At 64.5% G+C, this 56,131-nt stretch carries 55 protein-coding genes, 1 pseudogene and 1 riboswitch (1 of these 57 cut by a window edge); of the genes and pseudogenes, 27 read left to right on the top strand and 29 right to left on the bottom strand.

Features of this window, described 5'->3' with window-relative positions; genetic code table 11:
* Together XI09_RS32500 and XI09_RS32495 are read right to left on the bottom strand one after the other, a co-directional pair.
* On the bottom strand, positions 1–50 hold the 5' end (the start) of the coding sequence (locus XI09_RS32500; RefSeq protein ID WP_271570498.1) for a glutathione S-transferase family protein. It extends 592 nt beyond the left edge of the window; 50 of the gene's 642 nt are visible here — the first part of the coding sequence; its start codon is at positions 48–50; the stop codon falls past the left edge of the window.
* 311 nt (positions 51–361) lie between these two features.
* Positions 362–913, bottom strand: coding sequence for a cytochrome b (locus XI09_RS32495; protein ID WP_271570497.1), 552 nt, complete (start codon positions 911–913; stop codon positions 362–364).
* Positions 914–1,086: 173 nt separating this feature from the next.
* Between XI09_RS32495 and murI the strand changes: the two genes are divergently transcribed.
* The 6 genes from murI to XI09_RS32465 all read left to right on the top strand — a co-directional run bounded on the left by murI (position 1,087) and on the right by XI09_RS32465 (position 6,040).
* Positions 1,087–1,884, top strand: coding sequence for a glutamate racemase (murI, locus tag XI09_RS32490; RefSeq protein WP_271570496.1), 798 nt, complete (start codon positions 1,087–1,089; stop codon positions 1,882–1,884).
* Between the two features lie 82 nt (positions 1,885–1,966).
* Positions 1,967–2,740, top strand: a complete 774-nt coding sequence (locus XI09_RS32485; RefSeq protein ID WP_271570495.1) for an HpcH/HpaI aldolase family protein — start codon at positions 1,967–1,969, stop codon at positions 2,738–2,740.
* Positions 2,741–2,809: 69 nt separating this feature from the next.
* Positions 2,810–3,193, top strand: a complete 384-nt coding sequence (locus XI09_RS32480; RefSeq protein WP_135174169.1) for a cupin domain-containing protein — start codon at positions 2,810–2,812, stop codon at positions 3,191–3,193.
* A gap of 106 nt (positions 3,194–3,299) precedes the next feature.
* Positions 3,300–4,067, top strand: a complete 768-nt coding sequence (locus XI09_RS32475; RefSeq protein ID WP_271570494.1) for an acyltransferase — start codon at positions 3,300–3,302, stop codon at positions 4,065–4,067.
* 199 nt (positions 4,068–4,266) lie between these two features.
* A complete protein-coding gene (gene rpsD, locus XI09_RS32470) occupies positions 4,267–4,884 on the top strand; it encodes a 30S ribosomal protein S4 (RefSeq protein WP_027548656.1) in 618 nt (205 codons plus the stop codon).
* A gap of 88 nt (positions 4,885–4,972) precedes the next feature.
* The gene (locus tag XI09_RS32465; protein WP_271570493.1) at positions 4,973–6,040 is read left to right on the top strand and encodes a threonine aldolase family protein; all 1,068 of its coding nucleotides are present in this window, start codon (positions 4,973–4,975) and stop codon (positions 6,038–6,040) included.
* Here the strand turns inward: XI09_RS32465 and XI09_RS32460 are convergent, their stop codons facing one another.
* The 4 genes from XI09_RS32460 to grxD are packed head-to-tail and all read right to left on the bottom strand — an operon-like array spanning position 6,041 to position 9,501.
* Positions 6,041–7,306 (bottom strand): serine hydrolase domain-containing protein, encoded by a 1,266-nt coding sequence (locus tag XI09_RS32460; RefSeq protein ID WP_271570492.1) that lies wholly within the window; start codon positions 7,304–7,306, stop codon positions 6,041–6,043.
* On the bottom strand, positions 7,287–8,573 hold the full coding sequence (locus XI09_RS32455; protein ID WP_271570491.1) for a serine hydrolase domain-containing protein: 1,287 nt from the start codon (positions 8,571–8,573) through the stop codon (positions 7,287–7,289). The genes XI09_RS32460 and XI09_RS32455 overlap by 20 nt, the downstream gene beginning before the upstream one ends.
* A gap of 46 nt (positions 8,574–8,619) precedes the next feature.
* Positions 8,620–9,171, bottom strand: coding sequence for an O-acetyl-ADP-ribose deacetylase (locus XI09_RS32450; protein WP_271570490.1), 552 nt, complete (start codon positions 9,169–9,171; stop codon positions 8,620–8,622).
* Positions 9,172–9,174: 3 nt separating this feature from the next.
* On the bottom strand, positions 9,175–9,501 hold the full coding sequence (gene grxD / locus XI09_RS32445; protein WP_027548651.1) for a Grx4 family monothiol glutaredoxin: 327 nt from the start codon (positions 9,499–9,501) through the stop codon (positions 9,175–9,177).
* A 240-nt stretch (positions 9,502–9,741) separates the two neighbouring features.
* Here grxD and egtB point away from each other — a divergent pair, with 240 nt between their 5' ends.
* Together egtB and egtD are read left to right on the top strand one after the other, a co-directional pair.
* A complete protein-coding gene (gene egtB / locus XI09_RS32440) occupies positions 9,742–11,040 on the top strand; it encodes an ergothioneine biosynthesis protein EgtB (RefSeq protein WP_271570583.1) in 1,299 nt (432 codons plus the stop codon).
* A 50-nt stretch (positions 11,041–11,090) separates the two neighbouring features.
* Positions 11,091–12,062 carry an L-histidine N(alpha)-methyltransferase gene (gene egtD, locus XI09_RS32435; protein ID WP_271570489.1) on the top strand — a complete coding sequence of 324 codons (972 nt, stop codon included), beginning with the start codon at positions 11,091–11,093 and terminating at the stop codon, positions 12,060–12,062.
* Between the two features lie 429 nt (positions 12,063–12,491).
* Here egtD and XI09_RS32430 read toward each other — a convergent pair whose 3' ends face one another.
* Positions 12,492–13,676: a low temperature requirement protein A gene (locus XI09_RS32430; RefSeq protein ID WP_271570582.1), complete on the bottom strand. Its 1,185-nt coding sequence runs from the start codon at positions 13,674–13,676 to the stop codon at positions 12,492–12,494.
* Between the two features lie 23 nt (positions 13,677–13,699).
* Positions 13,700–13,936: a BolA family protein gene (locus XI09_RS32425; protein ID WP_011088461.1), complete on the bottom strand. Its 237-nt coding sequence runs from the start codon at positions 13,934–13,936 to the stop codon at positions 13,700–13,702.
* 184 nt (positions 13,937–14,120) lie between these two features.
* Here XI09_RS32425 and XI09_RS32420 point away from each other — a divergent pair, with 184 nt between their 5' ends.
* The gene (locus tag XI09_RS32420) at positions 14,121–14,480 is read left to right on the top strand and encodes a DUF427 domain-containing protein (protein WP_271570488.1); all 360 of its coding nucleotides are present in this window, start codon (positions 14,121–14,123) and stop codon (positions 14,478–14,480) included.
* A gap of 122 nt (positions 14,481–14,602) precedes the next feature.
* Here the strand turns inward: XI09_RS32420 and XI09_RS32415 are convergent, their stop codons facing one another.
* Positions 14,603–14,776 (bottom strand): DUF1328 domain-containing protein, encoded by a 174-nt coding sequence (locus tag XI09_RS32415; protein ID WP_027548646.1) that lies wholly within the window; start codon positions 14,774–14,776, stop codon positions 14,603–14,605.
* 230 nt (positions 14,777–15,006) lie between these two features.
* On the opposite strand from XI09_RS32415, the gene XI09_RS32410 reads away from it, so the two are divergent.
* Positions 15,007–16,197 (top strand): acyltransferase family protein, encoded by a 1,191-nt coding sequence (locus XI09_RS32410; protein ID WP_271570487.1) that lies wholly within the window; start codon positions 15,007–15,009, stop codon positions 16,195–16,197.
* A gap of 153 nt (positions 16,198–16,350) precedes the next feature.
* Here the strand turns inward: XI09_RS32410 and purL are convergent, their stop codons facing one another.
* Positions 16,351–18,561: a phosphoribosylformylglycinamidine synthase subunit PurL gene (gene purL / locus XI09_RS32405; protein ID WP_271570486.1), complete on the bottom strand. Its 2,211-nt coding sequence runs from the start codon at positions 18,559–18,561 to the stop codon at positions 16,351–16,353.
* A gap of 183 nt (positions 18,562–18,744) precedes the next feature.
* Here purL and XI09_RS32400 point away from each other — a divergent pair, with 183 nt between their 5' ends.
* Positions 18,745–19,224 carry a PaaI family thioesterase gene (locus tag XI09_RS32400; RefSeq protein WP_271570485.1) on the top strand — a complete coding sequence of 160 codons (480 nt, stop codon included), beginning with the start codon at positions 18,745–18,747 and terminating at the stop codon, positions 19,222–19,224.
* A gap of 75 nt (positions 19,225–19,299) precedes the next feature.
* The gene (locus XI09_RS32395) at positions 19,300–20,265 is read left to right on the top strand and encodes a DMT family transporter (protein WP_271570484.1); all 966 of its coding nucleotides are present in this window, start codon (positions 19,300–19,302) and stop codon (positions 20,263–20,265) included.
* A gap of 9 nt (positions 20,266–20,274) precedes the next feature.
* Here the strand turns inward: XI09_RS32395 and XI09_RS32390 are convergent, their stop codons facing one another.
* Positions 20,275–21,255 carry a tripartite tricarboxylate transporter substrate binding protein BugD gene (locus XI09_RS32390; protein ID WP_271570483.1) on the bottom strand — a complete coding sequence of 327 codons (981 nt, stop codon included), beginning with the start codon at positions 21,253–21,255 and terminating at the stop codon, positions 20,275–20,277.
* Entirely contained in the window at positions 21,252–21,953 is a 702-nt protein-coding gene (gene purQ / locus XI09_RS32385) for a phosphoribosylformylglycinamidine synthase subunit PurQ (protein ID WP_271570482.1), read from the bottom strand. The genes XI09_RS32390 and purQ overlap by 4 nt, the downstream gene beginning before the upstream one ends.
* A 167-nt stretch (positions 21,954–22,120) precedes the next feature.
* Here purQ and XI09_RS32380 point away from each other — a divergent pair, with 167 nt between their 5' ends.
* Positions 22,121–23,137, top strand: a complete 1,017-nt coding sequence (locus XI09_RS32380) for a magnesium and cobalt transport protein CorA (RefSeq protein ID WP_271570481.1) — start codon at positions 22,121–22,123, stop codon at positions 23,135–23,137.
* 106 nt (positions 23,138–23,243) lie between these two features.
* On the opposite strand, the gene purS is transcribed toward XI09_RS32380, so the two are convergent.
* Together purS and purC are read right to left on the bottom strand one after the other, a co-directional pair.
* Entirely contained in the window at positions 23,244–23,483 is a 240-nt protein-coding gene (gene purS / locus XI09_RS32375; protein ID WP_014494125.1) for a phosphoribosylformylglycinamidine synthase subunit PurS, read from the bottom strand.
* A gap of 13 nt (positions 23,484–23,496) precedes the next feature.
* Complete coding sequence (purC, locus tag XI09_RS32370) at positions 23,497–24,264, bottom strand: phosphoribosylaminoimidazolesuccinocarboxamide synthase (protein WP_008974302.1); 768 nt, start codon at positions 24,262–24,264, stop codon at positions 23,497–23,499.
* Between the two features lie 309 nt (positions 24,265–24,573).
* On the opposite strand from purC, the gene XI09_RS32365 reads away from it, so the two are divergent.
* Positions 24,574–24,897: a DUF1476 domain-containing protein gene (locus tag XI09_RS32365; protein WP_271570480.1), complete on the top strand. Its 324-nt coding sequence runs from the start codon at positions 24,574–24,576 to the stop codon at positions 24,895–24,897.
* Between the two features lie 60 nt (positions 24,898–24,957).
* Here the strand turns inward: XI09_RS32365 and cynS are convergent, their stop codons facing one another.
* The 4 genes from cynS to XI09_RS32345 form a co-directional block, all read right to left on the bottom strand.
* Entirely contained in the window at positions 24,958–25,446 is a 489-nt protein-coding gene (gene cynS, locus XI09_RS32360) for a cyanase (RefSeq protein WP_049823962.1), read from the bottom strand.
* A gap of 73 nt (positions 25,447–25,519) precedes the next feature.
* On the bottom strand, positions 25,520–26,443 hold the full coding sequence (locus XI09_RS32355) for an ABC transporter ATP-binding protein (protein WP_271570479.1): 924 nt from the start codon (positions 26,441–26,443) through the stop codon (positions 25,520–25,522).
* Between the two features lie 148 nt (positions 26,444–26,591).
* Positions 26,592–27,431 (bottom strand): nitrate ABC transporter permease, encoded by an 840-nt coding sequence (gene ntrB / locus XI09_RS32350; RefSeq protein ID WP_271570478.1) that lies wholly within the window; start codon positions 27,429–27,431, stop codon positions 26,592–26,594.
* A 202-nt stretch (positions 27,432–27,633) separates the two neighbouring features.
* A complete protein-coding gene (locus XI09_RS32345; protein ID WP_271570477.1) occupies positions 27,634–29,013 on the bottom strand; it encodes a CmpA/NrtA family ABC transporter substrate-binding protein in 1,380 nt (459 codons plus the stop codon).
* A gap of 159 nt (positions 29,014–29,172) precedes the next feature.
* Here XI09_RS32345 and XI09_RS32340 point away from each other — a divergent pair, with 159 nt between their 5' ends.
* Positions 29,173–31,119, top strand: coding sequence for a sigma 54-interacting transcriptional regulator (locus XI09_RS32340; protein ID WP_271570476.1), 1,947 nt, complete (start codon positions 29,173–29,175; stop codon positions 31,117–31,119).
* A gap of 117 nt (positions 31,120–31,236) precedes the next feature.
* Here XI09_RS32340 and XI09_RS32335 read toward each other — a convergent pair whose 3' ends face one another.
* From XI09_RS32335 to XI09_RS32325, 3 genes are read right to left on the bottom strand one after another with little or no spacing between them, the layout of a single operon-like run.
* On the bottom strand, positions 31,237–32,115 hold the full coding sequence (locus XI09_RS32335; protein WP_135174146.1) for a sulfurtransferase: 879 nt from the start codon (positions 32,113–32,115) through the stop codon (positions 31,237–31,239).
* A gap of 48 nt (positions 32,116–32,163) precedes the next feature.
* The gene (locus tag XI09_RS32330; RefSeq protein WP_271570475.1) at positions 32,164–33,276 is read right to left on the bottom strand and encodes an acyl-CoA dehydrogenase family protein; all 1,113 of its coding nucleotides are present in this window, start codon (positions 33,274–33,276) and stop codon (positions 32,164–32,166) included.
* Positions 33,277–33,311: 35 nt separating this feature from the next.
* Positions 33,312–33,854, bottom strand: coding sequence for an OsmC family protein (locus XI09_RS32325; RefSeq protein ID WP_092191689.1), 543 nt, complete (start codon positions 33,852–33,854; stop codon positions 33,312–33,314).
* 247 nt (positions 33,855–34,101) lie between these two features.
* Between XI09_RS32325 and XI09_RS32320 the strand changes: the two genes are divergently transcribed.
* Positions 34,102–34,755, top strand: coding sequence for a TetR/AcrR family transcriptional regulator (locus tag XI09_RS32320; protein ID WP_271570474.1), 654 nt, complete (start codon positions 34,102–34,104; stop codon positions 34,753–34,755).
* A 209-nt stretch (positions 34,756–34,964) separates the two neighbouring features.
* Here the strand turns inward: XI09_RS32320 and XI09_RS32315 are convergent, their stop codons facing one another.
* Together XI09_RS32315 and XI09_RS32310 are read right to left on the bottom strand one after the other, a co-directional pair.
* A complete protein-coding gene (locus XI09_RS32315; RefSeq protein WP_271570473.1) occupies positions 34,965–35,246 on the bottom strand; it encodes a hypothetical protein in 282 nt (93 codons plus the stop codon).
* 265 nt (positions 35,247–35,511) lie between these two features.
* On the bottom strand, positions 35,512–36,711 hold the full coding sequence (locus tag XI09_RS32310; protein ID WP_271570472.1) for a TrmJ/YjtD family RNA methyltransferase: 1,200 nt from the start codon (positions 36,709–36,711) through the stop codon (positions 35,512–35,514).
* A gap of 338 nt (positions 36,712–37,049) precedes the next feature.
* On the opposite strand from XI09_RS32310, the gene XI09_RS32305 reads away from it, so the two are divergent.
* Positions 37,050–38,264, top strand: coding sequence for an NADP-dependent isocitrate dehydrogenase (locus XI09_RS32305; protein WP_092191703.1), 1,215 nt, complete (start codon positions 37,050–37,052; stop codon positions 38,262–38,264).
* A 97-nt stretch (positions 38,265–38,361) separates the two neighbouring features.
* On the top strand, positions 38,362–38,862 hold the full coding sequence (locus XI09_RS32300; RefSeq protein WP_271570471.1) for a DUF3455 domain-containing protein: 501 nt from the start codon (positions 38,362–38,364) through the stop codon (positions 38,860–38,862).
* Between the two features lie 4 nt (positions 38,863–38,866).
* On the opposite strand, the gene XI09_RS32295 is transcribed toward XI09_RS32300, so the two are convergent.
* Positions 38,867–40,096, bottom strand: a complete 1,230-nt coding sequence (locus XI09_RS32295; protein ID WP_271570470.1) for a cyclic nucleotide-gated ion channel — start codon at positions 40,094–40,096, stop codon at positions 38,867–38,869.
* 5 nt (positions 40,097–40,101) lie between these two features.
* Positions 40,102–42,780, bottom strand: a complete 2,679-nt coding sequence (gene alaS / locus XI09_RS32290; protein ID WP_271570469.1) for an alanine--tRNA ligase — start codon at positions 42,778–42,780, stop codon at positions 40,102–40,104.
* 231 nt (positions 42,781–43,011) lie between these two features.
* Positions 43,012–43,100: riboswitch (glycine riboswitch) on the top strand.
* 144 nt (positions 43,101–43,244) lie between these two features.
* On the opposite strand from alaS, the gene gcvT reads away from it, so the two are divergent.
* From gcvT to gcvP, 3 genes are read left to right on the top strand one after another with little or no spacing between them, the layout of a single operon-like run.
* The gene (gene gcvT / locus XI09_RS32285) at positions 43,245–44,390 is read left to right on the top strand and encodes a glycine cleavage system aminomethyltransferase GcvT (RefSeq protein ID WP_271570468.1); all 1,146 of its coding nucleotides are present in this window, start codon (positions 43,245–43,247) and stop codon (positions 44,388–44,390) included.
* A gap of 10 nt (positions 44,391–44,400) precedes the next feature.
* The gene (gcvH, locus tag XI09_RS32280) at positions 44,401–44,769 is read left to right on the top strand and encodes a glycine cleavage system protein GcvH (RefSeq protein WP_271570467.1); all 369 of its coding nucleotides are present in this window, start codon (positions 44,401–44,403) and stop codon (positions 44,767–44,769) included.
* An 18-nt stretch (positions 44,770–44,787) separates the two neighbouring features.
* Positions 44,788–47,670 carry an aminomethyl-transferring glycine dehydrogenase gene (gcvP, locus tag XI09_RS32275; RefSeq protein WP_271570466.1) on the top strand — a complete coding sequence of 961 codons (2,883 nt, stop codon included), beginning with the start codon at positions 44,788–44,790 and terminating at the stop codon, positions 47,668–47,670.
* A 4-nt stretch (positions 47,671–47,674) separates the two neighbouring features.
* Here gcvP and XI09_RS32270 read toward each other — a convergent pair whose 3' ends face one another.
* The 4 genes from XI09_RS32270 to XI09_RS32255 all read right to left on the bottom strand — a co-directional run bounded on the left by XI09_RS32270 (position 47,675) and on the right by XI09_RS32255 (position 51,586).
* Complete coding sequence (locus XI09_RS32270; RefSeq protein WP_271570465.1) at positions 47,675–48,670, bottom strand: hypothetical protein; 996 nt, start codon at positions 48,668–48,670, stop codon at positions 47,675–47,677.
* Positions 48,671–48,775: 105 nt separating this feature from the next.
* Positions 48,776–49,864 carry a recombinase RecA gene (recA, locus tag XI09_RS32265; protein WP_271570464.1) on the bottom strand — a complete coding sequence of 363 codons (1,089 nt, stop codon included), beginning with the start codon at positions 49,862–49,864 and terminating at the stop codon, positions 48,776–48,778.
* Between the two features lie 432 nt (positions 49,865–50,296).
* Positions 50,297–50,431 (bottom strand): hypothetical protein, encoded by a 135-nt coding sequence (locus XI09_RS32260; RefSeq protein ID WP_271570463.1) that lies wholly within the window; start codon positions 50,429–50,431, stop codon positions 50,297–50,299.
* A 120-nt stretch (positions 50,432–50,551) separates the two neighbouring features.
* Positions 50,552–51,586, bottom strand: coding sequence for a methyltransferase (locus tag XI09_RS32255; protein ID WP_271570462.1), 1,035 nt, complete (start codon positions 51,584–51,586; stop codon positions 50,552–50,554).
* 180 nt (positions 51,587–51,766) lie between these two features.
* Between XI09_RS32255 and XI09_RS32250 the strand changes: the two genes are divergently transcribed.
* From XI09_RS32250 to XI09_RS32225, 6 genes and pseudogenes are all read left to right on the top strand, one after another.
* Positions 51,767–53,338, top strand: a complete 1,572-nt coding sequence (locus tag XI09_RS32250; protein WP_271570461.1) for a winged helix-turn-helix domain-containing tetratricopeptide repeat protein — start codon at positions 51,767–51,769, stop codon at positions 53,336–53,338.
* Between the two features lie 252 nt (positions 53,339–53,590).
* Positions 53,591–53,857, top strand: coding sequence for a hypothetical protein (locus tag XI09_RS32245; protein ID WP_271570460.1), 267 nt, complete (start codon positions 53,591–53,593; stop codon positions 53,855–53,857).
* A gap of 607 nt (positions 53,858–54,464) precedes the next feature.
* On the top strand, positions 54,465–54,662 hold the full coding sequence (locus XI09_RS32240) for a hypothetical protein (protein WP_271570459.1): 198 nt from the start codon (positions 54,465–54,467) through the stop codon (positions 54,660–54,662).
* Positions 54,663–54,747: 85 nt separating this feature from the next.
* Complete coding sequence (locus tag XI09_RS32235) at positions 54,748–55,131, top strand: hypothetical protein (RefSeq protein WP_271570458.1); 384 nt, start codon at positions 54,748–54,750, stop codon at positions 55,129–55,131.
* Positions 55,132–55,598: 467 nt separating this feature from the next.
* Positions 55,599–55,838: a hypothetical protein gene (locus XI09_RS32230; protein WP_271570457.1), complete on the top strand. Its 240-nt coding sequence runs from the start codon at positions 55,599–55,601 to the stop codon at positions 55,836–55,838.
* 129 nt (positions 55,839–55,967) lie between these two features.
* Positions 55,968–56,131: pseudogene (locus XI09_RS32225) on the top strand (IS21 family transposase); the annotation flags it as partial.

Here is a 56,131-nt window from a genome sequence, read left to right as displayed (position 1 = left end):
CAGACGATGCGCTCGGACTGCGACTTGCCGAGATGATGGACGGTGAGCATGGCGCCTCCTGCGGCCGCGAGTTGGACCAGTCGTGACGTCGCATCATACTCCGTCATTACGAACGCAGCGAAGCAATCCAGACTGTCACCGCGGAAAGATTCTGGATTGCTTCGCTGCGCTCGCAATGACGATGTGGAGAGTGCATGCCCCGCACTTTCCTCTCGTGCCCCGGACGCAGCGCAGCGTCACTTCGACGGTGCGCTGCAGAGCCGGGGCCCATGCGGCCGAGAGCAAGCCACGCGATGTGGGTCCCGGCTCTGCGCAGCAACGCTAAGAGGCGTTGCAGCGCGTCCGGGACCGAGACCGCCCCCTACCCGGCCTCGTCCGTCACCATCCGCGCCACGACGCGATCGCGGCGGATGAAGTGGTGCCAGAGGGCGGCGACGACGTGAACCGCGATCAGGGCGAGCAGCACATAGGCAAAGAGGATGTGGCGGTCCTCATAGGCGCGCGCGGCTTCGCGGTCGGGAGAGGTGAATTGCGGCACGTGAAACAGGCCGAAGAAGTCCGAATAATCAGGCGCGTGCGCGCCGGAATGCGCCCAGCCGAGCATGATGACGACAATGACGGCAAGATAAAGCGCGCCATGGCTGATGCGGGCGGCGAGCTTCTGCCAGGGCCGGCTGTCGGCCGGCAGCGCCGGCGTCGGGTTGATCGCGCGCCAGACCAGACGCAGCACGGTGAGCAGCAGGATCATGTAACCGATATCGGCATGGATCGAGCGGTAGAAGAAGCGGTCGGGACGCGCCGGGATGTGATTCATCCACCAGCCGAAGCCGATCATGCCGAGGATCGCCAGCGCCAGGATCCAGTGCAGCCACCGGGCAATGCTGCCCCAGCCGTTACCGGTGTTTCTGATCATGTCGGCTCTCCGGAATTTTGCGGATATGTCCCTGCCCGCACCGCAGCATGGCTGCTGATAGCGGGAACGTGCGGTAATGGCGAAATTGAATCGTTCCAAATTGGCGCCAGGCGCCCCCGCCGCAAAACCGCCCCAAAAACCGAATGGTAACCATGAGCTTTTAAGGTAACGACGTGACCAATTCCCCGACGATCCTGGTGTTCGATTCCGGCCTTGGCGGGCTCACGGTGCTCCGTGAGGTCGTGGCCGCGCGGGCGGACGCGCATTACGTCTATGTCGCCGACGACGCCTTCTTCCCGTACGGCCACCACAGCGAGGACGAGATCATCGCCCGCGTGGTGCCGCTGATGGGGGAGCTGATCGGCACGCATGATCCTGACCTCGTCGTCATCGCCTGCAACACGGCGTCCACCCTGGTCCTATCTCACTTACGCGCCGCTTATTCCGTACCCTTCGTCGGCACGGTGCCGGCGATCAAGCCGGCCTGTGCGCAGTCGAAGAGCCGCCGCGTCTCGGTGCTCGGCACCAAGGGCACGGTGAAGCGCGAATACACCAAGGCGCTGATCCGCGACTTCGCCCAGGGCTGCGAGGTGACGCTGGTCGGCTCGCCCGAACTCGCCTCGCTCGCCGAACGCGCACTCGGCGGCCATCCCATCAGCGACGACGACATCCTCGCCGAGCTCACCCCCTGCTTCGTCGGCGATGCCGCGGACACAGGCGCGCGCACCGACACGGTGGTGCTGGCCTGCACGCATTATCCGCTCCTGCTCGACCGGTTGACCAGGCTCGCGCCCTGGCCGGTCGACTGGATCGACCCGGCGCCGGCCATCGCCCGCCGCGTCTCGGATCTGCTTGGCCCGGCTATCGACGGCATCGCGCAGTCCGGCGCCGAGATGATCTTCACCTCGAACCGCGTGCATGGCCTTTCGGCCATGCTGACGCCGTTCTTCGGCGGCCGCGCGCTGGCCTGACTTTTCGGGGCCACGGCGCGCTGCTAGGCTCGCCGTCGTCATCTCCGCGCAGGTTTTCCCAAGGTCATCCCAAGGTCATCACATGTCGGTCCCGACCACGCCGCTCAACCGTCTCCGCCAATTGTGGCGCGAGGGCCGCCCCGCCTTCGGTGCGATTGCGACGATTCCGAGCGTGCAAACCGTGCAGATCATGGCGCGCTCGCTCGACTGGATCATCGTCGATCTCGAGCACGGGCCGATCGGGCTCACCGAAGCGCATGCGATGATCGCCGCAACGACCGGCACGCCGTGCACACCGCTGGTGCGGATCGCGGCGAACGAGCCGTGGCTTGCGAAAGCGCCGATGGACATCGGCGCCTTCGGCATCAATTTTCCGATGATCACGAACCGCGCGGAGGCGGAGAAAGCGGTGCGCAGCGTACGCTATCCGCCGCGCGGCGATCGTCTCTGGGGTCCCTTCCACGCGCCATTCCGTTGGGGCCAGTCGATGCCGGATTACATGGCCGGCGCCGACGACGAGATGATCTGCATGATCACCATCGAGCATGTCGACGCCGTCAACCGCATCGACGAGATCATGGCCACGCCAGGCATCGACGTCGCGGTGATCGGCCCCGGCGATCTCGCCACCTCCATCAACAAGCGCGGCCAGATGGACGATCCGGAGCTGCTCGAGCTGGTCGCGCGCGCCGAGGCCGGCATCCTCAAAAGCGGCGTGCCGATCGGCGGCGTCGCGCGCACCGCCGACCAGGCCAACGCCCTCGTCGACCGCGGCTACCGTGCCATCGCCCTCGGCTTCGACTGGTCGCTATTCCAGCGCGGCATCATGGCCGCGTTCGAGGGCATCAAGCGCTGAACACGCCGATTGCCACCTTGCCGGGAACTGCCGCGCTGCTAGGGTCGGCCGTTCCAGGGAGGAAAAACCATGCTCAAAAAGACCTTGCTCGCTCTGGCCTTCACCGGCCTCGCCGTCGCTGCTTTCGCTCAGCAGACCGGCATCAAGCGCACTCCGCTCCAGAAGGTCGAATTTCCGGACGGCTACAACACCATCACCGCCATCGCGGAAGTGCCGGCGGGCGGCGCGGCCGGACGCCATACCCATCCGGGCATCGAGACCGGTTATGTGCTCGAAGGCGAACTCAATCTCCTGATCGACGGGCAGCCGGAAAAAACCCTGAAAGCCGGCGATTCCTACCAGATCCCGGCAGGTGTCGTGCATGACGCCAAAGCCCACGGCGATAAGGCTATGAAAGTGCTTGGAGTTTACGTCGTCGACAAGACCAAGCCGCTGGCCTCGCCAGCCCCCTGATGCGGCGAACCGACCGGCCCCAAGCGGGTTGGTTCGTGCTAGAGCAGGCGGCGAGCGGGAACCCCGCTCGCTGCACATATTTTAATCCTCGGGAACCGAAAGACCCATGCGCGGGACGCCAAAGACCATTTCGCTGCCGCGCCGCCTGATTTGCGACCTCATGCGCGCCTCGATGGGTGTGCCCTTCGTCTCGCTGTCCCGTTCGCTCAATATTCGCCCCCTGCTGGAGGCTCGCTCAGGCGCGATGGCGCCCGCCGGCTGGGCGGCGATCTTCGTCAAGGCCTTCGCCCTGGTGGCCAGGGACGAGCCGGTTCTGCGTACCGTCTACGCCAAATGGCCCTGGCCGATGCTCTACGAGCTGCCGAAGAGCGTTGCGCTGGTGGCCATCGCGCGGGTCGAGGACGGCGAGGAATGCGTGCTGCCGCAGCGAATCGCTGCCCCGGAGGCCCTCCCACTGGCCGCAGTCGATGCCGAGATCCGGCGCGGCAAGACGGCGCCGATCAACGACGTCCCCATGTTCCGCAAGATCATGCGGGCAACCCGCCTGCCGCTGCCGCTGCGGCGCCTGTCCTGGGCGATCGGGCTCAATTTCGGCCGGCAGCGCGGCAATTGGTTCGGCAGCTTCGCGGTGAGCTCGGTGGCCGCCTATGGCGGCGGCGAGCTCCATCCCGTCACGCCCGGCCCGTTCATCGTCAGCTATGGGGTTGTCGAGCCCGACCAGACCATCCATGTCGTGATCCGCTGGGACCACCGGGTCACCGACGCCGCCCCCATCGCCCGGGTCCTGACCCGGCTGGAACAGGTCCTGAACACTGAAATCGCTGCCGAATTGCGGGCGGCTGGCCCCAAGCCGATCAGGGCGGTCGGGAGCTGATTTCGCGGCCATTCGCATTGACACAACGGCCCAAAGTCCCCTAAAAGCCGCCTGCTCGCGGGCCGATTTCGGCCCGCGAAGCGTTTCGCGACCCGTGGTCCTGTCCCCTATGCTTTGGGGATCGGACCTGTCGGTGCCGGGATCATCCCGTCACACAGGAGGGCGCGTTTCCTCAAACCATGTACCTGAAGAGGACGCGATGACTAAGCGCAGTGAGGCGAAGTACAAGATCGATCGCCGTATGGGCCAGAACATCTGGGGCCGCCCGAAGAGCCCCGTGAACCGCCGCGAATACGGCCCCGGCCAGCACGGCCAGCGCCGCAAGGGCAAGCTCTCCGACTTCGGCGTGCAGCTGCGCGCCAAGCAGAAGCTGAAGGGCTACTACGCCAACATTTCCGAGCGCCAGTTCCACGGCATCTATGTCGAGGCGAGCCGCCTCAAGGGTGACACCGGCGAGAACCTGATCGGCCTCTTGGAGCGTCGTCTCGACGCGGTCGTGTACCGCGCCAAGTTCGTCTCGACGATCTTCGCCGCGCGCCAGTTCATCAACCACGGCCACATCAAGGTGAACGGCCGCAAGGTCAACATCTCGAGCTACCAGCTCAAGGTCGGCGACGTGATCGAGGTCAAGGAAGCCTCCAAGCAGCTCGCCCACGTCCTCGAAGCGAGCCAGCTCCCCGAGCGCGACACGCCCGACTATCTCGAAGTCGACCACGGCAAGATGACCGCCAAATACATCCGCATCCCCGGCCTCTCCGACGTGCCGTTCCCGGTGCAGATGGAGCCGCATCTGGTCGTCGAATTCTATTCGCGCTAAGATCTGATCATCGAAAGGCCCCGGTTCGCCGGGGCCTTTTTGCTTAAAGAGCCACGTCAGTGGCCGTCCCGCCGTTAGGAGGCGTCGCATGCTCTACACCCCTCCCCCCGTCGATCCCAAGGCGCCGCCGGTGCGCATCAATCTGCTGTCGGACACGCAGACCAAGCCGACGGCTGCGATGCGCGAGGCGATGGCGCGGGCCGAGGTCGGCGACGAGCAGGTCGGCGACGATCCGACCGTGAACGCGCTGTGCGAGCGCGTTGCGGATCTGCTCGGCAAGGAGGCCGCCGTCTACATGCCGTCGGGCACGATGTGCAACGTCACCGCCACGCTGGTGCATTGCCGCCCCGGCGACGAGATCCTCGCCCACGAGACCGCGCACATCATCGCCCGCGAAGGCGGCGCGCATGCCGCGATCGGTGGCTTCCAGGTCACGCAATTGAAGGGCGCGGACGGCCAGTTCACGCCGGAAACGTTCCGCAAGGCGCTGCATCCGCGCACGCGCTACCAGCCGCCACAGACCGTCGTCAGCGTCGAGCAGACCGCCAATATCGGCGGCGGCACGATCTGGAAGAAGGCCGCGCTCGACGAGATCGTCGCGATCGCCAGGCAACATGGCCTCGTCACCCATATGGACGGCGCGCGCCTGCTCAACGCCACTGTGGCGAGCGGCATCTCTCCACGCGACATGACCGCAGGCTGGGACTCGGCCTGGATCGACTTCTCGAAGGGCCTGGGCGCGCCGATCGGCGGCGTGCTCGCGGGCTCGCGCGCCTTCATCGACGCGGTCTGGCAGTGGAAGCAGCGCCTCGGCGGCTCGATGCGGCAGGCCGGAATCTGCGCCGCCGCCTGCATCTACGCGCTCGACCACCACGTCGACCGCCTCGCCGACGACCACGCCAATGCGCGCGCGCTCGCCCGCGGATTGTCGCAGATTGCGGGCATCGAGGTGCAGGAGCCCGAGACCAATCTCGTGTTCTTCAAGCCCGACGGCGCCGGCATTGCCGGCGACAAGATGGTCGCCGCGCTCCGTCAGCGCGGCGTGACGCTTGCGATGATGGACGGCCGTATCCGCGCCTGCACCCATCTCGACGTCAATGCGAGCCAGATCGAGGAAACGATCGGATACGTGCGCGAGATCGTGCGCGGGGCGTAATCAGCGCCTCATCGCTGCGTAGACCAGCCGCTTCAGCTCGTCCTGGATCGGGCCGCGCTGCGAGGGCGACTGCATCATGCAGATCACGAACATGTCGTCAGCGGGATCGACGAAGAAGAAGGTGCCGCCGACACCGTCCCAGCGATATTCGCCCGCCGGCAGCGGGCCGTTTGCCACGGTGCGCACGGCAAAGCCGAGACCAAAGGCGCCACCGGGACCCGGAAAGTAGAACTCGGGATCCTTCCTCACTCCAGTCCCCTCGCCGATCTGGTCCGACGCCATCAGCGCGAGCGTCTCGCCCCTGAGATAGCGGCGACCATCGAGCTCGCCGCCACTGAGCAGCATCCGCGCAAAGCGCGCATAGTCGCCGATGGTGCCGACCATGCCGGCCCCGCCGGATTCCCAGCGACGCGGCGCGGTCGCCTCCTTGATGCCGGCGACGGGACGATCAAACCAGTCGCCCGGCAAGGGTTCGGCGATCAGCGGCCGCTTGGCATCGTCGGCCACGAAGAACGCCGTATCCCGCATCCCCAGTGGATCGAGCAGCCGCTTCTTCTCGAATTGATAGAGCGACAGGCCAGATACGACCTCGATCACACGCCCAAGCACATCGGTGGAATGGCCATAATCCCACAGCGTCGCCGGCTGCTCAGCCAGCGGCAGGCGCGCGAGCCGCTCGACGAATTGCGCGTTGTCGGGATCGCCATCGAACAGGCCGGCTTGCGCATAGAGCTTGCGCACGGGACTGCTGCCGTAGAAGCCATAAGTAATGCCGGAGGTATGTCGAAGCAGGTCGCGTACCGTGATCGGCCGCGCGAGCGGCTGGAGCGCCAGCTTGCCGTCGGCTTGCGGGACGCCAACCTGCACATCGGCGAAGGCCGGAATGTATTTCGCGACAGCATCGTCGAGCGCGAGCTTGCCGTCGTCGACCAGCATCATCGCCGCCACCGAGGTGATCGGTTTCGACATCGAATAGAGGCGGAAAATGGTATCATCCGTCATCGGCTGCCCCGTCTTCGCATCGCGCAGGCCGAACGTCTCGGAGAGCACGGGCTTGCCGTGCTGCTGGATCAGCAGGATCGCGCCGGGAATCCTGCCGGCCGCGACCTCGCCGCGAAGAAACGCGCTGACGCGCGCAAGTCCCGCAGTCGAGAAGCTGCGCGCAACCGGTGCTTCGGCACGGACCGGACCGGCAGCGCCGGCCAGCAGGGCAAAGGCGGCAACGAGGACAGCTCGAACGAGGGCCTCACTTCTCCATGGCTTCATAAACCAACTGCTTCAGTGTCCGCTGCACGCGCTGGCGCTCGGTCGGGGTCTGCTCCAGCAGCACGAAGAACATGTCCTGCTTGGGGTCCACCACGAAATAGCAGCCGGAGGCGCCGTCCCACTTCAATTCCCCGAGATCGCCGGGCGGCGGCGGCTTGGCATTGCCGGGGTCGGTGCGGACCGCAAGGCCGAGGCCGAAGCCAAAACCGTCGCCGGGGAAATAGAAATAGTCGCGGTCGACGCCGGAGCCCGGGCCAACCTGATCGGTCACCATCAACTTGAATGTCTCAGGCTTGAGAATGGTCTTGCCGTCGAGGCTGCCGCCATTGAGCAGCATCTGCGTAAAGCGCGCATAGTCCGCCATGGTCGTGACCATGCCGCCGCTGGCGAACTGGATCTTCTTGACGACCGTCGGATCGTTGATCCGGCCGACACGAAAGTCGCTGTCGTTCGGCACCGGCTGCGCCAGCAGCTTCTGCTTCTCGGGATCGGTGACGAAGAATCCGGTGTCGACCATGCCGAGCGGATCGAGCAGCTTCTCCCGCTCGATCTCGATAAGCGGCTTGCCGGCCGCGATCTCCATCACGCGCGCGAGGATGTCGGTGGAGTGGCCGTATTGCCAGAGCGCGCCCGGCTGGTTGTGCAGCGGCAGTTTTGCGATGCGTTCGGCGAACTCGGCGAGATCGAAATCGCCGGCATAGATGTTGGCGTCACGATAGGTCTTGCGGACCAGGCTGTCGCCATAGAAGCCATAGGTGACGCCGGAGGTGTGGCGCATCAGGTCGAGCACCGTCATCGGCCGCGTCGGCGGCACCAGTTCGAGCGACTTGGTGCCGTCCTCGGCTTTCTTCTCGACGCCGACCTTCACGTTGGCGAAGGACGGAATGTATTTCGAGACGGGATCGTCGAGCTTGATCTTGCCGTCCTCGATCAGCTGCACCGCGACGACGGACGTGATCGCCTTGCTCATCGAGAACAGGCGGAAAATCGTCTTGTCGGTGATCGGCGCCTTGCTGACCACGTCCTGCACGCCGAAGGCTTCGTGGTAGACCGGCTTGCCGTGCTGCTGGATCAGCACGGTTGCGCCGGCGATCTTGCCGGTTGCGACCTCGTTCTTGAAGAACTCGCTGACCTTGGCGAGCTTGTCCTGATTGAAATGCGCGCCGGCCGGAATCTCGTAGGTGCCCTCTGCCCGTGCGAACGACATCGCCCCAAGCGACACCAGCGCGCCGCAGGCAAGCGCACGCAGTCCAGATTGTGAAATCATATCCCCTCCCCGTAACATGGCCGGGCGGAGTGTACTGACCGCGTCATCAGGCACAAGGGCTGCTGTGTCGCGCAAGCGCCTCGGCATGGAGCTTGGCGCTCGGCTCGGCAAAGCAGCAGAACACCACGCGCGCAACGGACGGCGCGACAGCGAGCCCTTCGATTATCGTGCGCACGGCGATCTCCGCCGCGCGGTCTGCGGGAAAGCGGAAAATGCCGGTCGAAATCGCGGGAAATGCCACCGAGGTCAGCTTGTGCTTCCCGCACAGCTCCATCGAACGGCAATAGCAGGAGGCGAGCAGATCGACTTCGTCCAGCGTGCCGCCATTCCAGACCGGACCGACGGTATGGATCACGTGCGCGGCCTTGAGCCGATAGCCCTTGGTGATCTTGGCGTCGCCCGTCTTGCAGCCGTGGAGCATCCGGCATTCGGCGATCAGATCGGGCCCGGCGGCCCGATGGATCGCCCCATCGACGCCGCCCCCGCCCAGGAGCGACGTGTTGGCGGCGTTGACGATGGCGTCAACGCTCAGTGTCGTGATGTCGGCAACGATGACCTCGAGCTCCGCGCCGCCAATCCGGCGCGACAGCGCGGTCACGCGTCAGGCCGCGACTGCGACGCCCTTCTCGGAGAGGAGCTGCTGCAATTCGCCGGCCTGGAACATCTCGCGGACGATGTCGCAGCCGCCGACGAATTCGCCCTTCACATAGAGCTGCGGAATGGTCGGCCAGTTGGAGAAGGTCTTGATGCCGTTGCGCAGTTCTGCGGATTCGAGGACGTTGAGGCCCTTATAGCCAACGCCGAGATGGTCGAGGATCTGCACGACCTGGCCGGAGAAACCGCACTGCGGAAATTGCGGCGTGCCCTTCATGAACAGAACCACGTCGTTCGACTTCACTTCGTTGGCGATGAATTCCTCGATGCTCATATCCATGTCCTTCTGGGGCGGAGCCCTCAACATTCACTCCGGGCCGGCTCAGCCGATTTAACCCGATACCTGCCTATATATGTAGCCCAAACCGTTGTGCATCCAAAGTAAAATGGCGGCGAACACCCCCTTGGCGGCCGGTCCTGATGGCACCGGCCCCATTGCATGATGACACGAATATCATCACCGGGGAGGACTTTCATACCGTAACGGAGCCCCTATCTAGGACGAACCTTGGTTTTGGAACCGGGCAACGCCAACAACGTTCTCTTGTCCTGTCTGGAGAAAAACGTGACGAAACAAGCTTCCGCTACGGCCACCGCCCCGCTTTCGTCACCGTCCTCCGCCCCAGGCAAGCTCGCCCTGTGGCTGGAAGACGCCTTTCTCGCCGTCCGCAACGAGACCGAGCGCCGGGCCGCGCCGCTGTCGCCGGAGGACCAGCAGATCCAGTCCATGCCGGATGCGAGCCCCGCGAAATGGCACCGGGCCCACACCACCTGGTTCTGGGAGCAATTTCTGCTCGGCGAGCACTGCCCGGGCTACCGGCCCTTCCACCCCGATTTCGCGTTCCTGTTCAACTCCTATTATGTCAGCGCCGGCCCGCGTCATGCCCGGAATCACCGTGGCGACATCACCCGTCCCAGTGCGAACGAGGTCGGCGCCTATCGCAGACATGTCGATGCGGCGGTCGTGAAATTCTTCCGCGAGGCCGGCGAGGACAAGCTCCGCGCCATCGCTCCGCTGGTCGAGGTCGGGCTCAACCACGAGCAGCAGCATCAGGAATTGATGTTCACCGACATCCTGCACGCCTTTGCGCAGAATCCGGTCTATCCGGCCTACGACCCGGACTGGCGCTTTCCGTCCGCGACGCGCACCGGCGATGACTGGCTGCCCCTCAACGAAGGCATCCACACCGTCGGCCACGTCGACGACAGCTTCCATTTCGACAACGAGAAGCCGGCCCATCGCGCCCTCGTCGGCCCGGTCAAGGTCGCGCGCAATCTCGTCACCAATGGCGAATGGCTCGCCTTCATGCGCGACGGTGGCTACGCGAACGCAACGCTGTGGCTGATGGACGGCTTTGCCACCGTCAGCAGGGAAGACTGGCAGGCTCCGGGCCATTGGCGCGAGGTCGATGGCGCCTGGCAGGTGATGACGCTCGCCGGCCTCAAGCCGGTCGATCCCGACGCCCCCGTCTGCCATGTCAGCTATTACGAGGCCGATGCGTTCGCGCGGTGGGCCGGAAAGCATCTGCCGACCGAGATGGAATGGGAGGTCGCGGCACGCGCGGGCGCGCTCAATGACGCCTTCGGGATCGTCTGGCAGTGGACGCGATCTTCCTATTCGCCCTACCCGGGTTACCGCGCCATCGAAGGCGCGCTCGGCGAATACAACGGCAAGTTCATGGTCAACCAGCTGGTGCTGCGCGGCTCCTCGCTTGCAACCCCGGAGGGGCACAGCCGTATCACCTATCGTAACTTCTTCTATCCGCACCACCGCTGGCAATTCACGGGACTGCGGCTCGCCGATTACAACTAGTTCTCATCCGACGACAGATGCGCGCCGGACAGCGCGTTCAGGAGAGTATCATGAATGTGCACGCCAGCGCTTTGGCCGAAGCCCATCTTCCCGACGAGCAGACGACCGCCTTTGCCCGCGAGGCCATCGAGGATTTGTCGCAGCAACCGAAAAAGCTGTCGCCAAAGTATTTCTACGATGCGACCGGATCGGAATTGTTCGAGGCGATCACGCGCCTGCCCGAATATTATCCGACGCGCACCGAGCTTGCGATCCTGAAGGAGCGCGGCAGCGAGATCGCAAAGTTCATTCCCGAGCATGCGGCGCTGGTCGAGTTCGGCGCGGGCGCGACCACGAAGGTCCGCCTGCTGCTGAGCCACTGCAAGTTCGCGGCCTACGTGCCCGTCGACATCTCCGGCGACTTCCTGAAGGCGCAGGCAAACGGCCTGAAGCGGGACTTCCCCACACTCGGCATCTATCCGGTGGCGGCCGACTTCACCACGTCGTTCGAGCTGCCCAGGGCGGTCGCGTCAATGCCCAAGGTCGGTTTCTTTCCGGGCTCGACCATCGGCAATTTCGAGCCGCATGAAGCGCAGGCCTTCCTGAAGAGCGCGCGCGCGATTCTGGGCCGGGGCGCGCAGATGATCATTGGCGCCGACCTCGAGAAGGACGAGCGCGTTCTTCATGACGCCTACAACGATGCGGCCGGCGTCACCGCGCGCTTCAACCTCAATGTGCTGGTCCGGATCAACCGCGAGCTCGGCGGCAATTTCGACCTCTCCGCCTTCACCCATCGCGCCATCTACAATCGCGAGCGGCATCGCATCGAGATGCACCTGATCAGCAAGAAGAGCCAGACCGTGCGCCTGCTCGGCACCAGCTTCTCGTTCCGCCCCGGCGAGAGCATCCACACCGAGAACAGCTACAAATACAGCCTCGAACGCTTCGCTGCGCTGGCGCAAGGCGCCGGCTGGCGCGTGCGCGAGAGCTGGACGGATGCGGCCAAGATGTTTTCGGTGCATGCGCTGGAGGCGGTGGAGTAAACGCTGTAGCCGCCTTCACGCGCATTTCGCGCCCGGTGCTGCTTGGCTCAATCAGGTTTGCACGGCTCTAGCGTCACCAGCCGTTCATCCCGAATGATGGCGCGGAAGCTGTCCGTGTGCGGCTTCCCGCACGACCAGGAGAAAGACTCACCGTCGCGCTGGAGCGGCTCGCCAAGCCAGAAAACCACCTTTGATATCGGGTCACCAGGCTTGACGCGGTCGAGCCACTGCCTCGGGTTCGCCCACTGCCCGCAGTCGCCTTGCCAGTAGCACACGGGAGTTACGCAGCGTGCGGTGGCAGGCTTTCCCCCGATAGCCCGACAGGCCGCCGGGCCTTGACCGAGCACCCGACCCTGCATGGCCTCCTCGATAACAAGTACGGCTGCAGCCAAAACAGCGCCGAATATAATGAGGCGCCGCATGCTGCGCTCACGCCTCTTCCACCTTCGACCCCAGCGACACCGACTCCCATACCGCGACGACGATCATGATCACGGTCGTCGCAACCGACAGCCAGAGCGGCGAGAGATCGGCGGCGAACCACCACAGCCCCAGCAGCAGGATGATGCCGATGCCGTGCGAGAGCTGGAGGAAGCCGCGGATCGCGTGCTTGAACAGGATGGTGCCGACCAGGAACACCAGCGGCCCGCCGATCGTGCTCACGATGATCCTGACGTCGGAATGTCCGGTCGGATGCTTCAGCACCAGTTCGTCCGAGACCGCGGTCAGGATGATGCCGGCGACGATCGGCATGTGCAGATAGGTGTAGGCGAGCCGCGCCAGCCGGCCGGATTCGGCGGACTTCGAGATGCGCTCGGAGCCGGCCTCGGCGCCCTTGTGGAAATAGATCCACCACATCGCGATGGCCCCGACCAGCGCCGAGACGAACGCGAGAATGTTGTCCGCGGTCCAGTCCAGCTCGGCAAAGGTTGCGCCGTTGACGACGACGGCCTCGCCGAGCGCGATAATGATGAAGCCGGCGCAGCGCTCGGCCATGTGGCCGCCTTCGACGGCCCAGGCCTCGACCGACGAGAATCCCAGCTTGGGGATCCAGAAGCGTACCGCTGGCGAGATGTATTCGATCGTCAGCGCCACGATCCAGAACCACAGCCGCGCCTCGTCATGCGCGAGGCCGCCGAGGATCCAGAAGATCGCGGAGCCGCAGAGCCAGACCAGGATCCGGATCGCGTTGTGCCGCACCGCCGTCCGGTGGCGCGGGGTTGCGAACATCCAGAAGGCGGTGCGTCCGACCTGCATGGTCGCATAGGCAATCGCAAACCACAGGCCCCGCCCCTCGAAGGCGGTCGGGATCGTCGTCGACAGCACGAGGCCGCCCAGCATCATCGAGAAGAGCAGGATGCGGACCGGCGTCAGATCGGGATTGAGCCAGTTGGTGACCCAGGCGGTATAGACCCACACCCACCACACCGCGAGAAACAGCACCGTGACATGCACCGCGCCGATCGGCGTGAAATGGTGCAGCAGCGTGTGCGAGACCTGCGTGACGGCAAAGACGAAGACGAGGTCGAAGAACAGCTCGGCATTGGTGACGCGGCTGTGCTGGTTCGGCACGATGACGCGAAACATCGCGCCGCGCGGATTGTCCGCAGCCATCATCGTTCCCCGTCGCGATCAGATCAGGTGCCGGGTACCCCGGTTTGCAGCGCCAGCGCGTGTAGCACGCCGCCCATCTGGCCGCGCAGGGACTGATAGACGATCTGGTGCTGCTGGACGCGGGACTTGCCGCGGAAGGATTCCGAAATCACGGTCGCGGCATAGTGATCGCCGTCGCCGGCGAGGTCACGGATCGTCACCTCGGCATCGGGGATCGCTGCCTTGATCATCGCCTCGATATCGTGGGCGTCCATGGGCATTCGGGTCTCGCTCCTTCTGGTCTCAAACGTTCGAATCGCTGCCGGGGTCCCCTCGCCAGCAGGGCCAAACTTAGCGTGAACGGCCTTCTACGTCACGCCTTCCGGCACTATATCCCTGATCCCATCAGGATAAAGGCACGACAAAGTGCCGCGCGCGGCAGATTGATCGAAAAGGCGTGAAATCATGAAGCTTCCAGGGCCCGACCACCCCATCACCATCACCCCAAACCCCCGGCGCGTCCGCGTCACGGCGGGCGACATCGTGATCGCCGAGACCAGCAAGGCGCTGACGCTGAAGGAGGCCAAATATCCGGCAGTGCAATATGTACCGCGACAGGATGCCAACATGGCGCTGCTGGAGCGCACCGACCGCGTCACCCACTGCCCCTACAAGGGCGATGCGAGCTATTACAGCGTCAAGGTCGACGGCAAGACGCTCGATAACGCGATCTGGACCTACGAGACGCCCTTCCCCGCGATGACGGAGATTTCCGGCCATCTGGCCTTCTATCCGGACAAGGTGAAGATCGAGGAGGTGGGGTAGCCTCTCCCGTCATGGCCGGGCTTGTCCCGGCCATCCACGTGCTCTGACAGCCGCGGACACGGAAGGCGTGGATGCCCGGGACAAGCCCGGCCATGACGACTGAGTACGCTGACGCAGCCCCGCTACGCCCTGAAGATCGTGAGCCCCAATATCAGCAGCACCAGGAAGATCACGACGAAGACGTAGAACAGGAAGCGGGCGATGTCGGCGGAGGCGGCCGAGATGCCGGTGAAGCCGAGCACGCCGGCCACGATCGAGATCAAGAGAAAGATCAGCGCCCATTTCAGGATCGTCATCGCCAGCTCCGACTTGGGTGCCGCATGTCGCGGCCCTCACGCCCTTTTCGCGAACGCTAACTTCGCTGCGCGGAACTGGTTCCTGACGGCGCCGCATCGGCCAAGACGCTGCAAAACAGGACACTGCAAAACATGACGTTGCACAATCATGGCGCTGCACAAACGGCGCTTGCTGAATCGGGTTCCCGGCGGCACAGTCTGGCCGGGACAGGAGCAAGACCGGGGCGGCCATGATGACGATGTCACATTCAGCGACGATCGGTGCAGAGGTGCACGCCGCGCCGAAGAGCAAGACGCGCAATCTGTCGCTCGATCGCGCCCGCACCTTCCTGACTCTGGTGGTGCTGCTGCATCACGCGGTGATCCCCTATACTTATTTCGGTCATACCGATCCGAAGTACTTCTTCGGCTTCGACATGATCGTGCTCGCCACCGACAGTTTCTTCATGGCGATGTTCTTCTTCCTGTCGGGACTATTCGCCTGGTCTGGTATCGCCCGGAAGGGAGCGCGGAGCTATTTGGCAGATCGCCTGCTTCGGCTGGGCTTACCCTTCGCGATCTGCGCCCTTACAGTCATTCCGCTCGCCTATTACGCGATCTCCCTGCGGCACCATCCCGAGATCGGCTTTTCGGAATTCTGGTGGAATATGGTCACGAAGGGCCCGTGGCCGAGCGGGCCGATCTGGTTCCTTTGGGTCTTGTTCGCCTTCGACCTGGTTGCCTGCCTGCTGCACCGGCTGTCGCCCAATCTGCTCGATCCGATCAATCGCCTCTCGCTACACGGTCGCCGTCGGCCCGCCGTGTTCTTCGCGGTCATGCTTGCCGTCACCGCGGCGTTCTACATTCCCGGGCGGGTTCACTTCGGAGCAGGCAGTTGGTTCGAGTTCGGGCCGTTCTCGGTCCAGCACGGGCGCGTGATGCTCTACGCGACCTACTTCTTTTTCGGTGCCGGCATCGGCGTTGCGCAAATGGATCGCGGGCTGCTCGCTGCAGACGGCCGGATGGCGAAGGTCAGCTGGGACTGGATGGTGCTGGCGATCGTTCCGTATTGCCTCTTGTGGGTGCTGATCTTCATCAAGCGCGAAATCCTGGGCAACCCGTCGCCGCTGCCGGACTGGTATGAAGCGCTCTATGCCATCTGCTTCACTGTCTTCAGCGTGGCCATCATGTTTCTGATCCTGGCCTTTTTCCAGAGGTTCAGGCAATCAGGCTCAGCCAAGCTGCTCGATCCAATGCAGAGCGACGCGTACGGCATGTTCCTGGTGCACTATCCGATCGCACTGTGGCTGCAATACTGGCTGTTCGACTATGACCTGCCGGCGATCGTCAAGGCCACGCTCGGGTTTGTGCTGACAGTCGCGGCGAGCTGGGCGCTGACGCGAGCGTTGCGGCAGATCCCGGGCGCGACGAAGGTGCTTTGAGGAAGCGGCACCGGCCTCCTATCGTCGTTCCGAGCGCAGCGAAGTGGTCGAGCCCGGATGGAGCGAAGCGCAATCCGGGGTCTGTCGCCGCGGGTACCATCCCGGATTACGCTTCGCTCCATCCGGGCTACGGGTCTGAGATTGAGACAGCGCCTACGCCGCCTTCCCGCCCATATACTCCGGCAGCCAGCGCTCGAACGAGGTGCGCAGCGTATCGATCGCCACCGACGCCTCGCCGGCGATCGCGATCGCGTCGCCGCCGGTGGTGCCGATCCGCACGCAGGGCACCTCGCAGCCGCGCATCTTGGCCAGCACGCGGCCGGCCTCCGTTTCCGGCACGGTGACGAGATAGCGTGCCTGGTCCTCGCCGAACCAATAGGCCTGCGACACGAGCGCGGTCGGCGCCGCCAGCAGCTTGGCGCCGATGCCGCTCGCCATCGCCATCTCGGCAAGCGCGATCAGCAGGCCGCCATCGGAGAGGTCGTGCACGGCGGTCGCGGTGCCCGCATGGATCATGCCGCGCACGCAGTCGCCGTTGCGCTTCTCGGCGGCGAGATCGACCGGCGGCGGCGCGCCCTCCTCGCGACCGCAGATGTCGCGTAAGTAGACCGACTGGCCGAGCCAGCCATGGGTCTCGCCGATCAGCAGGATCGCCTCGCCCTCGGCCTTGAAGGCGAGCGAGGCTGACTTGGTGAAATCGTCGAGCAGGCCGACGCCGCCGATCGAGGGCGTCGGCAGGATCGCGCGGCCGTTGGTCTCGTTGTAGAGCGAGACGTTGCCTGAGACGACCGGGAAGTCGAGCGTGCGGCAGGCTTCCGAGATGCCCTTCAGGCAGCCGACGAACTGGCCCATGATCTCGGGCCTTTCAGGATTGCCGAAGTTGAGATTGTCGGTGATCGCGAGCGGCTTGCCGCCGACCGCAGTGATGTTGCGCCAGGCCTCCGCCACCGCCTGCATGCCGCCCTGGTAGGGATCGGCCTCGCAATAGCGCGGCGTGACGTCGACGGTCAGCGCCAGGCCCTTCGGCCCGTCCTGCACGCGCACCACGGCGGCATCGCCGCCGGGGCGCTGCATGGTGTTGCCGAGGATGACGTGGTCGTACTGCTCCCAGACCCAGCGCCTGCTGCACATGTCAGGCGTGCCGATCAGCTTCTCCAGCGCGGCCCCGACGCTCATCGGTGCCGGCACTTCGCGCGCATGCACGACCGGCAGCGCGGCGGAGGGGATATGCGGCCGGTCATAGACCGGCGCCTCGTCGCCGAGCTCCTTGATCGGCAGGTCGGCCATGACGTCGCCGCCATGCTTGACCACGAAGCGCTTGCTCGGCGTGGTGTAGCCGACCACGGCGAAGTCGAGGCCCCATTTCTTGAAGATGGCCTCGGCTTCCTTCTCCTTCTCGGGCTTGAGCACCATCAGCATGCGCTCCTGGCTCTCCGAGAGCATCATCTCGTAGGCGCTCATGCCAGTCTCGCGGGTCGGCACCGCGTCGAGATCAAGGTCGACGCCGAGGTCGCCCTTGGCGCCCATCTCGACCGCCGAACAGGTCAGGCCCGCCGCGCCCATGTCCTGGATCGCGATGACGCAGCCCTTCTCCATGATCTCGAGGCAGGCTTCCAGCAGCAGCTTCTCGGCGAAGGGATCGCCGACCTGCACGGTGGGGCGCTTCTCCTCGGACTTGTCGTCGAACTCGGCCGAGGCCATCGAGGCGCCGTGGATGCCGTCACGGCCGGTCTTGGAGCCCAGATAGACGATCGGCATGTTCACGCCGGAGGCGGCCGCATAGAAGATCTTGTCGGCGTCGGCGAGGCCCACGGCCATCGCGTTGACGAGGATGTTGCCGTCATAACGGGTGTGGAAGCGCACCTGGCCGCCGACGGTCGGCACGCCGAAGGAATTGCCGTAGCCGCCGACGCCGGCGACCACGCCGGAGACGAGATGCCGGGTCTTGGCATGCTCGGGCGCGCCAAAACTCAGCGCATTGAGGCAGGCGATCGGGCGCGCGCCCATGGTGAAGACGTCGCGCAAAATGCCGCCGACGCCGGTGGTCGCACCCTGGTAGGGCTCGATGTAGCTCGGGTGGTTGTGGCTCTCCATCTTGAAGACCACGGCTTGGCCGTCGCCGATGTCGATCACGCCGGCATTCTCGCCGGGGCCCTGGATCACCCAGGGCGCTTTGGTCGGCAATCCGCGCAGATGGATGCGCGAGGATTTGTACGAGCAATGCTCGTTCCACATCGCCGAGAAGATGCCGAGCTCGGTGAAAGTCGGCTCCCGCCCGATCAGCTTCAGGATGCGCTCGTACTCGTCGGGCTTGAGCCCGTGGGCGGCAACCAGTTCGGGGGTGATCTTGGGTTCGTTCTTCATGGATTCGGGGCTTTCGGCGGCGGTTGGCCGTTCTTAGGAAGATCGGGGCCTCGCGAAAAGCCCTTTATGGCGCATTTTCCCACTGTCCCACGTTTTGCGGCCGAGGGGTGCGGGAACGGGAATTGCACGGCGCGGACGGATCGGATTTAAGGGCTGAAGACCCGCAATTGAAGGCCCATTTCCTTGCACGAATTGACCAAAACGGCCGCTCCGCCCCGCCCCGAGCTGCATGTCGCGACCGAGGGGGAATTCAAGGGCTGGCAAACCTGGATCAGGGACAGCTTTGAGAACCATATCGGTCCCTTCTGGCACCGCCTGGAGGCGGACGGCAGCGTCCGCTGCGCCTTCCGGGTCGAAAAGAAGCATTTGAACGGCTCCAGCAACGTCCATGGCGGCTGCTTCATGGCCTTCGCCGATTACTGCCTGTTCGCGATCGGCCGGAACGCACTGAACGGCCGCGGCGTGACGGTCAATTTCGCCTGCGAGTTCCTGGATGCCGGGCATGAGGGCGAGCTGATCGAATGCACCGGCGAGATCACCCGCGCCGGCGGCTCGTTGATCTTCCTGCGCGGGCAGATGGCCTCCGGCGAGCGCCGGCTGTTCACCTTTTCCGGAACGATCAAGCGGGCCAAGCGGAAGTCGCTCCCTCAGCCAAACGCATAGCTCGACGCCTTCCCTTTTGGCGTCCCCTCGCCCAGACTTGCGAGAAGCGCGGTCGCGCCGGGGAGCAGGAACAAGGTGCCGCAGAGCACGTCGCCGAGGGGTCGCGCAGCGGCCTCCGTATCATCGCCGCTACCGTCCATGGCCGCGACCGGCGCCCGCAACTGGCGCGACTATGCGCTGCTGTTCGCGCTCGCCTGCTGCTGGAGCTCCACCTATCCGCTGGCCAAGCTCGCGCTGGACACGATCCCGCCCATCACCTTCATCTCGGCGCGTTCGCTGATCGCGGCGGCTTTCCTGTTCGCGATCCTGTGGATGCGCGGAGTCAGGATCCCGACCGACGCGAAGGCCTGGGAGCTGTTCGCAACCCAGCAGCTGATCAACTCAACCTTCCCGTTCCTGGTCATCACCTGGTCGCAGCAATATGTGCCGGCGTCCAACACGGTGGTGCTGGCCTCGACGACGCCGATCTTCGCCTTCCTGATCACCTCGCTGATCACGCGCCACGAGCCGGCCACGCTGTTGAAGCTCGCGGGCGCGATCCTCGGTCTCGCCGGCACCGTCGCCATCGTCGGCCTCGATGCGCTCGGCGGCCTCAGGAGTGAGATCATCGCGGAGATCGCGATCCTGCTCGCCACCATCTCCTTTGCCTGCGCGACGATCTTCGGCCTCAGGCTATCCGACTACGACCCGATGGTGGTGGCGGCCGGCTCGCTGCTGTTCGGCGGCCTCATCCTGCTCCCGCCCTCGCTGATCATCGACCAGCCCTGGACGCTGCATCCGACGTTTCAGGCGATCATCGCCACCATCGTCATGGGCATCGTCTCCAGCGCGTTGGGATTGATGCTGTTCTACGTCTGCCTCGGCCGGCTCGGCACGCTGACAACGAATGCGCAAGGCTATTTGCGCATCCCGATCGGCGTCGGCCTGTCCGTGCTGCTGCTCGGCGAGAGCGTGCCCTCGAACCTCGCACTGGGCCTGCTGCTGGTCATGGCCGGCGTTGCCGCGATGACGGTGCCGGCCGAGCGACTGAAGCTGCGCTAGCGCGAGGCGCTATGGCTTGGCGTCGTCCGCCAGCATCTTCCGGTATTTCTCGACGTCGCGCGTCACGAGCTGCTGAAGCAGCTCCGGCGTATGCTCGTTGTCGTCGGGCGCAACGGTCGAGAGGTCGGCAAAGCGCTTCTTCACCGCGTCGGTCTCCACGGCGGTGCGCGCCGCCGCATTCAGCCTGGCGATGACGGCCGGCGGCGTGCCCTTGGGCGCGAACAGGCCGTTCCAGCCCTGCGCCTCGAATTCGGGCAGGCCGGCTTCGGCAGACGTCAGCAGGTCGGGCAGCGTCGCGAGCCGCACGGTCGAGCCGACCACGAGCCCCCTCACCAGCTTCTCGTTGATCGACTGCGAGACCGAGGCGGCCGCGTCGCAGACGCCGTCGATCTGGCTGCCGACCGCATCGGTCAGCGCAGGCGCGGCGCCGCGATAGCCGACCAGCGTCGCGTCGATCCCGGCAGCGGTGACGAAGCTCTTGCAGATCAAATAGTTCGAGGAGCCGACGCCGGCATGGCCGAGATTGATCTTGCCCGGATTGGCCTTGGCGTAGGCGATGAACTCCTTGAGGTCCTTCGCCGGAAAATCCTTCCGGATCGCGATGATGCCGAACGTCTTCGCCACCATGGCGATCGGCACGAAGGACTCCGGCGTGAACGGCAGCTTTGGATAGATCGTGTAGGTCGCGGCATTGGTGCCGGCATTGCCAATCGCGATGGTGTAACCGTCAGGCTCGGCGCGGGAGGCGCGTGCCAGCGCGGTCGAACCGCCGGCGCCGGCGACGTTCTCGATCACGATGGTCTGGCCGAGCGCGATGCCCATCTGCTCGGCGACGGTGCGTGCGATCACGTCCGAGGTGCCGCCGGCCGCGAACGGCACGATCATGGTGATCGGACGCTTGGGGAAATCCTGGGCGAATGCGGCACTTCCAAGCGAAAGTGTTGCGAGCGACAGCGCCGCGAGAAGCCGCTTCAGCACGAATGAAATCACGCGGCCTTTTCCAGATGCTGGACGAGACCGGCAAACAGGCCGCGGCCGTCGGTGCAACCCATGATGTCTTCGACGTGGTTTTCCGGATGCGGCATCATGCCGAGCACATTGCCCCTGTCGTTGACGAGGCCGGCGATCGAATGCGCCGCGCCGTTGATGTTGTGGTGCTCGTCAACCGCGCCGTCGGCCGAGCAGTAGCGATAGAGCACCCGCCCCTCGCCTTCGATGCGCTTGATGGTCTCCTCATCCGCCTCGTAGTTGCCCTCGCCGTGTGCGACGGGGACGCGGATCACCTGCCCGGCATTGTAGCCGCGGGTGAACGGCGTGTCGGAGCGCTCGACGCGCAGATGCACGTCGCGGCAGATGAATTTCAGCTGCGCATTGCGCATCAGGACGCCCGGCAAGAGGCCGGACTCGCAGAGGATCTGAAAACCGTTGCAGACGCCGAGCACGAGGCCGCCCTTGGCCGCATAGTCGCGCACCGCATCCATCACCGGCGCACGCGCTGCGATTGCGCCACAGCGCAGGTAATCGCCGTAGGAGAAGCCGCCGGGCACGACCACGAGATCGGTGCCTGCCGGGAGCGACGTCTCGGCGTGCCAGACCATCGCGGGCTCGCTGCCCGAGATCAGCCTCAGCGCGCGCGCCATGTCGCGCTCGCGGTTGATTCCGGGAAAGACGAGGATGGCGGCTTTCATGGCAGGGGTTCCGACGGTGACGGGAATCGGGCTGGCCAAAGGGCCAATTCGCGAAGAGACATAGCCATTTGACGTGGATTTTACCAGTGCTAGCCTTGCCGGGCGGCCTTGTACACAGGCCATAGCCACGGCACTTTTGCCTGACGATCTTGCCCGGGATTGAAGCCATGAACGTCCCGTCGCTGCCCGCATCCCTCTCCGAACCGGTGTCCGCCGAAGGCGTCGTCGCCGCGGGTGCCTATGTCGACGGCCGGCGCGTCGCCAACATCGCCATCAGCGAGGCCTCGAGCTGGCGGGCCAAGCCCGGCCACGTGGTCTGGATCGGGCTGCACGAGCCCGACATGGCCCTGCTCAGCGCGGTGCAGAAACAGTTCGACCTGCACGATCTCGCCATCGAGGACGCCAATCACGCCCATCAGCGGCCGAAGATCGAGCAATATGGCGAGGCCCTGTTCATCGTGGCGCGGACGGCGCAGCTGGTCGAGGGCCGGATCGCCTTCGGCGAGACCCACATCTTCGTCGGCGAAGGCTATCTGGTCTCGGTGCGCCACGGCGCCTCGACCTCCTACACACCGGTGCGCGAACGCTGCGAAAGCTGCCCGCGCGCGCTCGCGCGCGGCGAGGACTACATCCTCTACGCCATCCTCGATTTCATCGTCGACAACTACTCGCCCGTGCTCGAGAGCATCCACGAGGAGGTCGAGAGCATCGAGGACGACGTGCTCTCCAAGCCGATCAGCAAGGCGCAGATCGAGCGGCTCTACATGCTGCGCCGCGACCTGCTGCGGCTCAGGACTGCGATCGGCCCGCTGGTGGAGGTCTGCCGCCGGCTGGAGCATGACGAGCTGGCGATGGTGCGCGCGACCATGCAGCCGCTGTTCCGCGACGTCACCGACCACGTCAGGAACATCCAGGAGCGCATCGATTCCATGCGCGAGGTGCTGGCCTTCGCCTTCGAAGCGAGCCTGCTGGTGGGACAGGCGCAGGAGACGGCGGTCTCCAAGAAGCTCGCCTCCTGGCTCGCGATCATCGCGATCCCAACCGCGCTTGCCGGCATCTACGGCATGAACTTCAAGCACATGCCGGAGCTGGAATGGGAATACGGCTATTACATGCTGCTCGGCGTGATGCTGATGGCATGCGGCGCGCTCTATTGGCGCTTCCGTCACGTCGGATGGCTGTGAGCGCGAAAGCGCTGGCCAGCAAGCCCGCATGCAGCGTCACAACCGGTCCAACTCCTCATCCCGAGGAGCGCGCATTTCGCGCTCCTCACGTGAGGATATGACAGGGTCAGACGATCTCGACCCGGTAATTCTCGATCACGGTGTTCGCCAGCAGCTTGTCGGCGGCCTCCTTCAGCGCGGCTTCCGCCTTGGCCTTGTCGGCGCCGGCGAGCTCGATGTCGAACACCTTGCCCTGGCGGACGCTGGCGACGCCGTCGACGCCGAGCGACTTCAGCGCGCCTTCGATGGCCTTGCCCTGCGGATCGAGGATGCCCGTTTTCAAGGTAACGGTGACACGTGCCTTCACGTCGAAAACCCCTTTAGCTCTTCACCAGCACCGGGCCGGAGCCCGCCGGACGCTCGTTCTCCATGAGGATGCCGAGGCGTTTTGCAACTTCGGTATAGGCCTCCAGCAGCCCGCCGAGATCGCGGCGGAAACGATCCTTGTCGAGCTTCTCGTTCGACTTGATGTCCCAGAGACGGCAGGAGTCCGGCGAGATCTCGTCGGCGACGATGATCCGCATCATTTCGTTCTCGAACAGCCTCCCGCACTCCATCTTGAAGTCGACGAGGCGGATGCCGATGCCGAGGAAGAGGCCGGTGAGGAAGTCGTTGACGCGGATGGCGAGCGCCATGATGTCGTCGATCTCCTGCGGCGTCGCCCAGCCGAAGGCGGTGATGTGCTCTTCCGACACCATGGGGTCGTTGAGCTGGTCGTTCTTGTAGTAGAATTCGATGATCGAGCGCGGCAGCTGCGTGCCCTCCTCGATGCCGAGGCGCTGCGACAGCGAGCCGGCGGCAACGTTCCGCACCACCACTTCCAGCGGCACGATCTCGACCTCGCGAATCAACTGCTCGCGCATGTTGAGGCGGCGGATGAAGTGGGTCGGCACCCCGATGTCGTTGAGGTGCTGAAACAGATACTCCGAGATCCGGTTGTTGAGGACACCCTTGCCCTCGATCACCTGATGCTTTTTCGCATTGAACGCGGTGGCGTCATCCTTGAAGTGCTGGATCAGGGTACCGGGCTCCGGGCCTTCGTAAAGAACCTTTGCCTTGCCTTCATAAATGCGACGCCGACGGCTCATTGGGATGTACCGTGTTTTGTTGAAATCCATGAATTTGGTGTGCTCCGGTTGACTAGGATTACGACCCACAGCGGAGCTGCCGTGAACGGCCGGGAACCCGTAGAAACAGAACGGGAACCAAGCCTTTAGGCAACCTATCCGATTGGCTGTCCGAGCACAATCGATCCGGCCGTCCGGCACCAACTTATACCGTTTTGCCTGCGGCTTAACGGCCCGTTGTCTTGCCGATTCGTGCTCCTTATCTAGGCATGCGCCGGGGCTGTCGCAACGAGGGCCACCGGGTCCAGTCAGCAGGGAATTGGAAAAGGCATGAGCGAGATCAACAAGCGCGAGGAAGGCTTTGAGAAGAAGTTCGCCCTCGACGAGGAGCAGAAGTTCAAGGCGGAGGCCCGCCGCAACCGGCTGCTCGGGCTGTGGGCCGCGGAAAAGCTCGGCATATCCGGCGAAGCCGCCACGGCCTACGCCAAGGAGGTGGTCGCGGCCGATTTCGAGGAGGCCGGCGATGCCGATGTCCTGCGCAAGCTCATGGCCGATTTCGCCGCCAAGAGCGTCGTCGTCACTGAGCAGGCGATTCGCGCCAAGATGAGCGAGTTGCTCGCTGTGGCCGCGGCCGAGGTGAAGGCCGGCAAGTAGGCGAATAGGGAGTGGCGAATAGCGAATAGACCCCTATTCGCTATTCGCAATTCGCCCGCGTCAGCCCTCCTTGAAGCCATATTCCGGCACGTTGCCGCTGGCACCGTAATATTTGTACGGCAGGAACTTGCCGCTCATGGTGATCTTGACGCGGTCGCCCTTCGGGTTGGCGACGCGCTCGATTCCCATGTCGAAGTCGATCGCCGACATGATGCCGTCGCCGAATTCTTCCTCGATCAGCGCCTTCCAGGCCGGGCCGTTGACCATCACCATTTCGTAGAAGCGGTAGATCAGGGGATCGGTCGGCGGCATCGGCGTGCCGGTGCCGCGCATCGGCACCTCGTTGAGCATCGCGGTCTCGGCCTTCGACAGGCCGAACAGCTCGCCGGCGTTGGCGGCCTGGGGCTTCGTCAGTTTCATCTGGCCGAGGATCGCGCCGACGATCAGCACCTCCGCATAGCCGCCGATCTTCTCGCAGATGTATTTCCAGCTCCAGCCCTTCTCGCGCTTGATGTCGAGCAGCTTCTCGGTGAGGTCTTCGCGTTTCATGTCAGGGTCTCCCTTCAAAAGCATGATCCGGAAAAGTGTGAAGCGGTTTTCCGTAGATCATGCGTCTACAAAATCACGCAGTGAGTCCGGGACTGGTCCCGGGTGTCCAGGTCTGTCGTTGCTCTTCGCCGCTGGAGGCGACCGTCAGCCCGGGCTTGCCGATATGCACCACCGGCACGTTGCGCGGATCGTGATCGGGCTTCTCGGCCGCGAATGTCTTGCTGCGCGTCACCAGGAAATCGATGATGTGGTTGCGCAGCGCGTAGTACAGCGGATGGCGGTGCAGGTCGGTGCGGCCGCGATCCTTCGGCAGCGGATTTTCGACGACCTCCGCCAGCACCGCGCCGGGGCCGTTGGTCATCAGGAAGATCTTGTCGGCGAGGTAGATCGCCTCGTCGACGTCGTGGGTGATCATGAACGCGGTCTGGCCAGTCTCCAGACAGATGCGCCGCACCTCGTCCTGGAGCGTGCCGCGCGTCAGCGCGTCCAGCGCCGAGAACGGCTCGTCCATCAGCATCATTTTCGGCGTGATCGAGAGCGCACGGGCAATACCGACGCGCTGCTTCATGCCGCCGGAGAGCTCCGAGGGACGCTTGTGCTCCGAACCCGTCAGGCCGACGAGATCGATGAAGGTTTGCGCGTGCGCCTTGACCTTCGCCCGATCCCAGCTGCGCCATTTCGAGCTCACGGCATAGGCGACGTTGCCGAGCACGGTGCGCCAGGGCAGCAGCGCGTGGCTCTGGAAGATCACGGCGCGGTCGAGGCTCGTGCCCGAAATCGCCTGCCCGTCGACGATGACGGCGCCTTCGCTCGGCGCATCGAGGCCGGCGAGAATGTTGAGCACGGTGGTCTTGCCGCAGCCGGAATGGCCGATCACGCAGCAGAACTCGCCGCGCGGCATCGACAGCCAGAGATTCTCGAACACGGTGGTCGTGGCACCGCCCGCGCCCGGATAGCGTTTTGCGATGCCTTCGATGGAGATGAATTTGTCGGTCATGTCAGGTCTCGTGTCCCGCACGCGGTGCAGCGCGCAGCGGTGCGCTGCAGATGCGGGACCCATGTCGCCGCAATGGGTCCCGGTTCAGCACTGCAGCGCTGCGCGCCGCAATGCGCCCGGGACACGAGAGGGGTGCGCGTTGCCATACTCACTCCGGAAATGTGACCATGCGCGTGAAGCGCGCGAGGATCTGGTCGAGCAGCATGCCGACGATCCCGATCAAGAGGATCGCGATGATGACGTTGGTGATCGAGAGATTGTTCCACTCGTTCCAGACGAAGTAACCGATGCCGGTGCCGCCGACGAGCATCTCGGCGGCGACGATCACGAGCCAGGCGATACCGATGGAGATGCGCATGCCGGTCAGGATCGTCGGCGCCGCCGCCGGCAGGATCACGGTGAAGGCGCGCCTGATGGTGCCGACCTCGAGCGTGCGCGCGACGTTGATCCATTCCTTGCGCACGCTGGCAACGCCAAAGACGGTGTTGAGCAGCATCGGCCAGATCGAGCAGATGAAGATGACGAAGATCGCCGAGATCGAGGAATCCTTGATGGTGTAGAGCGCGAGCGGCATCCAGGCGAGCGGCGAGATCGGCTTCAAGACCTGGATGAAGGGATCGAGCGCCTTGCTCAGCAGCGGCGACATGCCGATCAGGAAGCCGAGCGGAATGGCGACGAGCACCGCCAGCAGATAGCCGGTGCCGACGCGCGCGATGGAATAAGCGAGCTGGATGCCGAGCCCCTTGTCGTTCGGCCCGTTGTCGTAGAACGGCCTCCTCAGATGCTCCCAGAGCTTTGCGCCGACGTCGAGCGGCCCCGGCATGGCGGATTTGCCCTGCGTCGCGGTGAGACCCATCAGCTTGGCGTATTCCGGGCTCATCGTCGCGACCGGCGCCGTCGCGCGCGTGGCGAGATGCCAGATGCCGAGGAACGCGGCCAGCAGCACGATCGAGACGAGGCCGGCGCGGAGACGGAGGGAGGTGGTCATCTTGCGAGATCTCTCCACCCGTCGTCCCGGCCTAGTGCGCGCTGCGCACGGGGGCCGGGACCCATACCGCGGAATCTATCGATGGCGGTCGGTGGGAGTACCGAACGACGAGTCTTCGCCAAACATCTCCCTGGGGTTATGGGTCCCGGCCCCCGTGCGCAGCGCGCACTAGGCCGGGACGACAAGGGCGAGAGAGACTTGCTCACGACGCCTTCCTGATCTTGAAGCTCGCGACGTAATCCTCCGGCTTGCCCGGATCGAAAGTCTTGCCCATCACCGCGAACGACTTGTAGCTGCTCGCCGGCGGCGACAGGCCCATCTCGGTCATCAGCTTCTTGGTATCGGTCGCCAGATACACCTGCTCGGCCACCGCCTTGTAGTCGACGTCGCCCTTGATCTGGCCCCAGCGCTTCATCTGCGTCAGCATCCACACGGCAAAGGACTGCCAGGGGAACGGATCGAAATCGACGCGCTTGGCGTCGGTCTTCACCCCGCCGAGGCCGTCGGCATAGGTGCCGGTCAGCACCTGCTCCAGCACCGTGACCGGCGCATTGATGTAGTTCGCGGGCGCGATGGCCTCGGCGATCTGCTTGCGGTTCTCCGCCTTCGACGCATAAGCGGTGGCATCGACGATGGCGCGCGTCAGCGCGGCAAAGCTGTTCGGCGCCGTGGTGATGAATTCGCGGCTGGCGGCAAAGCTGCAGCAGGGATGGCCGTCCCAGATCTCCTTCGAGAGCAGGTGCATGAAGCCGACGCCGTCATAGATCGCGCGCTGGCAGATGTTGTCGGGCGCGAGGAAGCCGTCGATGTTGTCGGCGCGGAGGTTCGCGACCATCTCCGGCGGCGGCACCGAGCGCAGCTGCACGTCGGTATCGGGGTCGAGGCCGTGCTCGGCGAGATAATAGCGCAGCAGATAATTGTGCATGGAATAGTCGAAGGGGATCGCGAATTTCAGGCCCTTCCAGTCCTTCGGGTCGCGCTTGTCCTTGTGCTTGGTCGCCAGCACGATGCCCTGCCCGTTGATGTTCTCGATCGCGGGGACGGCAAATGGAATCGCATTGGCGCCAAGCCCCAGCGAGATCGCGATCGGCATCGGCGCCAGCATGTGCGCGGCGTCGTATTCCTTGTTGATGGTCTTGTCGCGGATCACGGCCCAGCCGGCGGTCTTGACCACTTCGACATTGAGGCCGTGCTTGGAATAGAAGCCCATCGGTGCCGCCATGATGATCGGCGTCGCGCAGGTGATCGGGATGAAGCCGACCTTGAGGTCCTTCTTCTCGGGCGTGCCGGCCTGCGCAAAGACTTCGGTCGCCGTCTGAATCGGAAAGAACTGCGACAGCGCGGCCAGCGCTGTGGACGCACCGACCGATTTCAGGAAGGCGCGCCGCGCCACGTCCTGCGGAAACATCGCGCGCATCACGGCGGAGGCGACGACGCCCTCGTAGCGCTTCTCCTCACTCTCGACCGGATCACAACGCAACGCCGTGGCCTGCTCGTGCTCCGCCGCGGATTGGTGCTGGCCACAGGCACAGCCGGCTCGAAGGTTGCGATCGGGATCAAACGGATTGTCGAACGTGGACATCGGACCTCCTGCGCGTCATTGCATTTAGAATTACGCAAGGAGCATGCCATCGCCTTTCGGCCGGACAGTGCCTTGATAACGCAGCACTTTTAGTCGCGCTTGGCCGCTACGAAAATTCGTGTTACACGAGAATTCGTAGTCTAATCACGAGATTTCGTAATGCCAACGACGCCAATGCTGAGCCAGGACGAGACCGTCGAGGCGATCGATCCGCGCGTCGCGGCATTCGAGTCCTCGGTCGAGGCCACGCTGCTGGTCGATCCCTATGCCGACCAGATCATCGATGCCAATCCGGCCGCCTGCACCCTGCTCGGCTACGACCGCGCGCTGCTGCGGCAGACCAGGGCCAGCACCCTGCACGCCGGCCAGCTTCCGGCGCTGACCGTGTTCACCCAGGCCGTGCTGCACAAGGGCGCCTACTGGACTACGGCGCTCACCCCCCGCCATGCCACCGGGCAAAATCTCAGGCTGGAATATGCCGGCTGCGTCCTGCCCCATGACGGCCGCACGCTGGTGCTGCTGACGCTGACCGATCTCGACGCGCGCCGGCGCCGCAATGTCGATGCCGCCGCCGAAGACCACATGCGCAGCGGCATCTCGACCTGGCAGCGGGTCGAGCGGGTCTTCCAGGACATCGAGCGCGAGAACCAGCTGATCCTGCGCGCCGCCGGCGAAGGCATCTATGGCGTCAACGCGGAAGGAAAGACCACTTTCGTCAACCCTGCCGCCGAACGCATGCTGGGCTGGACCGCCGAAGAGCTGGTCGGCAAGGAGATCCACCCGATCGTGCACCACACCCATCACGATGGCCGGCACTATCACAACCATGACTGCCCGATCTACGCAGCGTTCCGCGACGGCGCCGTGCACCAGGTCGACGGCGAGGTGTTTTGGCGCAAGGACGGCTCGCCGGCCTGGGTCGAATACACCTCGACCCCGATCCGCGACCGCGGCGTGGTGGTCGGCGCCGTCGTGGTGTTTCGCGACGTCAGCCAGCGCCGCGAGGCCGACGAGAAGCTGCACGCCGCGCTCACCGAAGTCGACCGCCTGCGCGAGCGGCTCGAACTGGAAAACGCCTATCTCCAGGAGGAAATCCGCATCGAGACCAATCCGCGCGGCATCATCGGCCAGAGCGAGGCGATCCAGAAGACGCTGCGCCAGGTCAAGCTGGTGGCGCCGACCACCGCGGCCGTGATGATCACCGGCGAGTCCGGCACCGGCAAGGAGCTGATCGCCCGCGCCATCCACGAGGATTCCACCCGCAGCGACCGGCCGCTGATCCGCGTCAACTGCGCCGCGATCCCGCGCGAATTGTTCGAGAGCGAGTTCTTCGGCCATGTCCGCGGCGCCTTCACCGGCGCGACGCGCGACCGCATCGGCCGGTTCGAGCTCGCCGACGGCGGCACGCTGTTCCTCGACGAGGTCGGCGAGATCCCGCTCGAACTGCAAGGCAAGCTGCTGCGCGTGTTGCAGGAGGGCAATTTCGAGCGCGTCGGACAGGAGCGCACCCGCGCGGTCGACGTCCGCGTCATCGCCGCGACCAACCGCGATCTCAAGCAGGAGGTGCAGCGCGGCCGCTTTCGCGAGGACCTCTATTTCCGCCTCAACGTGTTCCCGATCGAGACCGTCCCCCTGCGTGAACGGCGCGAGGACATTCCACTGCTCGCCCAGCATTTCCTGACGCGCGAGAGCAAGGCATTGAAGTCGAACCTGCGGCTGTCGGAGGGCGATGCGCGGCGACTGACGCGCTACGACTGGCCCGGCAATGTCCGCGAATTGCAGAACGTGATCGAGCGCGCCGCGATCCTGTCGCAGAACGGCCGCCTGCGCATCGACCTGCCTGATACCTCCGGCGCGCCGGCTCCGACCGGCGCCGCGCGCCAGAAGGCCGACGCGCGGCCCGCTGTCATGACCTCATCGGAGATGCGCGATCACGAGCGCGCCAACATCCTCGCCGCGCTCGAGGCCTGCGCGGGGAAAGTGTTCGGCCCCGGCGGCGCGGCGGAAATGCTGGATATCAAGCCGACCACGCTGGCCTCGCGGATCAAGGCGCTTGGGATCGCGCCCCGTCCGCAAGTGGCCCATCCTTCGAGACGCCCGCTTTAGGCGGGCTCCTCAGGATGAGGACGGAGTGTGCGGCAGCAGTATCAACGGGCACCGATGCCGCTCAGCCTCATCCTGAGGAGACCGCGAAGCGGTCGTCTCGAAGGACGAGGCGCGCGCTCACGCCGCCTTGGTGGTCACATCGGATGCGATCGGCAGTCCCTGCTCGATCGGCAGCGACGGATCGCGCGACCATTCGTTCCAGGAGCCGAAATACATCCGCACGTCCTTCACGCCGGCGTTCTTCAGCGCCAGGAACGTGTTCGAGGCGCGCGCGCCCTTGAAGCAGTAGAGATAGACCGGCGTGGTCTGCGAGATGCCGACGGTGGCGCATTCGGCCAGAATCTCGTCCTTGGACTTGAAGCGCGGGCCTTCGGCGGTCGGCTTCATCATGCGATACCATTCCAACCAGACGGCGCCGGGGATGCGGCCCTTGCGCGGGCAGAAGTCCTTGCCGTACGGCGACGAGCTGTCGCCGATCCACTCGTCGACATCGCGCACGTCGAGGATCGCGATGCCGGGCTTGCCGACGGCGCCAAGCATCGTCTTCGCGTCGATCAGGATCTCGCCCGCTTCAGGCACGATCGCAAACGAGGCCTTTGCCGGCGTAGGTACGTCCTTCGTCACCGGGAAGCCCGCCGCCGACCAGGCATCGAAGCCGCCATGCAGCACCTTCACCTTGGGATAGCCGAGCATGGTGAGCAGGTAATAGCCGCGGCAGGACTGGCCGAAGCCTGAGTTCATCGACTGCTCGTAGATCACAGCCGTCTCCTTGCCGGAGAGACCGGCGCCGCCGAAGGCGTCGGCAAACTTGGTCTTCAGTTCGGCCATCCCCTCCGGCGTCGAGGTCGCGAGGAACGTGAAAATCTCGTGCACGTTGACGGCGCCCGGCAGGTGGCCGGCGGCATAGGCATCGGGGTTGCGGGTGTCGATGACGACACACGGCTCTAGCTTCAAGAGATCGGCGAGTTCGACGGCAGTGATCAGAACGTCAGTCATGGCAGCCTCTCCGTTGAGGTTGGGGGTCTTCGGGTGGACTCGTAGAACTCAGGAATCGGCGAGCATCTTGCGCAGCTGCTTGGTGGCAGGCGTGACGATCGCGACGAAATAGGCCTCGCGCAGGCGCCGCTGCGCGCGGTGGCCCTTGAGGTAACCGCGCGCGCCACAATGCAGCATCGCTGCATGCGCCGCCGCGACGCTGGCCTCGCCGGCGCGCAAGCGGAGCGCGATCACCTTGCGCCAGTAGGTCTCCTCCTCATTGTAGGGATCGCGCGCCAGCGCCATGGTCTCGGCCTCCAGCTCTGCGGCGAGATCGCGGAAGTGCACCGGCTGCTGCGGCAGGTAGCGGTTGATATGGCCGAGGGGATTGTCGACCTCGTCCATGATGTTGATGCAGTCGCGGATCACACCGAGCGCCATGCCGGCCTGGAGCAGGATGAAGCCGGCGCGGATCTTCTTGACGAAGGGACCGGCGGGATCGGCGAGGATCAATTCATCCGGCACGAACACGTCGCGGAACTGCACGCCATAGGTGCCAGTGCCGTCCATGGCGAGGAACGGCTTGCATGGCGTGAGCGTAATCGCGGGATCGGAGCAGTCGGCCAGGAACATCACGAGCCCCGGCTCATCCTCGCGCTCGAAGATCGTGCCGAAATAATGATCGGGGCCGAGATTGGAGACCCAGGGCAGAGCGCCGCGGACGATGTAGCCGCCCTCGACCTTCCGCCCCTTCAGCTTGAGCTTCTCGATGCCGAAAAAGCTCTTCATCGGGTTGGAGAGCCCGGTGCCGCCGAGCACGCGACCGGTCGAGAACGCATCGCCGAAGCGCTTTGCCAGCTTCATATTGGTGGAGTTGGCCGCGTACCAGACCAGCGTGTTCTGGCACCAGGCCATGAACGCCGTGGCGCCGCAGACCTCGCCGATCGCAGCCATCGCCTGGATGGCGCAGCGCAAATCGGCGGGACCTTCCTGCGGCATGTGACTGCCCCAGGCGCCGACCTCGCCGAATGCGCGCAGCACTTCGGCCGGATAGACCGTGCCGTCGTCGATACCGGCGGCGAGCGGCGCAAGCTGCTCGCGCGCGATCCGCGCCACCTCGCCTGCAATGGACGGTGCGGGCTGATCCAAAATGTCGGTCCGTGATAAAGCCAGTGAACCCATGATCGTCTCCCGCACCTTGTCCTGTTGCCGGCAGCCTAGATGCCGACCTCGAGATTGACCGGGCGGGTGAAGGTGTTGGCGACCGGCGACCATTTCTTCACATGGGCGACAAGCGCGTTGATCTCGTCCTGCGAGATGCCTTCGCACTCCATGTCGACCTTGACGCGCACGTCGGTGAAGCCGACCGGCTTGTCGGAGACATCGCCGGTACCCCACACGGCCGTGATGTTGAGGTCGCCTTCGAGCTCGAGCTCGAGCTTGTTGACGATCCAGCCGCGATGCACGGCGTTGGCGTGCAGGCCGACCGCAAGGCAGGAGCCGAGCGCGGCGAGCGAGGCTTCCGACGGGTTGGGCGCGGTATCGTCGCCCAGAAGGCCCGGCGGCTCGTCGACGATGTAGGGCGGCAGATTGCGGATGTAGTTGGCGTGGCGGAACTTGCCTTCCGCGACCGTCTTGCACTTCAAGGTCTTGACGACCTTCGGATTGGCCTTGCCGCTCGCGATCAGTTGCTCGAGCCCATTCTTGTCGATGGGCGCGAGGCAACCCGTCAGCACTGTCTTTTGAACGACGGCAGTCATCAGTCTTCTCCCTGGCAGCCGAGGAAATCGGCAGGATACCGAACGGTCTGTTTCCCTGCATGGAGCGTGCCAGAGGAGGCCAAAAGCAAATTGCGAAGCATTGGAGCCGCTTAGCGATCGCTGCCTGCGGATTGATCAGCGGCCGCTTGCTCAAAGGCGATGCAGATGGGCTGTGCCTTGCGAATCTTTTCAGCGCGGAACAGATGCGGCTTGCTGATGCGGCGCAGCTGCGGGTAAGTTTGGACTCATGGCAAAGACGTCATCAAAGAAGAATTCAAATTCGCCCCATGCCGGTGCCGGCGAAGACGAGTCCGCACGCGGACGCCTCTTGAGCGCCGCGACGCATCTGTTCTGCAAGAACGGCATCAACGCCACCGGCATCGACGCGATCATCGCGGAAGCCGGCACGGCGAAGACTACGCTCTACAAGCTGTTCGGCTCCAAGACCAATCTCGTCAACGCGGTGCTGGAGAGCGAAGGCAAGCAGTGGCGCGAATGGTTCATCGGCGCCATGGAGCAAGGCGGCGGCGACGCGCAGGCGAAGCTGACGCGCATCTTCCCGGCGCTGAAGAGCTGGTTCGCGGAAGAGCGCTTCTACGGCTGCCCGTTCATCAACGCGGTCGGCGAGCACGACAAGGACGCCAAGCAGTTCCGCAACATCGCGATGAAGCACAAGAAGATCGTGCTCGGCCACATCGAGAAGCTCGCGGGCGAGCTTGGCTCGAGCGAGCCAGCAGTGCTCGCGCACCAGCTCGGCCTGTTGATCGACGGTGCGATCGTCGCGGCGATGATCTCGCGCGATCCGGGCGTGGCGGATACGGCAGCGCTCACTGCCGGCCCCCTGCTCGGCCAGTCCAAGACGAAGAAGAAGCGCGCGGCGGATCAGCTCGAGGCGGTGTGATCTCGTAGGGTGGATTAGCCGAAGGCGTAATCCACCACTCTGGTCGCCGTGCCAGAAGAGGTGGGTTACGCCCAGCGAACTGCGCTTCGCGCAGCCGCAAGGCTAACCCACCCTACAAACCCGATCTCGTAGCGGTGGGCAAAGGCACGCAGCGCCGTGCCCGCCACTTCTTCGCTCGGAACGACCGCCGGCGTCCCAAGGCAAGTTTTTCAAGCACGCATCAAAATTGGCAGAAGCGCAAATACGAACCACAAGCCGACAAAAGCCCCTAATCCGTAAATCGCTCTTCGTCGGTGAGGGTCCCCATTGGGCACCACGCCGGGGCTCGCAATCATCCAAACGATGTCCGTGCGCCGCGCCTGTAGATTGACCGGAATTTTTCCGTCCATCCGAGCCTGCTCAAATTTTTGGATGAAGGCCCAGTAGTGGTATCCGCCATAAGCAAACGCGACGGCGGCGGCTATCCAAATAACGATACCAATCGTGTTCATATTGAAACTACGGTCAAGGCGACCTCAGTTACTGACACTTTAATATATCAGGCCAAGCCCAACATATCACTTACTTGCCCGAAGCCCACGTCAGCGCCCTTCTCGGCAACGTCGGCAAGTGCCCATAGCCGACCTCGTGCAGCGGCTCAACTCAATCGGCGGCACGACTTCGTGGGCTGGCTCGATACAGGCGCCACAGGCTCTCTACAAACGTCTCAACGAGTGGTCGTGAGGCGAACCAGCCGCTTGACCCACCCCACGAGACCTACACGCTCTGCTCGATCATCCCCTGCAGCCGCACCAGCTCTGCCTCCAGATCCCGCTCCACATCCGCCGCCCGGATCTCCAGCACGCGATAGTCGCGCGCCTCCAGCCACGTCCGCCGGCCCGCACGATCCGCCGCGATCGTCTCGCCCTCGCCCGGGTTCACCAGCTCGATCGCGATCCGATGCGGGAAGGACACGAAGTCCGGGATGTGGCGGCCGACCGGGGTCTGGCGCTTGAACTGGCCGGCGAAGCGGCGATCACGCGTGAGCGCCTGCCAGAGCAGGCGCTCGGCGTCGGTCGGGTTGCGGCGGAGCAGGCGCGCGAGGCCGCGTACGGTCGAGCCGCTGTCGGACACTCCGCCGCCCTGCCCGTGCTCGGCGAGAAGCGCGCGCAGGCGCGTGGCCTGCTCGCCGTCGAGCACGCCGCCCTTGGCCGGGCCCTTGCGCCCCTCCGCGATCGCCATCACCACCCCGTGCAGGGTGTGCATGTCCTGCTTGGTCGGCTCCATCCGGGTGAAGATGTTGCGCAGGTTCACCAGCATGGTGTCGCGCTTCTCGGCGGGCCGCAAAAATTCGACCTTGTCGAGCTCGCGCACGAGGTTGTCGAAGAAGGCCTGCATCTGGTGCTGCGAGGCACGCTCGGAGCGCTCCGGCATGGCGTGCGGCAGCTCGCCTGAGGTCATCAGCTTGAACCATTCGTAGCCGAGCAGCAGCACGGCCTGGGCGAGGTTCAGCGAGGCAAATCCCGGATTGACCGGGAAGGTGATGATGCGGTTGGAGAGCCCGACCTCCTCATTCGTCAGCCCCCAACGCTCCCGGCCGAACAGGATGCCGGCCTTGCCCCCTGTGGCGACGTGCCCCGAGATCTCGGCGGCGGCGGCTTCCGGCCCCACCACCGGCTTGGCCTGGTCATGGGGGCGCGCGGTGGTGGCGAACAGCAGGTCGAGATCGGCGACGGCCTCACCGACCGTGCCAAACAATTCGACCTTTTCCAGAATGTAGTCGGCGCCGGCCGCGGCGCGCTGGGCGGCGATGTTGGGCCAGCCGTCGCGGGGGTTGACGATGCGCAACCGGCTCAGGGCGAAGTTGCCCATGGCGCGCGCGGCCATGCCGATGTTTTCGCCAAGCTGCGGCTCGACCAGGATCACGATGGGACCGTCGAGGGAAAGACCCGCCTTGCTCTTGTCAGTCCCCGACATCTCGTTTCGCTTTCACTCTTCGTCTCAAGGCCTTGGCAAGGCGCTCTCAGGAATTGATTCAAGCCCGCCGCAAGCCGGCGCAGCCCTGTCCGCCTGTCGTTTGCCTGTCCTGACGAAATTCTCAAGGGAAATAACGGGTTGGATTCAACTTTTGAATCTCTTCTGAAGCCTCAGGCCGGCCCCCGCCGGCGGGCCGCTCCCCGCCCCCCATCTGGGGAAGCTGGATGGGCTAAAAGTGCATAATCCCTTGGCTTTCGCCCGCTGCAGTCAGGTGCTAAGAGGCGGCGGATATTCCCGTGGCGCACCAATCGCGCCGTTCCCAAGAGGCTTCCCCGATCATGGCAAAAATCAAGGTGACCAACCCCGTCGTCGAACTCGATGGCGACGAGATGACCCGGATCATCTGGCAGTACATCAAGGACAAGCTGATCACCCCGTTCCTGGATGTCGAGCTGATGTATTTCGACCTGGGGATGGAGCACCGCGACCACACCAACGATCAGGTCACCATCGACGCCGCCGAAGCCATCAAGAAGGTCGGCGTCGGCGTCAAGTGCGCCACCATCACCCCGGACGAGGCCCGGGTGAAGGAGTTCAACCTCAAGCAGATGTGGAAGTCGCCGAACGGCACCATCCGCAACATCCTGGGCGGCGTGATCTTCCGCGAGCCGATCATCTGCAAGAACGTGCCGCGCCTCGTTCCCGGCTGGACCAAGCCGATCATCATCGGCCGCCACGCCTATGGCGACCAGTACCGCGCCACCGATTTCAAGTTCCCGGGCAAGGGCACCCTGTCGATGAAGTTCGTCGGCGAGGACGGCACCGTGATCGAGAAGGAAGTGTTCAAGGCGCCCGGCGCCGGCGTCGCCATGGAGATGTACAATCTCGACGATTCCATCATCGACTTCGCCCGCGCCTCGCTGAACTACGGCCTGCTGCGCAACTACCCGGTCTATCTCTCGACCAAGAACACGATTCTGAAGGTCTATGACGGCCGCTTCAAGGACATCTTCCAGGACATCTACGACCGCGAGTTCAAGAAGGAATTCGAGGCCAAGGGCCTGACCTACGAGCACCGCCTGATCGACGACATGGTGGCCTCGGCGCTGAAATGGTCCGGCGGCTATGTCTGGGCCTGCAAGAACTACGACGGCGACGTGCAGTCCGACACGGTCGCGCAGGGCTACGGCTCGCTCGGCCTGATGACCTCGGTCCTCCTCACCCCGGACGGCAAGACGGTCGAAGCCGAGGCCGCCCACGGCACGGTGACCCGCCACTACCGCGAGCACCAGAAGGGCAAGGAGACCTCGACCAACTCGATCGCGTCGATCTTCGCCTGGACCCGTGGCCTCGCCCACCGCGCCAAGCTCGACAACAATGCCGAGCTCGCGAAGTTCGCGAACACGCTGGAGAAGGTCTGCGTCGACACCGTCGAGGCCGGCTACATGACCAAGGACCTCGCGCTGCTGGTCGGCGCCGACCAGCGCTGGCTCTCGACCACCGGCTTCCTCGACAAGGTCGCGGAAAACCTCATCAAGGAGCTGGCGGCCTAAGCCGTCCGCAATTTCGCCCGACTGGGCCAGACATCATCACGGGCCGCGTCGCAAGCGCGGCCCGTTCGTTTTTTGGGACCCTTGCGCGGAGACCACCATGTTCATCAAGCTTGCTGCCCCCGCCCTGCTGCTCGCGGCCCTGATCGGACCGGCCGGGGCTGCGGAGCCGCTTCCCGAGGCCATCGCGGCGCCGGGCGAGACCGTCGTGCTCAGCGTCCACGCCGAGGGTGCGCAGGTCTACGAGTGCAAGGCCGGCGCTGAGGGCAAGCTCGCCTGGGCCTTCCGGGAACCGGTCGCCACCCTGCTCTCCGAGGGCAAGACGATCGGACGGCACTATGCCGGACCGAACTGGGAACACGCCGACGGCAGCGCCGTGGTCGGCAAGGCCATCGGCAACGCGCCGGGCGCCACCGCCGCCGACATCCCCTGGCTGAAGCTGGAAATCGCCTCCCGCCGCGGCAGCGGCGTCCTGACACCGGTCACCACGGTTCAGCGCATCAACACCCATGGCGGCAAGCTCGACGGCGCATGCGAGAAGGCCGGCGATTTCAAGAGCGCGCCCTACTCGGCCGACTACGTTTTCCTCAGGAAAGGCTGACCGCTCAACGGTCGGGGTCTTCCTTCTCCGCCTGTGCGAGCTCGGCGAGTGCGAGATCGCCGGTATCGGCAAGCCTTGCCTTGGCCGTGGTATGGACGTGCTCGGCCAGCGTCGGCATGCGCGCGATCAGGGCGTGAAAATCCTGGGCGTCGAGCACCAACAGCCGGGTCTTGCGCGTCGCCGTCACCGTGCCGCTGCGCTTGGTCTTGTGCAGCAGCGCGATCTCGCCGAAGAAGGTGCCGTCGGCGAGCCGCACATGCTGGCTCGGCAGCGCGATCTCGACCTCGCCGGCGGTGATGAAATACATCGACGAGGCTGCATCGCCGCGCCGCACCAGGACCTCGCCCTGCTCGATGGTGCGCGCCCGCAAGAGCCGCATGATGTCGGCGATCTCCGAGGCCGACAGGTGCGAGAACAGTGGCACCCGCGCCAGCATGCCCCAGGTGACGACGAAGTCGCGCCGCTTCACCTCCTCCGCAAACGCGGTGGAGATGATCGCGACCGGCAGCGCGATCATGGCGAAGCCGCTGACGATGGCGAATGTGGAGATGAACTTGCCGAGCGGCGTCACCGGCACGACGTCGCCATAGCCGACGGTGCCGAGCGTCACGATCGCCCACCACATCGCCTGCGGAATGGTGCCGAGCTTGTCCGGCTGCACGTCGCGCTCGATGGCGTAGAGCAGCGAGGCGAAGGTCAAGACCGCGCCGATCAGGATGACGATGCAGCCGATCAGCGCCCGCCGCTCGGCATGCACGGCGGCGAGCAGCGAGCGCATTGCCGGCGAATAGCGGATCAGCTTGAAGAACGGCAGCACGCCGAGGGCGGCCAGCGTCGCATGTCGGCCCGTGGCCAGCACGATTCCCGCGGGCAGGAACGCCATGAGATCGATGATGCCGAGCGCGGAGAAGGCGTAGGAGAGCCGGTCGGACAGCGCGGACGCCTTGCTGCGCTGGGTGTGTCCGGCCACCGTCCACAGCCGCGCGGCATATTCCAGCGCGAACACGATCACGGCGAGGACGGCGATGCCTGCGAACAGCGCGCCGAACTGCGCGTCCAGATCCGGCACCGAGGCGAGGATCATCGCGACCACGTCGAGCACGATGACGCCGATGACCAGCTGGATGAAGCGCGACCCGACCGAATAGGCCAGCGGATCGTGCTCCAGCAATTCATAGAGGCGATCCCTCAAATCGGGATCGCGAAGCCCACGTCCTCGCGGAACGGGGGCCATGGTGCTTAAGCGCCTGCCATCGCTTTTTCGATCGCCGCCAGCGCCTCGGGCGCCTTGGCCCCATCGGGGCCGCCGGCCTGCGCCATGTCGGGCCGGCCGCCGCCACCCTTGCCGCCGAGCGCTTCGGAGGCGACGCGGACCAGGTTCACGGCATTGAAGCGCGCGGTGAGGTCCGCGGTGACGCCGACCACGATTCCGGCCTTGCCGTCCCCGGTGACGCCGACGATGGCGACGACGCCCGAGCCGATCTGCTTCTTGCCGTCGTCGGCAAGGCTCTTGAGATCCTTCATCTCGATACCCTCCACCGCGCGCGCCATCAGCTTGACGTCGCCGACCTCGCGCACGCCCGAGGCTGCGCCGTTAGCGGCGGACGCGCCGCCGCCCATCGCCAGCTTCTTGCGGGCGTCGGAAAGCTCGCGCTCGAGCTTCTTGCGCTCCTCCATCAGCGCGGCGATGCGCGCCGGCACGTCGTCGATGGAGGTGCGCAGCTCGTTGGCCGCGGTCTTCGCCAGCGCCATGGTGTCGTTGGTGTGCTTGCGCGCATAATTGCCGGTGAGCGCCTCGATGCGGCGCACGCCGGAGGCGACCGCGCTCTCGCCGGTCAGCGTGATCAGGCCGATGTCGCCGGTGCGCTTCACATGGGTGCCGCCGCAAAGCTCGACCGACCAGCCGAGCGCATTGGCGCCGCGCTCGCGCGCGGTCCTGCCCATCGAGACGACGCGGACCTCGTCGCCGTATTTTTCGCCGAACAGGGCGCGCGCCCCCGCTTCGCGGGCCTCGTCGACGCCCATGACGCGGGTCGTGACCTCGTCGTTCTCCAGCACCACGTCGTTGGCGATGTCCTCGACGCGGGCAAGCTCCTCCGCCGTGATCGGCTTCGGATGCACGAAGTCGAAGCGCAGCCGGTCCGGCGCGACCATCGAGCCGCGCTGGGCGATGTGGTCGCCGAGCACCTGGCGCAGCGCTTCATGAATGAGATGCGTGGCCGAGTGATGCGCGCGGATCGAGGAACGCCGCCCGTGATCGACCTCGAGCTGGAGCGCGGTGCCGAGCTTGACCTCGCCGCTCTCCACCGTGCCGATATGGACGAAGAGATCGCCGAGCTTCTTCTGGGTGTCGGTGACGCGGAACCTGATGCCGCCCTCCCCCAGCAGCACGCCGGTGTCGCCGACCTGGCCGCCGGACTCCGCGTAGAACGGCGTCTGGTTCAGCAGCAGCGCGCCGGTCTCGCCGGCCTTGAGGCTGTCGGTCTCCTTGCCGTCCTTCACCAGCGCCGAGACCACGCCTTCGGCGGTCTCGGTCTCGTAGCCGAGGAATTCGGTGGCGCCGAGCTTCTCGCGCAGCGGGAACCAGATCGCTTCGGAAGCGGCCTCGCCCGAGCCGGCCCAGGACGCGCGCGCCTTCTCGCGCTGGCGCTCCATCGCATCGGTGAACGCGGACTGGTCCACGCTGATGCCGCGCGACTTCAGCGCGTCCTGTGTCAGGTCCAGCGGGAAGCCGTAGGTGTCGTAAAGCGTGAAGGCGACGTCGCCGTCGAACATATCACCCTTCTTCAACGAAGCGCTCTTCTCGTCGAGAATGGCAAGGCCGCGCGTCAGCGTCTTGCGGAAGCGGGTCTCTTCCAGCCGCAGCGTTTCCTCGATCAGCTTCTCCGCGCGCATCAGCTCCGGATAGGCCTGGCCCATCTCGCGCACCAGCGCCCAGACCAGGCGATGCATCAGCGGCTCTTTGGCACCGAGCAGCTGCGCATGGCGCATCGCGCGGCGCATGATCCGGCGCAGCACATAGCCGCGGCCCTCGTTCGAGGGCAGCACGCCGTCGGAGACGAGGAAGGCAGACGAACGCAGATGGTCGGCGATGACGCGGAACGAGGCCACGGTCTGCTCGTTCGGCCCGCTGCCGAGCGCGGATGCGGTCGCGTCGATCAGGTGACTGAACAGGTCGGTCTCGAACACGCTGTCGACGCCCTGCATGATGCAGGCCATGCGCTCCAGGCCCATCCCGGTGTCGATCGAGGGACGCGGCAGCGGCACGCGCTCCTCCTTCGTCACCTGCTCGTACTGCATGAACACCAGATTCCAGAATTCGAGGAAGCGGTCGCCATCCTCTTCCGGCGAGCCCGGAGGTCCGCCCCAGATGTGCTCGCCGCGATCGATGAAGATCTCCGAGCACGGGCCGCACGGCCCGGTGTCGCCCATCGCCCAGAAATTGTCCGAGGTCGGGATGCGGATGATGCGGTCATCGGAGAAGCCCGCGATCTTCTTCCACAGCCCCGCCGCCTCGTCGTCGGTGTGGTAGACGGTGACGAGCAGCTTGTCCCTCTTCAGCCCGAATTCGCCGGTGATGAGCTTCCAGGCCAGCTCGATCGCGCGCTCCTTGAAATAGTCGCCGAACGAGAAGTTGCCGAGCATCTCGAAGAAGGTGAGATGGCGCGCGGTGTAGCCGACATTGTCGAGGTCGTTGTGCTTGCCGCCGGCGCGCACGCATTTCTGCGAGGTGGTGGCGCGCTGATAGGGCCGCTTCTCGACGCCGGTGAAGACGTTCTTGAACTGCACCATGCCGGCATTGGTGAACATCAACGTGGGATCGTTGCGCGGCACCAATGGCGAGGACGGCACGATCTCGTGGCCGTTCTCGGCAAAGAAGTTCAGAAAGGTCGACCTGATCTCGTTGACGCCGCTCATGTTCATCCAATCGGGTGTGTTCGGACCCGCTACCGCCGTCCAAACCGGAAATTCAGGCTGATATCTGCGGGCCAAAGCGCTTTTAGACAAGGCCAGCTTCGCTGTCCAGAAACTGTGCAGAGAGATCAGAGGGTTGCCGCAGGCGCTCAATCCCGTTGCAATCCCGTTGAAAGGCGCAAACCCCGCGTTGACAGGCTTGGCTGCCCTGTGGTCTGTACCCATCTGTATCGTACGGCCACGTCGGGAGAGACCGGCTTTGGTGCCGGCGCCGAAGGAGCAACCGCCCCGGAAACTCTCAGGCAAAAGGACCGCGTGGCTTTGACAGCATCTGGAAAGAGGCGCCGACGGGCTTAGGCCCGGACTGCGTCCGCCGACGGGATAATACTCTCAGGCACAGCGACAGATGGGGCTTCGACTGGTTGGCTCGGGGAATCGTCCCCGGGGAACCGCCGAGGGCCCCTGTGATGCTTGCACCCGACCAAGACTCCCTGAAACGTACGCCCCTCTACGACCTTCATGTGTCCCTCGGCGGCAAGATGGTGCCGTTCGCGGGCTATGACATGCCCGTGCAGTACCCGCCGGGCGTGCTGAAGGAACATCTTCATACCCGCAGCTCCGCCGGGCTGTTCGACGTCTCCCATATGGGCCAGATCGCGCTCCGTCCGAAGTCCGGCAAGGTCGAGGACGCCGCCCGCGCGCTGGAACGGCTGGTGCCGCAGGACATCGTGGCGATCGCGCCGGGACGGCAGCGCTACGCCCAGTTCACCAATGCCGATGGCGGCATTCTCGACGACCTGATGGTCGCCAATTTCGGCGATCACCTGTTCCTGGTCGTCAACGCCGCCTGCAAGGGCGAGGACGAGGCGCATCTGCGCGCGCATCTGTCCGACGACTGCGCCATCGATTCGCTGGCCGACCGCGCCCTGATCGCGCTCCAGGGCCCGAAGGCGGAAGCGGCGCTGGCGAAATTCTGTGCAGAGGCGCCCAGCATGAAGTTCATGGACGCCGGCCCGCACAAGGTCGCCGGTCTCGACTGCTTCGTCTCGCGCTCCGGCTACACCGGCGAGGACGGGTTCGAGATTTCGGTTCCGGCCGCGGACGCCGAGCGTCTGGCAAAAACGCTGTTGGAAAACCCTGACGTGCTGCCGATCGGCCTCGGCGCCCGCGACAGCCTGCGGCTGGAAGCCGGGCTCTGCCTCTACGGCCACGACATCGACACCGCCACCACGCCGGTCGAAGCCGCGCTGGAATGGTCGGTGCAGAAGAGCCGCCGCAGCGGCGGCGCGCGCGCAGGTGGTTTCCCCGGCGCCGAAAAGATCCTCGCCCATTTCGATCACGGTGCCGGCCGCCGCCGCGTCGGCCTGCGCGCGGAAGGCCGCGCGCCGGTGCGCGAGGGCGCGCTGCTGTTTGCGGATGCGACATCCGCCGCGCCGATCGGAAAGGTCACGTCGGGCGGCTTCGGCCCGAGCCTGAACGCGCCGGTCGCGATGGGCTACGTGCCCACCGCACTGGGCGCGCTCGGCACAAGCCTCTTCGCCGAGGTGCGCGGCCAGCGACTGCCGCTCACGGTCGCCGCCATGCCCTTCGTGAAAAACACCTACAAACGCTGAGGACTTCAGAATGACCACGACGCTGTACACCTCCGACCATGAATGGCTCGCCATCGACGGCGACGTCGCCACCGTCGGCATCACCGACTACGCGCAGCAGCAGCTCGGCGACGTCGTGTTCGTCGAACTGCCCAAGCTCGGCCGCGCGCTGAAGAAGGCGGAAGCCGCCGCCGTGGTGGAATCGGTGAAGGCCGCCTCCGACGTCTACGCGCCTGTTACGGGCGAAGTGCTCGAGACCAACGCCGCGCTCGCCGCCGAGCCGGCGCTGGTGAACACGGATTCGCAAGGCGCCGCCTGGTTCTTCAAGATCAAGATTGCCGACAAGAGCGAGCTCGGCGGCCTCATGGATGAAGCCGCCTACAAGGCCCACACGGCTTAGAGAACGATGGAGCAAGCGATGACCGCGCACCGCAAATCCAACGGCGACACCGCCGCGAATTTCGCTCGCCGCCACATCGGCCCGTCGGCGCGCGACGTCGCCGCGATGCTGGAGGCCGTCAACGCCAAGAGCGTCGACGCGCTGATGGCGGAAACGCTGCCGGCCTCGATCCGGCAGGCCGCCCCGCTCGATCTCGGCAAGCCGCTCAGCGAGACCGAGGCGATCGCGCATATGGGCGAGCTCGCTGCCCAAAACCAGGTCTTCACCTCGCTGATCGGCCAGGGCTATTCGGGCACCATCCTGCCCGCGGTGATCCAGCGGAACATCCTGGAGAACCCGGCCTGGTACACCGCCTACACGCCCTACCAGCCCGAGATCAGCCAGGGCCGGCTGGAAGCGCTGTTCAACTTCCAGACCATGATCTGCGACCTCACCGGGCTCGACGTCGCCAACGCCTCGCTGCTCGACGAGGCGACCGCAGCGGCCGAAGCGATGGCGCTGGCGGAGCGGCACTCGCGGGTCGAAGCGAAGGCCTTCTTCGTCGACAAGGACGTGCATCCGCAGACGCTTGCGGTGATGCGCACCCGCGCCGAGCCGCTCGGCTGGAACCTGGTCGTCGGCGATCCTCTCACCGAACTCGACAGCGCCGACGTGCTCGGCGCGCTGCTGCAATATCCCGGCAGTTCGGGCGCTGTGCGCGACCTCAGGCCCGCAATCGCGACGCTGAAGGCCAAGGGCGCCCTCGCGATCGTTGCCGCCGACCTGCTGGCGCTGACGCTGCTCGCCTCGCCCGGCGAGCTCGGGGCCGACATCGCGATCGGCTCGGCGCAGCGCTTCGGCGTGCCGATGGGCTATGGCGGGCCGCACGCGGCCTACATGGCGGTGCGCGATGCGCTGAAGCGCTCGCTGCCCGGCCGCATCGTCGGCCTCTCCGTGGATTCGCGCGGGATGCCGGCCTACCGTCTCGCACTCCAGACCCGCGAGCAGCACATCCGCCGCGAGAAGGCGACCTCCAACATCTGCACCGCGCAGGTGCTGCTCGCCGTGATCGCCGCGATGTATGCGGTCTATCACGGCCCGGAGGGGCTGATCCAGATCGCGCGCAACGTGCATCGCCGCGCCGCCGTTCTCGCCGCCGGCCTGCGCAAGCTCGGCTTTGCGCCGCAATCCGACAGCTTCTTCGACACGCTCAGCGTCGATGCCGGTGCCAAGCGCGCCGAGATCGTCGCGCGCGCGGCCGCCGAGAAGATCAATCTCGGCGTCGGTGATGGCGACTTGCGCATCGCGCTCGACGAGACCACCACGCCCGCGACCATCGAGGCGGTCTGGCGCGCCTTCGGCGGCACGCTCGCTTACGCCGAGTTGGATGCGACCACGCGCGAGGCGTTGCCGGAGGCGCTGAAGCGCGCGACCGCGTTCCTCACCCATCCGGTGTTCCACGCGCATCGCTCGGAGACCGAGATGCTGCGCTACATGCGCAAGCTCAGCGACCGCGACCTCGCGCTCGACCGCGCCATGATCCCGCTCGGCTCCTGCACGATGAAGCTGAACGCGACCACCGAGATGATGCCGCTGACCTGGCCGGAATTCGGCTCCCTGCACCCGTTCGCCCCGCGCGAGCAGGCCAAGGGCTATCACGCGCTGTTCGCGCGGCTGGAGAAGTGGCTGTGCGACATCACCGGCTATGACGCAATCTCGCTCCAGCCGAATTCCGGCGCGCAAGGCGAATACGCCGGCCTGCTGGCGATCCGCGGCTATCATACCGCGCGCGGACAGTCGCATCGCAAGATCTGCCTGATCCCCTCCTCCGCCCACGGCACCAACCCGGCCTCGGCCGCGATGGTCGGCATGGACGTGGTGGTGGTCGCCTGCGAGAAGAACGGCGACGTCGACGTCAATGATCTTCGCGCCAAGGCGGAGAAGCATTCGGCCGATCTCGCCGCGGTGATGATCACCTATCCCTCGACCCACGGCGTGTTCGAGGAGCACATCCGCGAGATCTGCGACATCGTCCACGGCCATGGCGGCCAGGTGTATCTCGACGGCGCCAACCTGAACGCGCAGGTCGGTCTCTCACGGCCCGGCGATTACGGCGCCGACGTCAGCCATCTCAACCTGCACAAGACCTTCTGCATTCCGCATGGCGGCGGCGGCCCGGGCATGGGCCCGATCGGCGTAAAGGCGCACCTTGCACCGTTCCTGCCAAGTCATCCTGAAGATCGCCCCCCCGCGACGAACGGGGATGCACCGGTCGGCCCGGTCTCGGCGGCGCCGTTCGGCTCGGCCTCGATCCTGACCATCTCCTACATCTACATCTTGATGATGGGCGGAGAAGGCCTGAAGCGCGCCACCGAAATCGCGATCCTCAACGCCAACTACATTGCCGCAAGGCTCGATGCGCATTTCCCGGTGCTCTACAAGAACGAGAAGGGCCGCGTCGCGCATGAGTGCATCGTCGACCCCCGCGCACTCAAGACGACCAGCGGCGTCACCGTCGACGACATCGCCAAGCGCCTGATCGATTACGGCTTCCACGCTCCGACCATGAGCTTTCCGGTGCCGGGGACGCTGATGATCGAGCCGACCGAGTCGGAATCGAAGGCGGAGCTGGATCGCTTCTGCGATGCGATGATCGCGATCCGGAAGGAGATCGCCGAGGTCGAAGCCGGCCGCTTCAGGATCGAGGCTTCGCCTTTGCGCCACGCCCCGCACACCGTGCACGACATCGCGGACGATGCGTGGAATCGCGCCTACACGCGTGCCGAGGGCTGCTTCCCCGACGGCGTCTCGCGCACCGACAAGTACTGGTGCCCGGTGGGCCGCGTCGACAACGTCTATGGCGACCGCAACCTGGTGTGCTCCTGCCCGCCGGTGAGCGATTACGCGGAAGCCGCGGAGTAAGGGCCTAAGGCGCCACCAGCGAACGGCTTTGCGGATTCCAACGCCAGAGCCGTTCGTTGGTCAGGAGCGTGCCGCCCCACCAGCGCCGGATCGGATTGTGGCTGCGGAAATTGTCCCGGCCCGCAAGCACCGCTTTGCCGAAGTCCGTCAGCACCAGCCGGCTCCGGCGATAAGCGGCATTGCGACCTCGCGTATTGTGCGGGGCGAGCGTCGCGAGCTTCGGATCGAGACCCGCAACCGCCGGCATCGGACCGGACGCGAGCCCTTCAAGCAAAGGGCCCAGCTCCCACTGGTCGAACACACGTGTTTCGAGCAGCCCGCCCGGCTGAAACAGCTCCTTGGTACGGTTGTGTCCCCTCGCAATCAGTTCGAGCAGCCGCGCTTCCGTCGCACCCAATCCAGTTGTCGGTGACGGCAGTTCTGCCAGCAATTCTTCTATCGCCGGATTCAGGAAGGGTAGCCTGGGGAAATCCCTGCTCAAGAGCCCGAAACAGAGCTCCGGCGTTGGTGCCCGGTAGGCCTCCCAGGCCATGCGGGCGACCTCGAAGTCGTGCGCCGTGACATCGACCGACCGCACGGCACGATCGCGAAGCCCCGCGACGTCTGCTCCGAGCAAATCGAAATCGACCAGCCGCAATTTCAGGCGCTCGGCCATGTAGGGTTCGGCGCGGAGATAATCGAGGATCCAGACCAGCTGCAATTGATTGTTCGGGGTGGGATCAAACCACAGCTCGATGAGCTCGACACCGCAGGTCTCGCAGAACCAGACCAGTCCGAGTTCTCTGTGCGCACGACCGGTCTGGGGCGATTGGACAACAAGATCGGACCACCGCACGTCCGGCTCGCCACTGAAAGAGCCCCCTTTGAGGTAGTTATCGAGGTGGTGTGACGTGGGCAGCGGTCCCGAAACGAACCGAAAGATCAAGGGGACGACCATGTCGGCGCGATCGGCGTAGGTGAGACCGACGCCGGACGAACTGGTCAGGATCATACGCTTCATCGCAGGCGTGCCCCAGCCCCACGCAAAACGAAACGGGCCCCGAAGACGTCGGCAACTCAACGTCCTCAGCGCCCGCTCCTCGCGAAAAACTCTTCGCGTTAAGACTTACTCCTCGGTCGGCTCCTCGCCGTCGGCGTCACGCTCCGGCGTGCCGGCCAGGATCTGCTCGGCGATCAGGCCGGAGTTCTGGCGGATCGCGGTCTCGATCTTGGCGGTGATGTCGGGGTTGGACTTCAGGAACGCTTTCGAATTCTCGCGGCCCTGGCCGAGGCGCTGGCTGTCATAGGAGAACCAGGCGCCGGACTTTTCGACGATGCCGGCCTTGACGCCGAGATCGAGGATCTCGCCCATCTTGGAGACGCCCTCGCCGTACATGATGTCGAACTCGACCTGCTTGAAGGGCGGTGCCAGCTTGTTCTTCACCACCTTGACGCGCGTGGTGTTGCCGACGACTTCGTCGCGCTCCTTGATCGCGCCGATGCGGCGGATGTCGAGACGGATGGAAGCGTAGAACTTCAGCGCGTTGCCGCCGGTCGTCGTTTCCGGCGAGCCGTACATCACACCGATCTTCATGCGGATCTGGTTGATGAAGATCACCATGGTGTTGGACTTGTTGATGGAGGCCGTCAGCTTGCGCAGCGCCTGGCTCATCAACCGCGCTTGAAGACCCGGCAGCGATTCGCCCATCTCGCCCTCGAGCTCGGCCTTCGGCACCAAGGCCGCGACCGAATCGATCACCAGCACGTCCACCGCGCCCGAACGCACCAGCGTGTCGCAGATCTCCAGCGCCTGCTCGCCGGTGTCGGGCTGCGAGATCAGCAGCTCGTCGATGTTGACCCCGAGCTTCCTCGCATAGACCGGGTCGAGCGCGTGCTCGGCGTCGATGAAGGCGCAAATGCCGCCCTTCTTCTGCGCTTCGGCCACCGTGTGCAGCGCCAGCGTGGTTTTGCCCGAGGATTCCGGCCCGTAGATCTCGACGATGCGACCCTTGGGCAGGCCGCCGATGCCGAGCGCGATATCGAGCCCGAGCGAGCCCGACGACACCGACTCGACGTCCATCGACCGGTCGTTCTTGCCCAGCTTCATCACGGAACCCTTGCCGAACTGACGCTCGATCTGGGAGAGCGCGGCGGCCAGAGCTTTACTCTTGTCCATGGAAGATCCTTCGACGATACGCAGGGCAGTTGCGGACATTGGGTCGTGCTCCTTATGGCGAGGATTCGCTAGGGGGACAAACGATTGGCGAGGCGGGCCGGCGATAAAAGCAATGTACTCTATTTGTTCCGAGTTCGCAATATGTTCTTTTGCGGATTTGGGCGCTGGTCTGTTTTAACCCACAGTGGCCTAAGTTGAATTTTGCAGTGGCCTGTTTTTGTTCGCGAACCGCCACAACCTGTTCATGCGCGCTTAGGATTAACTCGTTCTGGGTGTAGCGAATAAAGGCCGGGGCGTTCCGCTAAGAGAACACCTTTGGGGAACAATCGGCTTGGCGGCGCGTTTGCTCGCGCCCCCAGCCGAAAGGTGCCCCCCCGACTGCTGGAGGAAAACCCGCCAGGCGGGTTGGCGGCCCCCTATTGGGGCCGTTTAAAAATCAACAACAAGGGCCGCCTCAGTTGGCGGCCTCTTTCATTGGTCGTCGGTTAGATCGCCCTCGTCATCACCTAACAGTTCAAGGTTTGCTCGAATTGCTTTCAGCAATTTCTGCGCGCCTTTTGCATCGACATTGGCGATGACCTGTAGTCGATCGCCATCCATCGTCACATTGATCTGATTGGCGCTCTGACTCGCCGCGGGCGGTCCGATAGAACACGTCGCGAACGAGGCTGCGCCGAAGCGACCACGCCGCGCCCTCCAGGTGAGTCCAAGCGGACCTTGCGGCACTTAGGCCAGAACGGCTTCTACGACGCTCACCGGTGATTGTGTTGCCACGACGCGGCTGAGGCGGAAACCAGCCTTGTCCAGTAGACTGGCGTACTCGGTTTCCGTGCGCTCCTGCCCACCAATCAATGCCAGCATCACCATATCCAGTATCTTCCCTGGATGTGGAGCGTCACCGGGAGGCAGGACCATCTCGACAATCAGCAGTCGTCCATCCGGCTTCATGGCTTTGCGACAATGACCTAGAATTGTCAGGCACTGTTCATCATTCCAATCGTGCAAGATATGCGACAAGATGTAAGCGTCGCCGCCCGAAGGCACTGACAGGAAAAAATCTCCAGCCTCGACGGTCACACGACCGGTAACACCGTTCGCTTTGAGCGACTTTTCAGCATCGACCACAACGTGCGGCCGATCGAACAACAGGCCTCGAGGCTCTGGGTATCGCCCAAGTATAGCGGCGAGCATATTGCCAGATGCCCCTCCAACATCGACGACGGTCTGGAACATCGAAAAGTCGTAGGCGGCCGCGACCGCTGGAGGTTCTCCCCCATGAAGCCCAACCATTGCTTCACTAAACACTGAAGCGTCTTCGGGATGTTGAGCAAGATAGTCGAAGAACGGCATCCCCTGCGCTTTTTCGAAGCCTGTACGGCCTGTTTGCAAGGAATGAAGTAGATTGGCGAAGCCACTTGCGACCCAACTACTTCCCGTCATGAGCAAGGTCGATCTTGCCGAGCCCGGAGCATCCGACCTTAATGCCTCACCGAGCTTCGTTAACGAAAATCGCAGTCGTTCACCTTCAGTGAGAAGCCCCAGACTGGCCATCGTCCTCATCAATCTGTGCAACGACGGGGCGTGCAGAGCTGATGGGCCGGCCAACTCCATTGCACTCTTCGGTCCATCAGCAAGTTTATCAGCCAACCCAAGCTTCGCCGCGATGTGCACGACATTAGCGACCGCGGCGCCTGTCCCGATCTGTATCAGCTGAGCATGCGGTGGAAGGCACGGAGCAGCCGCCTGAATCGATTCCGACATAACCTGTTCCAAGTTTGAGCGTCTCTTCCGAGGGGGTATTTTCAGTCAGACGAGAGTGCCAAGGTATGGGCAGGCACGCCTGACCCACGGCTTACTTTTTCCTTACCGGCGGCTTATTCTTGGGGTTGCGACGGGTGCTGGTGCCTCGACGATCGGAGGCCACCTGGGGGAAACGGCAGCTTGCGCTATTTGTTCGAGAATTACGTATTCGACACGGACCGCCGCGAGTTGCATCGCGGCGCGGAAGGCGTCGCCATCGCGCCAAAGGTCTTCGACCTGCTCGATTATCTAATCCGCAACCGGGAGCGCGTCGTCAGCAAGGACGACCTCATCAATGCCGTTTGGAACGGGCGCAGCGTGTCCGACGAAGCGCTGACAACTCGCCTCAACGCCGCGCGGAACGCGATCGGCGATTCCGGCCAGGAACAGCGCCTGATCAAGACACTGCCGCGAAAGGGCTTCCGTTTCGTCGGACCCATCCTGCAAGCGCAAGGCCCCACCGGCGCGCCGATCGCCGACGACCGTCCGATGGAACACGCAAGACCCCTCCTTGCGCTTCCCGACAAACCTTCCATCGCGGTGCTTCCCTTCCAGAATCTAAGCGACGATCCGGAGCAGGAATATTTCGCCGACGGCATGGTCGAGGATATCATCACGGGACTGTCGCGATCGAAATTGCTGTTCGTCATCTCGCGAAATTCGAGTTTCACCTACAAGGGCGAAGCCGTCGATATCAAGCGGATCAGTCGTGAGTTTGGCGTTCGCTATGTGCTGGAAGGCAGCGTACGCAAGGCCGGAAAACGGATTCGTGTGACCGGGCAATTGATCGATGCGTCTACGGACGCGCACATCTGGGCCGACAAGTTCGATGGCGAACTCGAAGACATCTTCGATTTGCAGGACCGCCTGACGAGCGGCGTGATAGGCGCGATGTCTCCGCAGCTTGAGCGGGCCGAGATAGAGCGCGCACGGCGCAAACCGACCGAAAGCCTCCAGGCCTATGACTATTATCTGCGCTCCAAGTTCAGCATCTACCAGTGGACGCGGGAGGGCAGCGGTGAGGCTCTCAGGATGACTAAACTTGCCATTTCGCTCGATCCTGCATTTGCCGTCGCCTACGCCTCTGGAGCCAACATTTTCGGTCAGAAGAAAGGGTTCGGATGGATCGAGGACGCGGCAAAGGAGCGGGCTGAAAGCCGACAACTGGTCGAACGAGCGGTGCAGCTCGACCAGGACGATCCTCTGGTGCTTGCGCACGCAGCACATGTTTATTCCTACATGCTCGAAGAGCCGGAGACCGGCTCGGCTCTTGCCGCAAGGGCCATTGCACTCGATCCCAATCTGGCCATGGCGCGCCTTTGGGCAGGCTGGGCACAGGTTTTTCTCGGCAATCACGATGCAGCGATCGAGCAATTCTCGGCAGCAATTCGCTTGAGTCCGGTCGATCCCCACCTGTTCATTCCGCAAACCGGGATGGCCTTCGCTCATTTCTTTGCCGGGCGGTATGAGGAAGCTCTGTCCCGCGCCACGAGCGCCGTTCAGCGCCAGCCGAATTTTCCGGGCGCGCAGCGAATACTGATGTCGAGCCTGGCGATGGCCGGGCGCATCGCCGAAGCCCCTCGCGTGTGCGACGCCGTCCTGCAAACCGACCCCGCTTTGCGCATTTCCGGCATCAAAAGCTCGCCATTTCGCCGGCTCGAAGATGTCGAGAAATTGGGCCAAGCCTGGCGAACATCTGGCGTGCCCGAATGACTGCTTTTGACGCATATTGTGCGGCGCACGAACTTGGTCGCTACAGCGGCAAATCCGACGTAGGCATCGTCGCATTACGCCGTCGGGTTTTTGGGTACACGGCCTCATCAGGACAGCACCCGGATTCTGACGGTGGCCTGTTTTGACGACCCTTGGGATGGATCAAGGAATTCGGTCCCATAGAACACGTCGCGAACGAGACGTTCCGCTAGAGGAACGCGAGCCTTGCAAGGAATGGAACAAGAGCATTTAATGGTTCCATTCATCGCGGCTGCTGAGGGCCGTCAGATGCCTGAGTACCAAGCCTATGTGATCGGCGAGGATGGGCACATCAAGCAACGCCTCGACCTGATATGCGCGGACGAAGTTGAAGCCAAGGAACGGGCCAAGTCGCTGGTGGAAAACGACGTCATAGAGCTATGGCAATCCGACCATAAGATCGCGACGTTCGACCCTGACCCCCTGAAAGCTGAACAAGTACAGGGCTGGCTCAAGAGCGAGCTGCATCCGCCGAAGTAAGGCCGCCTCAGTTGGCGGCCTCTTTGTTTTTCCCATCCACTTGGCCAGGCAAGGGCCGCGCTTTGAGGTGGGTGTCCTACTTTGGCTGCAAGGGTGTCCCCCGCGTCTGCCTCTGCGGGGTGGTCCTAGTTAGGACAGCACCCCGGATTTGGACGCTGTCCGTATTTGAGCCCTGGTGTCCCAAGCTGAACGACGTTCGGTTCCCTCTGGAGCTCCATCGGCATCAAGGTGTCCCGCTCCGGCGCAATGAACCTTGGCATGGGGTGTGCAGACGAAGGATTACCGGGGTTTTGCATCATCCCCCCTGGGGCTGGAAAGCCGCCGCCCGCGCCATATTTGAGCGGGCGGCGTTTTTACTTGCGGATAGCAAAAGGCCCCAACTCGAGAGGGACCGGGCGAGCTGGGCACGGGTGCCGGGCCAGCCAAGGCCGGTTTGAAAATCGCAGTGGCCTGATTTGCTTTCGCTAACTTTTCCCGAGCTGGTCAAGATTGACCATATGTCCAGCAGCGGACATGTCAGACTATGCCATCACCGCGCGGCCCTTGGCTTTCATCGGTGATGAGAACGCCACTAGCGCTCCCGCCTCCTCTAGAAAGGAGCAGCGCCATGCAGCGACGCCGTTTCAAGCAAACCACGTCCCTTGAAGAGCGCCTTGCCGAACAAGCGCAACGCCTCCGTGAGGAAGCCAAAACGCTTCCACCCGGTATCGAACGTGAGCGTACAATCCGCAGAGCCCGGCAAGCCGAGACCGGCGCTCACATCAGCGAGTGGCTGAGATCGCCCGGGCTGCAACCGCCGGATTGAAGGCTGCAACCAACTGGCAGCCAACTCGTAGGCGCCGGCGGCCGAGAGCGATGCGCTCCCGCCGGCATTTTGGAGAACGCCTGCGATGGCTATCGACGAATTGCAAGACTTGCTCGCGGTCCAGGAAGAAGCCGCCCCGGCCGGCCTCGCATGGGACGCCATGCGAAACTTCAGAGGCGCGCAAAGCCGCAGGATGCCGATTGAAGTCAGGGACACATGGCCCTGTGATAATGGCCCTGTGATGCAGGTCAGGTTCGTCTCCGATATCACCAGACCGCCTCGGTTGGCGGCCTCGCCTCGCGACGAAGCGGCGCAAGACGTCAAGCGCCACGCCACCACCTGCCGCCGACCCGGCCAACGCAAAAAAAGCTTCTCGCCCGCCCGCGCGATATTTGAGCGGGCGGCGTTTCTATTTGCGGATAGCAAAAGGCCCCAACTCAAGGGGAACGGGGAGCTGGGGCCAAGGTAACGGGCCAGCCAAGGCTACCGCCGGCCCATGCACATCAACATGCACCGGGGCGCCATCCCCGCGCGATGGGGCAATCGGCTTAATCAGGATTTGCAAGCGGGAGTCCCACGCGCAGCGGCCCCGCCTCGCTGGGTGCGCGGTAGGGCCGCCCGCTCTCCGGACTAGGGGGCTGGGGGGCTGGATCCGTCCGGTGGGCCAATTCAGCTTATGCCCATTAGCGGGAAACCGTGACTGCCCAAAAGGGGCATCCGCTGGATGTCCCAATTTGGTTCTGCGGGTGTCCAATTAGGACAGACAAACCTGTTCCTGCGCAGTTTGGATTAACCCGTTTGAGGTGTAAGGCCGGGCCGTTCTGCCGGAAGAACACCATGAAATGTCCACTATGGAACTGAACGCGGCGCGTCTGCATATTAAGATCGCGAGAGCTCAAACCCAACGGTTAGGACCCGTAAGCTACGAGGCGAGTCATGCAGCATCGTCGCAGGATCAAGCAAACCCTGTCCCTGGAAGAGCGCCTGGCCCGAGAAGCCGAACGATTAAGAGAGCAAGCCAAGAAGCTCCCGCACGGCCCTGAGCGCGAAACCCTTCTCCGCAAAGCCAGACAAGCCGAGACCGGCTCGCACATGAGCGAGTGGCTCACTGCCGCGCGGCGAACAGGATGGAAGTGGAGCGTCGACCATGATGAGAGGGCTACGCCGGGCTCGTGACGCAGGGAGGGCGTAGCCCGACCGGAGTTACGAGCCCGGCGTCGGCGCGATCCACAGCGGACCGCGCCGACTGGTGATCGCGGCCGGCTGGTTATGCAAGTGGTTCTTCCGCCAAGAGGAATCACTCGCGTGCCAGGCCGACACATTACCGATCACCAAATGAGGCTCTACATGAAGTACCGTCAGACCGATAGCCCACCCGTGGCCGCGGCCAAGGCGTCGTTCAGCACCTCGACCGCTTACCGGATCGAGAAGGATCGACGCCTTCCGTCGCAGAAGAAGGCTCCCCGCGG

The organism is Bradyrhizobium sp. CCBAU 11386, assembly GCF_028128955.1.
GTDB lineage: Bacteria > Pseudomonadota > Alphaproteobacteria > Rhizobiales > Xanthobacteraceae > Bradyrhizobium.
This window is presented reverse-complemented; position numbering and strand designations above follow the sequence as displayed.

Coding starts and splice junctions, on each gene's coding strand:
- ntrB (WP_271570478.1), bottom strand. CDS start 27,431: ATGACCACCTCCCTCCGTCTCCGCGCCGGCCTCGTCTCGATCGTGCTG.
- recA (WP_271570464.1), bottom strand. CDS start 49,864: ATGTCCGCAACTGCCCTGCGTATCGTCGAAGGATCTTCCATGGACAAG.
- purC (WP_008974302.1), bottom strand. CDS start 24,264: ATGAGCCGTCGGCGTCGCATTTATGAAGGCAAGGCAAAGGTTCTTTAC.
- XI09_RS32245 (WP_271570460.1), top strand. CDS start 53,591: ATGGTTCCATTCATCGCGGCTGCTGAGGGCCGTCAGATGCCTGAGTAC.
- XI09_RS32475 (WP_271570494.1), top strand. CDS start 3,300: ATGCGCGGGACGCCAAAGACCATTTCGCTGCCGCGCCGCCTGATTTGC.
- XI09_RS32485 (WP_271570495.1), top strand. CDS start 1,967: ATGTCGGTCCCGACCACGCCGCTCAACCGTCTCCGCCAATTGTGGCGC.
- XI09_RS32410 (WP_271570487.1), top strand. CDS start 15,007: ATGATGACGATGTCACATTCAGCGACGATCGGTGCAGAGGTGCACGCC.
- XI09_RS32425 (WP_011088461.1), bottom strand. CDS start 13,936: ATGCCCATGGACGCCCACGATATCGAGGCGATGATCAAGGCAGCGATC.
- XI09_RS32230 (WP_271570457.1), top strand. CDS start 55,599: ATGCAGCATCGTCGCAGGATCAAGCAAACCCTGTCCCTGGAAGAGCGC.
- rpsD (WP_027548656.1), top strand. CDS start 4,267: ATGACTAAGCGCAGTGAGGCGAAGTACAAGATCGATCGCCGTATGGGC.
- XI09_RS32270 (WP_271570465.1), bottom strand. CDS start 48,670: ATGAAGCGTATGATCCTGACCAGTTCGTCCGGCGTCGGTCTCACCTAC.
- XI09_RS32305 (WP_092191703.1), top strand. CDS start 37,050: ATGGCAAAAATCAAGGTGACCAACCCCGTCGTCGAACTCGATGGCGAC.
- XI09_RS32330 (WP_271570475.1), bottom strand. CDS start 33,276: ATGGGTTCACTGGCTTTATCACGGACCGACATTTTGGATCAGCCCGCA.
- XI09_RS32465 (WP_271570493.1), top strand. CDS start 4,973: ATGCTCTACACCCCTCCCCCCGTCGATCCCAAGGCGCCGCCGGTGCGC.
- XI09_RS32315 (WP_271570473.1), bottom strand. CDS start 35,246: ATGAACACGATTGGTATCGTTATTTGGATAGCCGCCGCCGTCGCGTTT.
- XI09_RS32460 (WP_271570492.1), bottom strand. CDS start 7,306: ATGAAGCCATGGAGAAGTGAGGCCCTCGTTCGAGCTGTCCTCGTTGCC.
- grxD (WP_027548651.1), bottom strand. CDS start 9,501: ATGAGCATCGAGGAATTCATCGCCAACGAAGTGAAGTCGAACGACGTG.
- XI09_RS32295 (WP_271570470.1), bottom strand. CDS start 40,096: ATGGCCCCCGTTCCGCGAGGACGTGGGCTTCGCGATCCCGATTTGAGG.
- XI09_RS32345 (WP_271570477.1), bottom strand. CDS start 29,013: ATGTCCACGTTCGACAATCCGTTTGATCCCGATCGCAACCTTCGAGCC.
- XI09_RS32420 (WP_271570488.1), top strand. CDS start 14,121: ATGAAGCTTCCAGGGCCCGACCACCCCATCACCATCACCCCAAACCCC.
- XI09_RS32340 (WP_271570476.1), top strand. CDS start 29,173: ATGCCAACGACGCCAATGCTGAGCCAGGACGAGACCGTCGAGGCGATC.
- XI09_RS32255 (WP_271570462.1), bottom strand. CDS start 51,586: ATGTCGGAATCGATTCAGGCGGCTGCTCCGTGCCTTCCACCGCATGCT.
- XI09_RS32380 (WP_271570481.1), top strand. CDS start 22,121: ATGAACGTCCCGTCGCTGCCCGCATCCCTCTCCGAACCGGTGTCCGCC.
- XI09_RS32325 (WP_092191689.1), bottom strand. CDS start 33,854: ATGACTGCCGTCGTTCAAAAGACAGTGCTGACGGGTTGCCTCGCGCCC.
- XI09_RS32320 (WP_271570474.1), top strand. CDS start 34,102: ATGGCAAAGACGTCATCAAAGAAGAATTCAAATTCGCCCCATGCCGGT.
- XI09_RS32365 (WP_271570480.1), top strand. CDS start 24,574: ATGAGCGAGATCAACAAGCGCGAGGAAGGCTTTGAGAAGAAGTTCGCC.
- cynS (WP_049823962.1), bottom strand. CDS start 25,446: ATGAAACGCGAAGACCTCACCGAGAAGCTGCTCGACATCAAGCGCGAG.
- XI09_RS32310 (WP_271570472.1), bottom strand. CDS start 36,711: ATGTCGGGGACTGACAAGAGCAAGGCGGGTCTTTCCCTCGACGGTCCC.
- gcvP (WP_271570466.1), top strand. CDS start 44,788: ATGACCGCGCACCGCAAATCCAACGGCGACACCGCCGCGAATTTCGCT.
- XI09_RS32235 (WP_271570458.1), top strand. CDS start 54,748: ATGGCTATCGACGAATTGCAAGACTTGCTCGCGGTCCAGGAAGAAGCC.
- XI09_RS32430 (WP_271570582.1), bottom strand. CDS start 13,676: ATGGCTGCGGACAATCCGCGCGGCGCGATGTTTCGCGTCATCGTGCCG.
- XI09_RS32300 (WP_271570471.1), top strand. CDS start 38,362: ATGTTCATCAAGCTTGCTGCCCCCGCCCTGCTGCTCGCGGCCCTGATC.
- XI09_RS32335 (WP_135174146.1), bottom strand. CDS start 32,115: ATGACTGACGTTCTGATCACTGCCGTCGAACTCGCCGATCTCTTGAAG.
- XI09_RS32455 (WP_271570491.1), bottom strand. CDS start 8,573: ATGATTTCACAATCTGGACTGCGTGCGCTTGCCTGCGGCGCGCTGGTG.
- gcvH (WP_271570467.1), top strand. CDS start 44,401: ATGACCACGACGCTGTACACCTCCGACCATGAATGGCTCGCCATCGAC.
- XI09_RS32415 (WP_027548646.1), bottom strand. CDS start 14,776: ATGACGATCCTGAAATGGGCGCTGATCTTTCTCTTGATCTCGATCGTG.
- purQ (WP_271570482.1), bottom strand. CDS start 21,953: ATGAAAGCCGCCATCCTCGTCTTTCCCGGAATCAACCGCGAGCGCGAC.
- gcvT (WP_271570468.1), top strand. CDS start 43,245: ATGCTTGCACCCGACCAAGACTCCCTGAAACGTACGCCCCTCTACGAC.
- egtD (WP_271570489.1), top strand. CDS start 11,091: ATGAATGTGCACGCCAGCGCTTTGGCCGAAGCCCATCTTCCCGACGAG.
- XI09_RS32495 (WP_271570497.1), bottom strand. CDS start 913: ATGATCAGAAACACCGGTAACGGCTGGGGCAGCATTGCCCGGTGGCTG.
- alaS (WP_271570469.1), bottom strand. CDS start 42,780: ATGAGCGGCGTCAACGAGATCAGGTCGACCTTTCTGAACTTCTTTGCC.
- XI09_RS32480 (WP_135174169.1), top strand. CDS start 2,810: ATGCTCAAAAAGACCTTGCTCGCTCTGGCCTTCACCGGCCTCGCCGTC.
- XI09_RS32355 (WP_271570479.1), bottom strand. CDS start 26,443: ATGACCGACAAATTCATCTCCATCGAAGGCATCGCAAAACGCTATCCG.
- XI09_RS32240 (WP_271570459.1), top strand. CDS start 54,465: ATGCAGCGACGCCGTTTCAAGCAAACCACGTCCCTTGAAGAGCGCCTT.
- purL (WP_271570486.1), bottom strand. CDS start 18,561: ATGAAGAACGAACCCAAGATCACCCCCGAACTGGTTGCCGCCCACGGG.